The organism is Streptomyces humi (genome assembly GCF_001005085.2).
GTDB classification, from domain to species: domain Bacteria; phylum Actinomycetota; class Actinomycetes; order Streptomycetales; family Streptomycetaceae; genus Streptomyces; species Streptomyces humi.
Map to the genome: position 1 here is coordinate 57672 of NZ_LBMU02000048.1, position 57671 is coordinate 115342.

At 69.6% G+C, this 57671-nt stretch carries 50 protein-coding genes, 1 tRNA gene and 1 pseudogene (1 of these 52 only partly in view); 37 read left to right on the forward strand and 15 right to left on the reverse strand.

The genetic code is table 11. The features are described 5' to 3' along the window. Nucleotides 1–162: 162 nt before the first annotated feature. Both AAW13_RS46890 and AAW13_RS22405 read left to right on the forward strand, forming a co-directional pair. Nucleotides 163–1824: a hypothetical protein gene (locus AAW13_RS46890; RefSeq protein ID WP_240528692.1), complete on the forward strand. Its 1662-nt coding sequence runs from the start codon at nucleotides 163–165 to the stop codon at nucleotides 1822–1824. Then, the gene (locus tag AAW13_RS22405; RefSeq protein WP_240528693.1) at nucleotides 1821–2228 is read left to right on the forward strand and encodes a hypothetical protein; all 408 of its coding nucleotides are present in this window, start codon (nucleotides 1821–1823) and stop codon (nucleotides 2226–2228) included. The genes AAW13_RS46890 and AAW13_RS22405 overlap by 4 nt, the downstream gene beginning before the upstream one ends. Nucleotides 2229–2466: 238 nt before the next feature. On the opposite strand, the gene AAW13_RS22410 is transcribed toward AAW13_RS22405, so the two are convergent. Then, nucleotides 2467–4755 (reverse strand): HEAT repeat domain-containing protein, encoded by a 2289-nt coding sequence (locus AAW13_RS22410; RefSeq protein ID WP_143145029.1) that lies wholly within the window; start codon nucleotides 4753–4755, stop codon nucleotides 2467–2469. A gap of 959 nt (nucleotides 4756–5714) precedes the next feature. Continuing rightward, entirely contained in the window at nucleotides 5715–7019 is a 1305-nt protein-coding gene (locus tag AAW13_RS22420; protein ID WP_046726964.1) for a HEAT repeat domain-containing protein, read from the reverse strand. Between the two features lie 1038 nt (nucleotides 7020–8057). Between AAW13_RS22420 and AAW13_RS22425 the strand changes: the two genes are divergently transcribed. The 5 genes and pseudogenes from AAW13_RS22425 to AAW13_RS45620 all read left to right on the forward strand — a co-directional run bounded on the left by AAW13_RS22425 (nucleotide 8058) and on the right by AAW13_RS45620 (nucleotide 18595). Beyond that, a complete protein-coding gene (locus AAW13_RS22425) occupies nucleotides 8058–10898 on the forward strand; it encodes a PKD domain-containing protein (RefSeq protein ID WP_046726963.1) in 2841 nt (946 codons plus the stop codon). Between the two features lie 15 nt (nucleotides 10899–10913). Beyond that, nucleotides 10914–11984 (forward strand): annotated as a pseudogene (locus AAW13_RS22430) (tyrosine-type recombinase/integrase); the annotation flags it as partial. Between the two features lie 685 nt (nucleotides 11985–12669). Continuing rightward, nucleotides 12670–13116 (forward strand): hypothetical protein, encoded by a 447-nt coding sequence (locus AAW13_RS22435; protein WP_143145030.1) that lies wholly within the window; start codon nucleotides 12670–12672, stop codon nucleotides 13114–13116. Nucleotides 13117–13970: 854 nt separating this feature from the next. Then, entirely contained in the window at nucleotides 13971–14729 is a 759-nt protein-coding gene (locus tag AAW13_RS22440; RefSeq protein WP_046726960.1) for a DUF6928 family protein, read from the forward strand. Between the two features lie 134 nt (nucleotides 14730–14863). Then, nucleotides 14864–18595 carry an NACHT domain-containing protein gene (locus AAW13_RS45620; protein WP_143145031.1) on the forward strand — a complete coding sequence of 1244 codons (3732 nt, stop codon included), beginning with the start codon at nucleotides 14864–14866 and terminating at the stop codon, nucleotides 18593–18595. 342 nt (nucleotides 18596–18937) lie between these two features. On the opposite strand, the gene AAW13_RS22445 is transcribed toward AAW13_RS45620, so the two are convergent. From AAW13_RS22445 to AAW13_RS22455, 3 genes are read right to left on the reverse strand one after another with little or no spacing between them, the layout of a single operon-like run. After that, nucleotides 18938–19339, reverse strand: coding sequence for a hypothetical protein (locus AAW13_RS22445; protein WP_046727134.1), 402 nt, complete (start codon nucleotides 19337–19339; stop codon nucleotides 18938–18940). Continuing rightward, on the reverse strand, nucleotides 19339–19767 hold the full coding sequence (locus tag AAW13_RS22450) for an ATP-binding protein (protein ID WP_046726959.1): 429 nt from the start codon (nucleotides 19765–19767) through the stop codon (nucleotides 19339–19341). The genes AAW13_RS22445 and AAW13_RS22450 overlap by 1 nt, the downstream gene beginning before the upstream one ends. A gap of 46 nt (nucleotides 19768–19813) precedes the next feature. After that, the gene (locus AAW13_RS22455; protein WP_071659645.1) at nucleotides 19814–20179 is read right to left on the reverse strand and encodes an NUDIX hydrolase; all 366 of its coding nucleotides are present in this window, start codon (nucleotides 20177–20179) and stop codon (nucleotides 19814–19816) included. 110 nt (nucleotides 20180–20289) lie between these two features. On the opposite strand from AAW13_RS22455, the gene AAW13_RS22460 reads away from it, so the two are divergent. The 11 genes from AAW13_RS22460 (at nucleotide 20290) to AAW13_RS22510 (ending at nucleotide 27403) form a co-directional block, all read left to right on the forward strand. After that, the gene (locus AAW13_RS22460) at nucleotides 20290–21081 is read left to right on the forward strand and encodes a GntR family transcriptional regulator (RefSeq protein ID WP_046726957.1); all 792 of its coding nucleotides are present in this window, start codon (nucleotides 20290–20292) and stop codon (nucleotides 21079–21081) included. A gap of 170 nt (nucleotides 21082–21251) precedes the next feature. After that, nucleotides 21252–21608 carry an SCO3933 family regulatory protein gene (locus AAW13_RS22465; protein ID WP_046726956.1) on the forward strand — a complete coding sequence of 119 codons (357 nt, stop codon included), beginning with the start codon at nucleotides 21252–21254 and terminating at the stop codon, nucleotides 21606–21608. Then, the gene (locus AAW13_RS22470; protein WP_046726955.1) at nucleotides 21608–22987 is read left to right on the forward strand and encodes an FtsK/SpoIIIE domain-containing protein; all 1380 of its coding nucleotides are present in this window, start codon (nucleotides 21608–21610) and stop codon (nucleotides 22985–22987) included. Before AAW13_RS22465 ends, AAW13_RS22470 begins: the two co-directional genes overlap by 1 nt. A gap of 88 nt (nucleotides 22988–23075) precedes the next feature. Continuing rightward, nucleotides 23076–23708: a DUF2637 domain-containing protein gene (locus AAW13_RS22475; RefSeq protein WP_046726954.1), complete on the forward strand. Its 633-nt coding sequence runs from the start codon at nucleotides 23076–23078 to the stop codon at nucleotides 23706–23708. A gap of 12 nt (nucleotides 23709–23720) precedes the next feature. After that, complete coding sequence (locus AAW13_RS22480) at nucleotides 23721–23903, forward strand: hypothetical protein (RefSeq protein ID WP_046726953.1); 183 nt, start codon at nucleotides 23721–23723, stop codon at nucleotides 23901–23903. 2 nt (nucleotides 23904–23905) lie between these two features. Next, nucleotides 23906–24097, forward strand: coding sequence for a mobile element transfer protein (locus tag AAW13_RS22485; RefSeq protein ID WP_046726952.1), 192 nt, complete (start codon nucleotides 23906–23908; stop codon nucleotides 24095–24097). 16 nt (nucleotides 24098–24113) lie between these two features. After that, the gene (locus tag AAW13_RS22490) at nucleotides 24114–24308 is read left to right on the forward strand and encodes a hypothetical protein (RefSeq protein ID WP_046726951.1); all 195 of its coding nucleotides are present in this window, start codon (nucleotides 24114–24116) and stop codon (nucleotides 24306–24308) included. A 25-nt stretch (nucleotides 24309–24333) separates the two neighbouring features. Continuing rightward, nucleotides 24334–24582 (forward strand): hypothetical protein, encoded by a 249-nt coding sequence (locus tag AAW13_RS22495; protein WP_046726950.1) that lies wholly within the window; start codon nucleotides 24334–24336, stop codon nucleotides 24580–24582. Nucleotides 24583–24723: 141 nt separating this feature from the next. Beyond that, on the forward strand, nucleotides 24724–26025 hold the full coding sequence (locus tag AAW13_RS22500; protein ID WP_071659646.1) for a replication initiator: 1302 nt from the start codon (nucleotides 24724–24726) through the stop codon (nucleotides 26023–26025). Continuing rightward, entirely contained in the window at nucleotides 26022–26234 is a 213-nt protein-coding gene (locus AAW13_RS22505) for an excisionase family DNA-binding protein (RefSeq protein ID WP_046726948.1), read from the forward strand. The genes AAW13_RS22500 and AAW13_RS22505 overlap by 4 nt, the downstream gene beginning before the upstream one ends. After that, nucleotides 26234–27403 (forward strand): tyrosine-type recombinase/integrase, encoded by a 1170-nt coding sequence (locus AAW13_RS22510; protein WP_071659647.1) that lies wholly within the window; start codon nucleotides 26234–26236, stop codon nucleotides 27401–27403. The genes AAW13_RS22505 and AAW13_RS22510 overlap by 1 nt, the downstream gene beginning before the upstream one ends. 49 nt (nucleotides 27404–27452) lie before the next feature. Here the strand turns inward: AAW13_RS22510 and AAW13_RS22515 are convergent. After that, nucleotides 27453–27526 (reverse strand) — tRNA-Gly (locus AAW13_RS22515). A gap of 525 nt (nucleotides 27527–28051) precedes the next feature. Between AAW13_RS22515 and dcd the strand changes: the two genes are divergently transcribed. Both dcd and AAW13_RS22525 read left to right on the forward strand, forming a co-directional pair. After that, nucleotides 28052–28627 carry a dCTP deaminase gene (gene dcd / locus AAW13_RS22520; RefSeq protein WP_046726946.1) on the forward strand — a complete coding sequence of 192 codons (576 nt, stop codon included), beginning with the start codon at nucleotides 28052–28054 and terminating at the stop codon, nucleotides 28625–28627. A gap of 10 nt (nucleotides 28628–28637) precedes the next feature. Continuing rightward, nucleotides 28638–29156: a phosphoribosyltransferase gene (locus tag AAW13_RS22525; protein ID WP_046726945.1), complete on the forward strand. Its 519-nt coding sequence runs from the start codon at nucleotides 28638–28640 to the stop codon at nucleotides 29154–29156. Nucleotides 29157–29236: 80 nt separating this feature from the next. On the opposite strand, the gene AAW13_RS44995 is transcribed toward AAW13_RS22525, so the two are convergent. Then, entirely contained in the window at nucleotides 29237–29932 is a 696-nt protein-coding gene (locus AAW13_RS44995) for a hypothetical protein (RefSeq protein WP_143145032.1), read from the reverse strand. 192 nt (nucleotides 29933–30124) lie between these two features. Then, complete coding sequence (locus AAW13_RS22535; protein WP_167391726.1) at nucleotides 30125–31141, reverse strand: Yip1 family protein; 1017 nt, start codon at nucleotides 31139–31141, stop codon at nucleotides 30125–30127. 433 nt (nucleotides 31142–31574) lie between these two features. On the opposite strand from AAW13_RS22535, the gene AAW13_RS22540 reads away from it, so the two are divergent. Both AAW13_RS22540 and AAW13_RS22545 read left to right on the forward strand, forming a co-directional pair. Next, the gene (locus AAW13_RS22540; protein ID WP_046732434.1) at nucleotides 31575–31895 is read left to right on the forward strand and encodes an antibiotic biosynthesis monooxygenase family protein; all 321 of its coding nucleotides are present in this window, start codon (nucleotides 31575–31577) and stop codon (nucleotides 31893–31895) included. Nucleotides 31896–32045: 150 nt separating this feature from the next. Beyond that, nucleotides 32046–34274: a SpoIIE family protein phosphatase gene (locus tag AAW13_RS22545; protein WP_046732433.1), complete on the forward strand. Its 2229-nt coding sequence runs from the start codon at nucleotides 32046–32048 to the stop codon at nucleotides 34272–34274. An 11-nt stretch (nucleotides 34275–34285) separates the two neighbouring features. On the opposite strand, the gene AAW13_RS22550 is transcribed toward AAW13_RS22545, so the two are convergent. Beyond that, nucleotides 34286–35656: a pyridoxal phosphate-dependent decarboxylase family protein gene (locus tag AAW13_RS22550; protein WP_046732432.1), complete on the reverse strand. Its 1371-nt coding sequence runs from the start codon at nucleotides 35654–35656 to the stop codon at nucleotides 34286–34288. A gap of 135 nt (nucleotides 35657–35791) precedes the next feature. Here AAW13_RS22550 and AAW13_RS47450 point away from each other — a divergent pair, with 135 nt between their 5' ends. From AAW13_RS47450 to AAW13_RS22595, 8 genes are all read left to right on the forward strand, one after another. Continuing rightward, entirely contained in the window at nucleotides 35792–36286 is a 495-nt protein-coding gene (locus tag AAW13_RS47450) for a MarR family winged helix-turn-helix transcriptional regulator (RefSeq protein WP_046732431.1), read from the forward strand. A 160-nt stretch (nucleotides 36287–36446) separates the two neighbouring features. After that, entirely contained in the window at nucleotides 36447–36941 is a 495-nt protein-coding gene (locus AAW13_RS22560; RefSeq protein WP_046732430.1) for a hypothetical protein, read from the forward strand. A 33-nt stretch (nucleotides 36942–36974) separates the two neighbouring features. Beyond that, nucleotides 36975–37754 carry an ATP-binding cassette domain-containing protein gene (locus tag AAW13_RS22565; protein WP_240528694.1) on the forward strand — a complete coding sequence of 260 codons (780 nt, stop codon included), beginning with the start codon at nucleotides 36975–36977 and terminating at the stop codon, nucleotides 37752–37754. Next, nucleotides 37751–37900: a hypothetical protein gene (locus AAW13_RS46000; protein ID WP_167391727.1), complete on the forward strand. Its 150-nt coding sequence runs from the start codon at nucleotides 37751–37753 to the stop codon at nucleotides 37898–37900. Before AAW13_RS22565 ends, AAW13_RS46000 begins: the two co-directional genes overlap by 4 nt. A gap of 200 nt (nucleotides 37901–38100) precedes the next feature. Then, nucleotides 38101–38775: an RNA polymerase sigma factor gene (locus AAW13_RS22570; protein ID WP_046732429.1), complete on the forward strand. Its 675-nt coding sequence runs from the start codon at nucleotides 38101–38103 to the stop codon at nucleotides 38773–38775. Further along, nucleotides 38772–39863: a CU044_5270 family protein gene (locus tag AAW13_RS22575; protein ID WP_046732428.1), complete on the forward strand. Its 1092-nt coding sequence runs from the start codon at nucleotides 38772–38774 to the stop codon at nucleotides 39861–39863. The genes AAW13_RS22570 and AAW13_RS22575 overlap by 4 nt, the downstream gene beginning before the upstream one ends. 155 nt (nucleotides 39864–40018) lie before the next feature. Next, complete coding sequence (locus AAW13_RS44280; protein WP_046732427.1) at nucleotides 40019–42640, forward strand: SpoIIE family protein phosphatase; 2622 nt, start codon at nucleotides 40019–40021, stop codon at nucleotides 42638–42640. A gap of 75 nt (nucleotides 42641–42715) precedes the next feature. Beyond that, nucleotides 42716–43345: a hypothetical protein gene (locus tag AAW13_RS22595; RefSeq protein ID WP_143145033.1), complete on the forward strand. Its 630-nt coding sequence runs from the start codon at nucleotides 42716–42718 to the stop codon at nucleotides 43343–43345. A gap of 62 nt (nucleotides 43346–43407) precedes the next feature. On the opposite strand, the gene AAW13_RS22600 is transcribed toward AAW13_RS22595, so the two are convergent. Together AAW13_RS22600 and AAW13_RS22605 are read right to left on the reverse strand one after the other, a co-directional pair. Further along, nucleotides 43408–45288, reverse strand: a complete 1881-nt coding sequence (locus tag AAW13_RS22600; RefSeq protein WP_240528695.1) for a rhamnogalacturonan lyase family protein — start codon at nucleotides 45286–45288, stop codon at nucleotides 43408–43410. 232 nt (nucleotides 45289–45520) lie between these two features. Further along, on the reverse strand, nucleotides 45521–46540 hold the full coding sequence (locus AAW13_RS22605; protein ID WP_046732425.1) for an aldo/keto reductase: 1020 nt from the start codon (nucleotides 46538–46540) through the stop codon (nucleotides 45521–45523). Nucleotides 46541–46679: 139 nt separating this feature from the next. Here AAW13_RS22605 and AAW13_RS22610 point away from each other — a divergent pair, with 139 nt between their 5' ends. After that, nucleotides 46680–47354: a TetR/AcrR family transcriptional regulator gene (locus AAW13_RS22610; RefSeq protein ID WP_079178915.1), complete on the forward strand. Its 675-nt coding sequence runs from the start codon at nucleotides 46680–46682 to the stop codon at nucleotides 47352–47354. Nucleotides 47355–47604: 250 nt separating this feature from the next. On the opposite strand, the gene AAW13_RS22615 is transcribed toward AAW13_RS22610, so the two are convergent. Beyond that, nucleotides 47605–48222 carry a TetR/AcrR family transcriptional regulator gene (locus tag AAW13_RS22615; protein ID WP_046732424.1) on the reverse strand — a complete coding sequence of 206 codons (618 nt, stop codon included), beginning with the start codon at nucleotides 48220–48222 and terminating at the stop codon, nucleotides 47605–47607. Nucleotides 48223–48442: 220 nt separating this feature from the next. On the opposite strand from AAW13_RS22615, the gene AAW13_RS22620 reads away from it, so the two are divergent. Next, nucleotides 48443–49453, forward strand: a complete 1011-nt coding sequence (locus AAW13_RS22620; RefSeq protein ID WP_046732423.1) for a zinc-dependent alcohol dehydrogenase — start codon at nucleotides 48443–48445, stop codon at nucleotides 49451–49453. A 90-nt stretch (nucleotides 49454–49543) separates the two neighbouring features. Here AAW13_RS22620 and AAW13_RS22625 read toward each other — a convergent pair whose 3' ends face one another. Continuing rightward, the gene (locus AAW13_RS22625; RefSeq protein WP_079178916.1) at nucleotides 49544–50737 is read right to left on the reverse strand and encodes an FAD-dependent oxidoreductase; all 1194 of its coding nucleotides are present in this window, start codon (nucleotides 50735–50737) and stop codon (nucleotides 49544–49546) included. Between the two features lie 200 nt (nucleotides 50738–50937). Between AAW13_RS22625 and AAW13_RS22630 the strand changes: the two genes are divergently transcribed. From AAW13_RS22630 to AAW13_RS22645, 4 genes are all read left to right on the forward strand, one after another. Continuing rightward, a complete protein-coding gene (locus AAW13_RS22630; protein ID WP_046732422.1) occupies nucleotides 50938–51783 on the forward strand; it encodes a TetR/AcrR family transcriptional regulator C-terminal domain-containing protein in 846 nt (281 codons plus the stop codon). Between the two features lie 29 nt (nucleotides 51784–51812). Further along, a complete protein-coding gene (locus AAW13_RS22635; protein ID WP_046732421.1) occupies nucleotides 51813–52688 on the forward strand; it encodes a PhzF family phenazine biosynthesis protein in 876 nt (291 codons plus the stop codon). A gap of 283 nt (nucleotides 52689–52971) precedes the next feature. Then, nucleotides 52972–53592, forward strand: a complete 621-nt coding sequence (locus AAW13_RS22640) for a TOPRIM nucleotidyl transferase/hydrolase domain-containing protein (protein ID WP_046732441.1) — start codon at nucleotides 52972–52974, stop codon at nucleotides 53590–53592. A 301-nt stretch (nucleotides 53593–53893) separates the two neighbouring features. Next, on the forward strand, nucleotides 53894–55066 hold the full coding sequence (locus AAW13_RS22645; protein ID WP_079178917.1) for a right-handed parallel beta-helix repeat-containing protein: 1173 nt from the start codon (nucleotides 53894–53896) through the stop codon (nucleotides 55064–55066). A gap of 113 nt (nucleotides 55067–55179) precedes the next feature. On the opposite strand, the gene AAW13_RS22650 is transcribed toward AAW13_RS22645, so the two are convergent. Continuing rightward, nucleotides 55180–56229 carry a chitinase gene (locus AAW13_RS22650; RefSeq protein ID WP_046732420.1) on the reverse strand — a complete coding sequence of 350 codons (1050 nt, stop codon included), beginning with the start codon at nucleotides 56227–56229 and terminating at the stop codon, nucleotides 55180–55182. 163 nt (nucleotides 56230–56392) lie between these two features. On the opposite strand from AAW13_RS22650, the gene AAW13_RS22655 reads away from it, so the two are divergent. Next, nucleotides 56393–57433: a C40 family peptidase gene (locus AAW13_RS22655; protein ID WP_046732419.1), complete on the forward strand. Its 1041-nt coding sequence runs from the start codon at nucleotides 56393–56395 to the stop codon at nucleotides 57431–57433. Between the two features lie 13 nt (nucleotides 57434–57446). On the opposite strand, the gene AAW13_RS22660 is transcribed toward AAW13_RS22655, so the two are convergent. Beyond that, nucleotides 57447–57671: the end of a response regulator transcription factor gene (locus AAW13_RS22660; RefSeq protein WP_046732439.1), read on the reverse strand. The gene runs 438 nt beyond the window's last position; the window shows 225 of its 663 coding nt (coding positions 439–663); the start codon falls outside the window, past its right edge; it ends in the stop codon at nucleotides 57447–57449.

Sequence of the window (57671 nt, forward strand, 5' to 3'; positions counted from 1 at the left end):
CTGCGCCGTGAAGATTGCCCGCCATACTGAGGAACCGGGGGGCGGTCAATGGGGTTGGGGTGGGGGTCGCGAGTCCGGGAGCGGGGCGCGGAGCAGCCGGTCGACGGACCCGAGGTGCCGGTTCAGGCCGGCCCTTCGGCCGCGGAGGAGTCTCACGGTCAGGTGAATCCGACCTCGTCGGAAGTGACCAGGCTGCTTTGCCAGGCCGTGTACGCGCGCCCTGACCGCATCAGAGCGGTTAAGGCGTGGTGGCGCAAGGTCCGAGGCAAGAGCGGCAAGGCGGACAAGCCACGGCGCAGTACACGTCGGCGTATCTACCTGGAGGGCAGTGACGACTGCCCTCCGCTGGGAGAGCCGATGGCACGGTGGGTGATGGATCACGTCCTGCACGGGTCGCCGCTGCCTGTCCCGTCGTACGGGTTCGACCTCGTGCCGGTGGTGGCGCACAGCCTCCGCGCGCGAAGGCGGTGGTGGTTGCGGTGGCTGGGCGTGCTGCTCGTAGCCGCGGCTCTGGCGTACCTCACGCCACGGGCCGCCGTCGTGTGGAGCGCTGCGGTCCTGATCGGTCTGTTGATGCGGTGGGCCGCGCTGAGGGCGACACGGAAGGTGAAGAAGTCACGGCTGGCGCCCTCTCCCAGGTCCGCGTACTTCGCGCTGTGCGTGCCGTGGGTGCTCGCGGTTGTCCCTTACGAGCCGACCGGAAGCGAAATGGTGGGCCTGCGGCTCGGGCTGCTCCTGCTGCCTTTCGCGTTCCTGTTGGCGACGGCGCTGGTGCACGCCGGTGACCGGTTGGCGGCCCGGGCGGCCCTCGCGGGAATCACACGTGCGGGAGTGTCGTCCGACCGGCTGCCGTGGGCGGCTCCGAAAGCTGCGCGTCGGGTGTCCCGGCTGGGGAGCGAGCAGACGTGGCTGGAACTGCCGTACGACTATCCGGAGCGCTTCGTCGGCGCCGGACGTGACGTCTGGGGCGCCGCCGATATCGGCATTCCGCTCGTACCCAAGGATCCGGACGAGTCGGTCAGGCGGTTCGGGGAATGGGAGCTACTACGGCGTATGGGCGCGGCCCTGAGAGAACTGGGACGCGGAGCGCGCGAGATCACTGATCCGTTGCCAGGTCTGACCGTGACGGAGGTGCAAGGACTGCCTGCCCCGCTGTGGCTGCAGCGCACCCGTGTGGCGAAGCTGGAGCTGCCGAACCTGCGTGGCAGGGGGCGCCGGTCGCCGTCGAGCGTGCCGGACCGGCTGTATCTGCGTGCACAGTGCGTCAGCTGGGACGGTCAGGTCGTAGTGAGCGTCTTCGTGCACGCCGCGCTGGAGGCGGGAGAACTGCGACTCACCGTCCGACCGCACGTGATGACGCCCCTGTACAACGAACTACGGGGGACTTCCACTCCGGTCTCCAAGCGCGGGATCCGCCTGCTCGGCTGGGTTGCCACACAAGCGCTCCTGGACGCTGCGTCAGGGCCGCTGACGGTCTGGCGAACCGTGACCCGGCTCGGGCGGGGTGAGCAGGATGAGAACGACCGCGAAGAGGAGATGGACCTGGTCAGCCTGCGTGACCGGTACTCCACCGAGGAAGTCACCGACATGCACCAGAGCGACGACGCCAAACGGCACGTCGTGCTGATGCAGACGTGCATTTTCCGGACCGTCTCCGAGTACCTGGAGGAACTGGGCGTCGACACGGCGCCGTACGAGCGTCAGGTCGCCGCGGTCATCACCAACATCCAGGTGTATGGCGACAACAACGCCCCCATCCAGAACGTCGCGGGCAGTGACATCCGCGATGTGGGCCAGAGCAACGGAACCCAGGGAGGCAAATGATGATCACGGGTCGCGGCCGCCGCGAAGGCGAGAACCCGGCTTACGCCTCTGGCATTCACATCGGAGGCAGCAACAACGCTCCGAACCAGAACGTCGTGGGTCAGAACATCTCCCATGTACACCAGTCCGCTTCCGTCCAGGGAGCCGTCGACATCGAGACCGTCCGTGGGCTCCTTGCGTCCTTTCGTACCGAAGTCGACCGCAACCAAGGAAACCTGGACCATGCAGTGGCGTTACGCGCGATGACCGACACAGTCGATGCCTCTCTGGCCGCGCCCAATCCTCAGGCACGCGCCAGCGCGCTCCGAGGAGTCGTACAGGCACTGCCCGCGCTGGTCGCGGGAACCGTGGTCGAGCAAGGTGGTGAAGCACTCGTCCACGCCATTGCCGGCTGGCTGAGCTGAAGTCCAGTGCCCCCTCGCGGCGAGCGTTCTTTCCGGGAAGGAAGGTGTGCCAGGGCCTCGGAGAAGGACCACTTCGACCGGTACGAGCCAACTTGGCGGAGGCTTCTGCGATCTCGGCCGCTGTCAGGAGCCCGCCCACGACTGAGCTACGACGAAGGCTCCGACCGAGATCCGGTCGGAGCCTTCGTCTGCCCAGGTGGGCGAGGTTGTGGACAGGGATAAGCACCGTCGGCTGAGATCAACTCTGAGGGTGGTGACTGGAACCGCTTAGGGGGAGTCCGGCAGTTAGTGTCCGCAGGACCTTCCGGGCCTCAGTGCGGAAGCGTTCGTCGTCAAAGATGATCCGGTCCTGGAGGCCAGCGCCCACGATGCGCCGGTCGCCGTCCGCAAGGTTGCGAATCAGGTCGAGCTGAGCGGCGGTGAAGGCTGTCGGGCCGAGCGCGACGAAGGCTTCCAACACGGCCGAAGCGGAGCGCGCGTACGAGCCGGGTCGGGCTGCTGCCAGGACGCGGTCGGCCAGGGCGGTCCGGGCGAGCCCGGCGGGGGTGTCGGCCTCGGGATAAACGCTGGTCAGGACGAGCACGAGAGCGGGGGAGAGTTCCGGATCGTCCAGCAGCGGCAGGAGGTCGGGGACGAGTGGCTCGGCTGCGGGACCGAGTAGGCAAGCGACTTCGGCGGCGCACTTCACCGTTGCCTGGCCCCATGCCTGGGAGGCCCAGGCGAGGCCCTCCTTGATCACCGGAAGCACCGCCTGCTCATCCCTGGTCAGCTCCCAGACCAGCGCTGCGGCCCCGAGCGCCGCCCTGATCACCGGCACGGTCTCGCGCGACTGCGCCGGTTCCGCCAGCAGTGTGTGCAGCAGCGGCAGCAAGGGACGAGCGGCCTCCTTGAGCGCGGCGGCCGCGGTGACGGTGTGGTCCAAGCCGTTGCCTCGCTTGGCCAGCAAGCCGGAGAGTACCGAGATCAGGACGTCGGCGTCGCCGGTCAGGGAGTGGAGTGCGCTTGCCGCTGCCTGGCGCGTGGCCAGAGGTCCCTGTCCGGCTTGGGCTCGCAGCGCCTCGATCACATGGGCGTCGGCCTGGGGATCGGCCACGATGGCCAGGGCGCGGCTGACTGGGAGCGGATGACGCGGCAGCGCGGCGAGCAGCTCCGGCAGGCCGGCCCTGGCCGGCCTGCCCCAGGCGGCCAGCAGCCCGCTCAGGTAAACCGGTTCATTGGTCGCGGCCAGTCCGCCGTCGAACACCGATCTGCGCTCGTGGGATGGTTCGGCGGCAAGCCGGACGCGTATCGCGGCGAGCAGTTCGGGATCGTAAGGCAGCGGCGTCCGGTCCTCACTGGGCGTGTGGGTATGACCCGGCGTACGGGTCTCACCGGTCGCGAGGCGATACGCGGCCTCCAGCGCGCGGGGCCGCTCGGGCAGGTGGCGGGCGAGCAGCCGGGTCGCCTCTGGGGCGCCTAGGCACACCAGCGCAGCGAGGGCCTCGTCGGCCGATTCGCCATCGCCCTGCGCGAGGGCAAGCAGGGCCGGGACCGCCTCTGAGGCCGGCTGACACCAGGTTCGCAGCAGCGGGATCACGTCGGCCACGGTGGCCGGATCGTCGAGCAGGGGGAGCAACTCGGGGAGCAGCCGCGCCGGGGCGGTTCGTGAGCGGCGGGCGAGGGACTCGGCGGCCCACCGCGCCTCAGTGATGGCGGCCTGCGCATGCTCGCTCCCCTGAAGCCGCAGCGTCACGGCCCGCCCAAGCGCGGAGCGGACCACGTCGATGGCAGTGTCGGCCTCGCCGCGCGCTTGCAGGGCTTTGGTGAGCGCCTGCAGCGGCTCCCGCTCCCACAGGGCGCCGAACCCGTGTCGCTCCAACGGGACCAATGTCGTGACGCGCGCGGTCGCGTCCGTGTTCCACGGCAGGTCGCAGTCGGCGATGGCCAGCAGGGCCGCGACCTGAACCGGCGCCGGCTCGTTTCCGGCGAGCACCGCGGAGCACAGCTCCTCGGCCGCATCGGGATCCAGGAGCGCGCAGGCCGTCAGCACGTCCGCGCGCACGATCGGATCGCTCTCCGCCGCCCAGCGGGCCCGCAGCGCCGCACGCGCATCGGGGCCGGCCGCCGACCGGCACTGGGCCAGCGTCCACGCTGTGGTCCGCCGCACCTCGCGATCGTCGTCCGCGAGCAACGGCAGGAGCAGTCCCAGCTGCGCTGCAACGGCGCCGCGGGCCGCGCCGGGCACCGGCAGATCGTGCTCGTCGACGCTCTGGGCGATCACACCGAGCATGCCCACCAGGGCGCTCCGGCGCACGCCTTCGACAACGAGTCGCGCGAGGAAGGGCACCGCGGGCGCTGTCGCCGTGTAGACCGTGCCCTGGTGCACGATGCTGCTCCACAACTCCTGCTCCGCCTCGGCGGCAGTCTCCTCCACCGGGGACGCGAGATCCCGAAGCAGCGCGGGGACGTCCTCCGCGGAGCCGTAGGCATGGTGAAACTGTGCCCAGTCCACCTGGTCGAGGCCGACAAAGACGAGGGGGAGATTCATGCCGCGGATCATGCCACCTGGAACCGACAACGATCGGCTGTGCCCGCCTCGGCAGCACGACCGAGGCCGCGGCTCTGGGGCGGGACGCGTTGACCCGGATTCGCCAGGTCAGAGGGCCGGTATTGGTGTGCAGGTGAAAGCGCCGCCAACCATACTCGGCGGGTGTCCACGATTCCGCGCCGCCCGTCGAGGCGGCGGTTCCGCGATCCCCGGCGGACCGCTTACGACTTCCTGCCTGAGATCAGCGTTGTCTGTCCGCGGTGCATGCGGAGTGCCCTTGTACGGCCCGCTTCCGATCCGGAACCCGGCCACCGTCCGTTCTTCGCCCCGCGACGGCTCACCTGCCCCCACTGCGGCCTCACGAAGGCCCACGCGCGTCGTGAGCTGATCTTCCCGCACGGCACCGCACACGGCATGACCGACCCGTACTTCGGGCTCCCGCTGCTGTTGCAAACCGAGACTCGCCACGGCTGGCTCTGGGCCTACAACCCGCAGCACCTCACTCTCATCCACGACTACGTCGCCGCGACCCTGCGCGAGCGCGCCCCCCTGGTACGACACCGGGCAGAAGATGACGCTCATCGCCCGCTTGCCGACCTGGATCAAGCACGCCAAGAACCGCGGCGAGGTGCTGCACGCTATCGCCCGCATCCGGGGTGGTTCGCTCTGAGCGGGCAGAAAGGGCGCGGGAGCAAGCTCAGGGACCTCATGCAAGATCACGGCTAACACCGCTGGGCCTCACACCGGGGCCCAGAGCGCCTACCCCTTGGCAAGGACATACGCGAGTGTCGCCGCCCGCTCCGCCATCCCCTGCTTCCACGGCGTCCCGTCCTCCTCGGCGATCTCCCGCCGGACGAGCACGGGAAGCGTGCGCCGGCCGGAAGGATGCCGTTGCGGGAGCACATCGAGGGCAGGGATTGTCGAGCACGGAGCATCGGCGCGATCCTTGCCGCCGTGACTCAGATGCGGTAGGCGCCCGCCGGTACGCCGTGGGCGACACCGTACGGAGTCAGGGCGATGACGCCGGTGCCGCGTGACGGTGTGTCGGCGGTGACGTCGAGTGGGCTTGCGGCGCCCAGGGAACGGGCGATGTCCGGGGCGAGGTCGTGAGCGGTCCACCGCCACTCGTCCTCGTCGTCCTCGCTCTCCTGCGCAGGGTCCCAGTCGGGGTGCAGACCCAGTTCCATGCGGCGTGCTCGTTCGTACGGCAGCGGCTCGCCGAGCGTCAGCAACTCGTCCTCCGCCTCGCCGGTTTCGCCGTAACGCCGGATCACCGTGCCATCCTCGGCAACAAGCCAGGCGGAGCCGTCGCCTTGGCCGCCGTAGTAGTACGCCTGGGCCCGGCCGTAACGGACACTGAGTTCGGTGCACAGACGCAGCACGTCCTCACGGCGCTCCTGACCGTGCGGGTCGCACCAGGCGCCGAGGACGAGAGTCCAGCCATCGAGTTCCGGGGTGACGAAGACCCGTTCGTAGCCGGTGTGTTCGTCCGTGTCGCAGCCGTGGCCGTCTGCGTCAACGATGTCGTTGCCGAGCGCGAAGGTCACAGGCCGTGCGGCGGTCAGGCCGAGGACACGCATGATCCCGGCCTGGTCTCCGCCGGGGACGGCCATCCAGTGGTTCCAGCAGGCCCACAGCGGTTCGGGGCGATCGTCCCGGAGCTTGATGCGGATGAGTCGCTCGATCGCGGCCATGTCGGCGCGCGACAGCGCCGGTTCGCCACCGAGTTCTGCGAGTACGGTCAACGCCCGCGCCCGCTGCCGGCCCGGCCCCCGCTCCCGAACGTGCCGGAGCAGCGGAAACACGTGCTCGCCTGTTCGGATCAGAGTGTCCTGAGCCTGCCGCGCGACCCGTTGGTCCGGGTCGCCGAGCAGCGGCAGCAGGACGGCGGCCGACTGGCCGGCCTCGCCACAGTGCTCGATCCCACGGACGGCCTGACGGCGCACGAGCGGCGCGGGGTGAGTGAGGGCTGCGGTGTAACGGTCGAGAACGGCCACGCCGAGCTGGGAGAACGCGAAGCCGACTCGCTTGCGGGACTCCTCGGTGGACGCGGAGACGAGCCCCTGGAGCAGACCGTCGAACCCCGCCTCCCCGATCCGCCCCAGTACGGCGGTGATCGGCCGCCAGCCCACCGGGGACTCCGCGTCCATCACCTCCCGCACCAACTGCTCCACCCCGTCGGCGCCGAACGTGACCAACGCGTCTGCTGCTGCCTCGTACCGGTCTGACCTGCCGAGGTCCCGTATCAGGTCGGCATTCACCACGTGCCCCTCCAGCAAGGTCGACCCGGCTTCCGAGCGTCATGATTCCGCAGGGGTCTGACATTGGCTGAGCGGTCCCGCTACTCGCACGTGCCCCGGGCAGGCTGTTCGTCCAGGAATGCCGCTCCGTGATGCGGTCGTGGTGTGCCACCTACCGGACTGGACAACGAACAAGGCCCAGGTCTCGGACCTGGGCCTCAATTCTGGAGCGGGTGATGAGAATCGAACTCGCGCTCTCAGCTTGGGAAGCGACGGCGCTTGGGCAACTCGATACCTGCTGACCTGGTGTTATGCGCGCTCACATGGTATCCGAGGAGACGCGATCGCACCGTTGTTGACCGTGGTTGACCGGCTTTAAGGGCACGCTATGGGCACGCCCTCGACTCGGAGGCGTGGGAGAGTTCCACTCCGTGCTCGTGGCCGCCCAACTCATGGAAGCCGGCAGCAGTCGGACGGCGCCCCTTGCAGAAGCACACCGAAAATGACTCAGCAGCGATCGAACAGCCCGGGATGGAGGCGTGGCCAGGAGAGGTTCGCGCAGGTCTTGGAGACTCGACAGGCCCTGCGACCACTCCGCACGCGTGACACCCTCGGGCGGTCTCACCACCTCGTCGCCGTACTCACCGCGGCCTTCCTCGGCGAGCTTCAGCGGGACGCGGAGGAGTTCGGCATCGACACCCCTGCTGTGGCGCGGTCTACAACTTGGTGGACTGGCTCACGGAGGCGCTGACCGGGCAGTGCGCGACGGGGACCTCCACGCCCGGCGAGCTCCGCGAACGGGGCTGAGCGAGATGAGACGGCGCAGCGGCTGACGAGGGCACGAGGTAATGGGAGGCCCAAGAATCCGCAGTGCGACGCTCTTCGATTGATCAAGATTTGCCTCAAGGGGCTCATCGGCACCAGGGGAGTCGCAGATTGATGATTTCTCCGTGCCTGGTCTGCCGTATCGTTCCGCCAACTCCAGCAGACAGATGCCTGGATCTCAGTGGCTGGCCGCGCGCGCCGACGTCCGTCGTCCAACGGCCCGGGGGAAACACGTCCATGAGCCGTAGGCGACTGCTCGCGACATCCGCTGCCGTCCTCTCCCTACTGATCGGCGGTGCCGGTGTCGGCGTGGCCCACGCCGACACCGGCACGACCCTGTACGTAGACGATGCCGCCGCCGGCTGCAGCGACACCGGACCCGGCTCGCAGGCGGAGCCCTTCTGTCAGATCCAGCCGGCCGCGGACGCGGCGGCACCCGGGGACACCGTGGATGTCGCGCGGAACTCGACCCCGTACGCCCCGGTGACCATCGCGTCGGTCGGCACCACAGACGCGCCCATCACCTTCGCCGTGGCTTCCGGCAACAGTTCGTCCACGACCGGCTCCGTCGTCGTGAGCAAGACCTCGACTCCGGCGATGACTTTCTCCGGCGCGCAGTTCGTCGATGTGACCGGGTTCAACATCGGGTCGCTCGGGACGAGCGCCCTCGTGTTCTCCCAGTCCCAGCACATCTCCTACGGCACCGGCTCGGTCACCACGTCTCCGAGCGCCCCCGGCACCGCTGAGACGATCGCCGTCGACGGCTCGTCCTCCGGCATCTCGCTCACCCGGCTGCGGATCAGCCCCCAATCAGGCGGCCTGGCCTTCGCGAGCGCGGCCGGAGCACAGGACATCACGCTGGCCGACGACCTCGTTCTGACCGGCGGAGGCATCTCGGCCGCCGGCACCACGGGCATCCACCTGGCGGGCGACACCATCGGGACGATCTGCGGCAACGCCGTCAGCCTGACCGACGGCAGCTCCGGGTCCGTGGAGAACACGGTCGCGCTCCGCTACCCGGCCAGATCCTGCTCCGCCACCGGCACACCCGCCGAGATCACGGTGGACTCCTCCTCCGCACCGCAGGTCACCGCGGACTACAACGCGGTCAACCCCCTGTCGACCGGAACCGACTACGACTGGGCGGGCACCGCATACGCCACCAGTCAGGCGTTCCAGACCGGCACCGGCCAGGGGGCCCACGACCTCGACCAGACGGACGTGACGCTCTCCACCTCGCCCTCGGAGCACTCGCCGCTGATCGATTCGGCCGACGCCGACGCTCCCGGTGAGCTCTCCACCGACCTCCGCGGGGCGTGGCGGGCCGACGACCCGCTGGTCACCGACACCGGCACGGGTGCCGGTGACTACGACCGCGGCGCGCTCGAGTTCCTGGACCCGCTGAGCCTGGGCACATTCGCCCACTCGCCCACGAACGTGTACGTCGGCATCCCGGTCACCTTCACGGAGGACATCTACAACCCGTGGTCGGACTCCCTCGACGGCTACAGCTACGCCTTCGACTTCGGGGACGGCACCACGGTCACGTCCAAAACGGGTTCGGTCACCCACACATATACGCAGTCCACCATGGGCACCGACGTCAACGCGACGGTCACGGTGTACCGGGCGAGCGGCAGCAAGCTGGGCACCGAGTCCAGCTCCTACCCCGTCGACACCCTGCCGCCGCTGACCGGGAGCATCAGCTGCGACACCACCACACCCAGCCTGCCGGACACCGGAATCTGCAACTTCACCGCCTCCGACTACAGCGGCTACTCGGTCACCAGTGACCGGATCACCTTCGGCGACGGCTCGGCGGCGGTCTCGGTGACGGACTCGGATGGCTACGTCCAGCACACCTACGCCCGCGCCGGCACGTACACCGTCACCCAGCAGCTCACCGACTCCGACGGACGAACGGCCACCGACACCACCCGGACCACCGTCGGCCCGGCCTACATCGCCGTCAGCCCGAAGCGCATCCTGGACACCCGCAACGGCACCGGCGCAGCCAAGCGGCGAGTGGGTCCCGGGGGCGTGGTCCGCCTCAAGGTGCTCGGCGTGGGCGGCGTCCCGGTCTCCAGGGTGACCGCCGTGACCCTGAACGTCACCGACACCGACGCCACCGCGAGCAGCTACGTCACGGTCTACCCGTACGGCACCAGCCGCCCGACCGCGTCCAGCCTCGACTTCACCGCCGGGCGGACCAACCCCAACCTGGTCACGGTCCGGGTGGGCTCGGACGGCTACATCGACCTGTACAACGCCCACGGCTACGTCGACCTCATCGCCGACGTGCAGGGCTACTTCACGACCAAGGCCAGCACGACCGACTCCCGCATGAGCAATCTCTACCCCGTCACCCCGACCCGGGCCCTGGACACCCGCGACGGCACCGGCGCCCCCAAGGGCAAGGTCGCGCCCGGCAGCACGACGACCCTCACCCTGCCGAAGGCGGCACGGCTGCCGGGGACCGTCGGCGCCGTCCTCGACATCACCGCGACGGGAGGCACCAGCAGCGGCGTGGTCACCGTCTACTGCGGCAGCCGCCCCAGCACGTCGAACCTCAACTACCGCACCGGGCAGACCGTCTCCAACCTGGTCGTGACGAAGGTGTGCACCGGCGGCAAGATCGAGATCTACAACGGCGGCGGACACGTCAACCTGACCGCCGACCTCCAGGGGACCTACATCAACCTGGATGGGGGCTGGGGCAGCCCCTATGTGCCGGCCAACCCCACCCGCTTCCTCGACACCCGCAACGGCACCGGTGCCCCGACCGCGCCGCTCGGCGCGAACGGCACCCTCACCGTGAAGGCCGCCGGAGTCCACGGCGTCCCGGCCGACGCCACCGCCGTCCTGGTCAACCTCACCGGCGTCGCCCCGACCACCGGCACCCACCTCACCGCGTACGGCGCCGGCAGCCTGCCCGACGTCTACAACGACACCCTGAGCACCGGCGAAACCCGCCCGGTCCTGGCCGTGATCCCCGTCGACACCAACGGCAACATCCACATCCACAACGCGAACGGATCCCTCAACATCGTCGCCGACCTCGAGGGCTACATCGGCTGACCGCGAACCCGCGCCCGCCCCGGCCGCTGGACGGCCTCGTGTCTCGGCCCCTGGCTGTCCCAGGCAGAGGCGTATCTTCCCCGTGGCGACTGGCGTGCCCCCGACGCGGGAGCGGTCAACTTCCGTACGTACGCAGAGAAGTGGGTCGAAGAGCGGGAACTGTCCGTCCGTACCGTGGACCTGCACGAAGACCTCCTCAGGGTCCACACCTTCCCGGCCTTCGCAACCCTCGACCTGGACGAGATCACCGCCCCTCGCGTCCGTGAGTGGCGCACTGAGCGGCTGCGGGCGACGGGTGCGAAGACGACCGTCGCCAAGGCGTACCGGCTCGTCAAAGCCATCATGGAAACCGCCGTCGACGACGAACTGATCAGCCGCAACCCGTGCCGCATCAAAGGCGCGGGCAAGGAGTCAGCCGCCGAACGTCGTATCGCCACCGTCGCCCAGGTCGACGCCCTCGCCGACGCGATCGGTATCCGCTGGCGCCTCATGGTCTACCTCGGCGCGTACGGTCCGATGCGACCCGAGGAACTCGCCGGCCTCCGCCGCCGAGACGTCGACCTCGACAACCTGCTGATCCGCGTCCGCGTCGCCGAGCCCGAGCGGACCAACGGCAAGCGGGCTCCCGGCGAGACCAAGAGCGATGCGGGTGTCCGTACGGTCGTCCTCCCGGCCTTCCTCCACAAGGATCTGAGGCGGCACCTCGACTGGTATGCCGAGAAGGGACCCGATGGTCTTCTCTTCGTCGGCGAGAAGGGAGCGGCCTTCCGGCGGACATCCTTCGGTCGGAAATGGCGACGGGCCCGCGAGGTCGTCGGCCTCCCGGACGGCTTCCGCTTCTACGACCTTCGTCACACCGGGCACACCCTCTCGACCCGATCTGGCGCCACCCTCAAGGACACGATGGTCCGCGCCGGTCAGTCCTCCGAGAAAGCCGCGATGATCTACCAGCACTCCGACGACGAGCGGCAACGGGAGGTCGCCGCAGGGCTGGACGGCATGGTGCGATCCGAGCGTGCGAAGCACCACAAAGGACACCACACGGACGACCGCCCACACCACCAGAAGGAGTCATCAGCGGGCTAATGGTGCGCTAGTGGTGCGGCACCCGCCCACCGGTCTAGACGACAAAGAACCCCCGGGTCATCGACCTGGGGGTTTCTGCTGGAGCGGGTGACGAGAATCGAACTCGCGCTCTCAGCTTGGGAAGCTAAGGTGATCTAGGGTGCGCTACTTGGCTGACCTGCGGTGGAAGGGGATCGGCGCCCGGTAGCCAGGCCGTTGGTTTCCCGGTGTTCCCCCTGATTCCCCGCCAGATCTGGCACACGTCTGGCACGAGCCCACTACCTTCTGATGATCACGAAGTTCGCTTCACTACGTGGCCCAAGGCAACAAGGCCGATTCCGACCACTGACAACGACGGATGGTCGAACCCACTGCACGCAACGAGTAGAGCACCCGCTCCCCAGAGTCTCGGCTGTCGAACGTGACGCTGTAGCCATCGGCCCGGCATACGCCCGAGGAGCAGGCCATGCAGGCCGAGAACAACACACGCGAGCCAGAGTGCCCCGACCAGCATCAGCAGCGGCAGCAGGGAGCCGGCAAACGATGTCGACATGGTCGTCCCCCTGGTGGGCTGGTTGCTCGTTCCCCTAACGAAAGTCTGGCACGTCAGTGCGGCTACCCCGGATCCTCGGGGATGCTTGCCATCTCTCGGTGGTACCAGTCATGAGCAGAGCTTGTTCTCCAACACCGATCAACGGGGGCTCAGATGGCGACGCAACCGAGTTCGGATGAACGCCTCGTGATGTATCAAGTTGTCGCAGCCAGGCACGCGAGTCTCGATCAGATGGTCTGGCAGGTACCCGGCATCGCCCTCACCGCCCAGGCGTTCCTGATGACGATTGGCCTCGGGCCCGGATCCGGGCAACTCGCGCGGCTCGGATCTGGACTTCTCTCGGTAGTGGTTGCCTTCATGTCTGTTGAGCTGCTGATGAGACACCGACTCAGCGCGATCGCGGATGCAGTCTGGCTGGAGAGATTCGAGCGAGAGCAGGGCTGGGAGGTACTCCACAGGCCATTGAACGACCGGTGCACCCAGCTCGGCGTGCCCATGGCGTGCGTCGCCCGTCCTCGCGCCTATTCCGTATGGATCGCGGGGCTCTCAGCCTTTGGGCTCGTAGGCGCTGGCATCGCGGTCAACGCGCTCGTTGGGTAGTCGGTGCCTCAGCTTGGGAAGCTGCGATCCTTTGCGTCCAGTTCGTACTTTGACCTGGGTGAACGCCCGGGGCCTTATCCTCTCGGCCTTGGCGGCTTTCACCGTGGTTCCCCGCTGTTCCCCGCTCGATCTGGTGCGCTAGTGGTGCACGACGTTGTCAGTGGCTGGCCGTACGCTGCGGAGCGTTGGGTCGGTCTGCTGTCTCGGCAAAGAAGAGCGCGCGACCAAGGGGGGTGGCTCAGAAGAGATCCGTCCAGTCCCCCTGATGGAGGTAGCAGCGCGCAGTGCCCTGCATCATCTGACGCCACCGATCGTGCGCCCTGCCCCGTGCCGGCTACGTGCCACACGCTGGATGTCCGGAGGCGCAGCGAACCGACGGAGGGGGACAGACCGTGGGTGAGTGGAAGCAGGGGAAGCCCGAGCCACGTCGGTCCGGGAACTCGTGAAGCTTCGACACCACCCCCTCCAACAGACGCAGAGAGGTCCCGGACCGCGCACGGATCACTTCTTACGGCGCCTGCTCGCACGCTTCTTCAGCTCGGCCTGGCCGCGCTGGCGCACGCCGGTCAGTACGTCGGGAGTGCTCTTCTGGGTGCACGCTTTCCAACTGTGGTGGTAGGGCCGTGGGCCATGTCCAGGGGCGTTCACCTGCGTTCATGGGCGGCTGGCCCGGGGGCGGGAGCGGCGTTCTGATCTCAGCTGAACGTCGGCGAACGGTGGTGAATGAGACGGAAACTGAGACGGGGCGGCCGAACCTCGCACCCCGAGGTGTGAGGTTCCCCCGAGATGCGGGGGAACCTCAGTGAGTGCGGTTATGTTGCGCAGCCGGGATGCGCAGCTTTCTGGGAGGGGCTGTGGGAGCCAAGACGGGACTGTTGATGTACGCCGACGGTGACATACCGGGGCTGCTGCGGCGAGTGGGGTCGGCTGATCGTGACCGGACGGCCGCCATGATGCGGCGGCTCTATCTGGGCTGGGAGATCGAGGAGTGCGAAGGCTCGACTCTCTGGGACGGCGTGTACCCCCCGAAGGGAACGGTGTATGCGGCCAGTTGGCCTGGGGTGGAGGTCATCGGTGATCAGGGGGTGATGATCGACCTTCCCTCCCAGCTCCCGGGGCGCCTGGTGGCGGCAAGCGCCGGCCGACGGCTCGTCCTGCACGCCATGCACAGCGTCGTCGACTGGTTGGCGTTCGCCGTGTGGGAGGACGGGCGCCTGGTCCGCTCGCTGAGCCTGTCCCCGGACAGCGGCGTCGTCGAGAACATCGGTGAACCGCTCCCCTTTGAACTGCCCTACTGGGCCGGGAACCGTCCGGCTGGCATCGTGCCCTGGCCTGACGAGGACGAAGAGCCGTACCCCCTGCCTTTTCACCCCTTGGAGCTGGGCGAGGACGCGTTGAGGGCGCTTTGCGGTTTCATCCTGGAGGGGCGCCCCGAGCCCGATGACGTCGACGCAGACGCCATCGAGCTGCACGGATTCCATACGCGGGACCCCCACGGGCCCGATCTCGCAAAGCGACAAGCGGAGCTGCGCGTTGCCGTGGACGCCATGGCTCCGCCGCGGGTCTGCACACTGGGTACTGATGGTTCACTGATTGAACGCAACGACCTTTAGCTCACGACCCCTTCGACCGGTCGCGTCGAGTGCTTCCGGCTTCCTCCCCCTCGGACTGACCGAGCGGTAGTCTGAGCATCTTCAAGGCCGTCAGGGGCCACCTCAGCTAGACCAGTTGGGACGGTTGAACTCAGTTGACATACCTGTACGAGCAACTGGACCCTGAGCGGTTTCAGCAACTTTGTCAGGCTCTTATCTCACTTGAGTACCCCGGCACGCAGTGTTTCCCTGTTGGCCAACGGGACGGTGGTCGGGATGCCGTCCAGATGTTCGCGAATACACAAGGAAGTTATCGAGTCTTCCAGGTCAAGTTCGTTAGAAATCCTTTCATTATTGACGATGTCCACAAGTGGCTCGTTGACACAATGAAAGGTGAAATTCCTAAGATCCAAGAGATCCTGAAGCGCAAGAAAGGCGCCATTGAATATATCCTAGTGTCCAACGTTCCTGGGACAGCTTTTCCTGATTCGGGATCGATTGACACTCTTAATGAGCTGCTAAATAGCGACTCTCCTGTTCCTATTCGCGCTTGGTGGAGAGACGATCTAGACCGGAGATGCGACGGGCATGCTGATGTCAGGTGGGCCTACCCAGACATGCTCCGCGGCACCGACCTGCTACAGGCCTTGGCGGAATCTATCGGAGGCGACCTGTCGGGTAACCGTCTGGATGTCTTGCGAAGCTTTGCTGTGGAACAGTTCGACATGGATAACGAGGTACGATTCAAACAAATTGAGCTGAGTAACGAAATCCTCAATCTCTTCGTCGACGTTCCTGCGATTATTCCCTTGGCCCACGAAGAGGGGCGCCGCAAGGAAGAAAAGCGTGCGCTACAAATTCGCCAGATTGTACAACAGATCGCCCAACGCGATGGTACAGTTAACGACCTAAATGAGCCTGTTGGGGCGGCACGACTCCTCCTTAACGACGACATAGCAAAATTTTCTGACCTGGTTGTACTAGAAGGAGGCCCTGGGCAAGGGAAGTCGACGCTGGCGCAGTATGTCTGTCAGGTCCATAGAATGCGCGTCCTCGGAAAGGACGAGTTCAGCACGCTCCCCCAAGAACATCAAGCTAAGTCTGTCCGATTCCCAATCAGGGTGGACTTGCGCGAATATGCGACTTGGCTTTCGGGTAAAAATCCGTTCGGTCAAGAAGCTGACTCAGAAAGGCCAACGCAATCGTCTAGGTCTCTTGAGTCATTCATCAGCGCCTTGATTAGCGAGACCGCAGGCGGTCGCACTTTTACTGTAGATGATCTATCCGCTGTCGCGCGCTCCAGTTCCCTTCTCATCGTTCTCGACGGCCTAGACGAAGTTGCAGAAGTCCGCCTTCGTAATGACATGGTGAAGGAGATCGGTTCAGCGGCAAGGAGAATGAAAGAGTCCGCCGCTGCACTTCAAATGCTTGTTACGACAAGACCTTCAGCATTGGCCGAGGTTTCTGAATTCCCATCCAAACTATTTCAGCGGTGGACTTTGACGCGGCTCGGCCGACCTCTAATCGAGGAATATTCTGAACGCTGGGCGAAATCACGCCACCTGAAACCAAAAGAAACGGCTAACCTTCGTAAAACACTGGCAGAGAAACTTGACCAGCCGCACATGCGTGACCTTGCACGCAATCCTATGCAGCTTGCCATCTTGCTCACGGTGATTCATACGCGAGGTGGAAGTCTCCCTGACAAGCGGACTGCACTATACGATATCTACGTTGAGCTCTTCCTTGCCCGCGAAGCCGAGAAAAGTGAAATTGTAAAGAAGCATCAAGAGGTGCTGATAGACCTGCATCGCTACCTTGCTTGGCTACTGCACAGTGAGGCGGAGACAGGCAGAGCTCTCGGAAAAATTGAAGGCAGTCGCCTTCGGGAAGTGATCAGAGAATATCTTGTCTCAGAGGGGAGGGATCCCGCTTGGACAAAGGATCTTTTCACTGGCCTAGCACAACGGGTTGTTTTCCTTGTAGGAGCAGTTGAAGGTCTATTTGAGTTTGAAGTTCAGCCACTGCGAGAATATTTCGCCGGCAGGTTTCTCTACGAAACTGCACCTTATAGCCCTGTGGGAAGCCCAAGACGTGGGACAAAGGATGAGCGGTTCGATGCTGTAGCGCGAAATACCCACTGGCTCAATGTGACACGATTCTACGCGGGCTGCTTCAGTAAAGGTGAGTTGCCATCACTTGTCGACAGGCTGGAGGTTCTTTGTGCCGATGGCGACCTCGGCCTCACATCTCACCCTCGTTCACTTTCTGCAACTCTTGTGGCTGACTGGGTTTTCAGTCAAAACCCTCGAAGCCTCAAGAAAGTGATCGAACTCATCCTGGATAAGGACGGATATCGCTCTCTTCTCGGTGATGACCGCTATAGCACGAGTGGCGGTGAGCCCATTACTCTTCCCGATGGGTGCGGTCGCACCGAACTCCTTGATCGCTGTCTAAACGTCCTAAGCGGAGCACCGCCACGGGACATCCAAATCTCAATTACTGCACTCGCGCAGAAGAATGGAACCCGCGAAGAGCTCTATCAGCTATGGCTGGAAGGATTCTCCCTTCTCTCATCAAATGACGAGAAAATCTCCTGGATTTGGTCTGGCTACTTCCTGGGAGTGCTAAATTTTGCGAGCGATGAGGTTTTGCTTAAGACCTTCACGAAGAGCAATGTGCCTCTCGACGACCAGGTAATCCAGGCGGTCATTGCCGCTAACAGGGCGAGCTATTTTGCTCAGCGTTCTGATCTCCTCAAGGATTTCCAGGACGCACTGTTTGATGGTTTCATTTCAGGTTTTCGCGCTCCGCGTAGAAGTCGACTTACGGTTGATCTCTTGTGTGTAGCGCTCAATCCCATGCCCCTGTTGAGGAATCATCCTGATATTCGGCGTACATATGGTGAAAATCTAACTCGTGGTGTCGGTTTTAACGTTCCGTCGGGCGAACTAGTTCCCGTCCAGGAAACAAGAATTGACACAGTGGTTCACTCATTCCAGGAGCTCCTGAAAACTCCCCAGCAAGAAGGCGCCCCGTCAGCGGCTGGCGTGTTCGCTAAATACGTCAGGAAAGTCGAGTTCGCACTGGGGCAGAAATGGCCTGTGTGGAGCATGGCCTGTGCCCTTTCGCTTGCCGCCAAGCGTGGGAAAAGAGATGAAGTCCAACCTAGCGAGCTGTTTGATGACTCCGTGGATGTGGTCGACCGAATTCAGTATGCGCGGTTGCAGGCCGGAAATGCCGCATGGTGGAAAAAACAATTTGCATCAATGGACCTGGAGAAGCGGCAGATTTGGGCTTTGACTGCTTTGACATTCTGTGGCCCTGCTACTCTCGCGAGGGTTTGCAGCGAGCTTGACGATGTAGTCGAGAGTCTAAACGCTCGGGAGAGCGACCGGCTCGTTGGCAGCCTCGAACAAATCCGAGGGTGGCTCGGTGTGTATCGCGATGTGCGCGTCGATTTGTTGCCCGCAGTGATGAGCCCTCGACTCGCTGCCGTCCTCACTATTTGGTCAACCGGCGGCGTGCGGCGTGAAATTGTGGATAGATACCTATCGGCCTACATTGGCGACGAATCTTACGTCCATGAAGCTATCTTCAAGTGCGCGCTTGAGGGGATTCAATCCGGGCATTCAGATTGGGGGGTAGAAATCGACCGGATTAAGCGGGCTTATCGAGCAACGCACGATTCCATGGGACACCTTGGATATGTGCGATCGCCCGAAAATATGCCCGTGGAGGTAGCTCGAAAAATCGCGAGTAACGCAGTTTCATATCCAATTTTCTTGGTTCGCGTGGCGGAAATTAGCATGCGTAGGGCGCTTGCCGAAAGGACAGTTCCTCTCTCAAGGGTCGCGGAACACGGAGGCTGGTTCGAGGAGGAGTGAGGTCGGCGGAGCGATTTTGGCCTGGAGCTGCTTTGGCGCGAGTGATCATGGCCCCGTAAGCTTCCGGCACGTCGGGCAGTCTGTGGACCTGCCCGGTAAAGCACGACGTTGGGGCCATGATCTTCGAGGCTCGCGCCAAAGTGGCTGGCTAAAATCGCGGAGCCGACCGCCCCAGCCACGACATACCCCATCTCTGGCATCAGGTGGCTGATTGCTGTGGGCGCGGCTCGGGCGCCGGCCGGGCTGGAGCGGGGCGGAGACAGGAGCGCAGGCCCGGCCGGGGGCCGGGCCGCGCGCGGGGAGCGGAGCGAGCCGCCTTGAACCTGTAAAGAAGGTTGTAACTCAGTCGGGCGTGTGGGGCGCCAGAGGTGCTGTGTGCGGTTTGAAGTCCTGTGTGCAGGATGGGAGTTCGCTGCCTTGACGGTGTGCCAGCGGTAGGAAGATCACGGGCCGGATCGTCCATGTGATGCGGGTGCTGGCCTGGGTGACTGTCACCGTGCAGGGCTCGGCGCGTAGGAGAGCTTTCCTCGTCGCTATGCGGCCGTCGTACAGCCACTCCCACGCTTCCTGAGATGCGTCGGGGTCGAGTGCCGGTGAGATCGTACGGAGTGCGATGGCAACCCATCTGTCTGCCTGGGGCGCGGAGTAGGCGTCGAAGGATGCCCGGAGTGCCGGCCATCCCGTCCCGTCGGTGATGTCCTCGGTCCAGCACTCGCACCAGTAGCCCCGCTGCGGCTTGTCCATCAGCACGGGTGACCTCCGGTGCGGGGGCCTGCGAACAGCTCGGCGGTGACCGTGTGGCCGCTGTCGCTCTGGTGGACGACGACGCGATGGGCGATCGCGCTGACCATGCCCAGGCCTCGGCCGTGCTCGGCGTCCTGGTCCAGGCGCTCGGCCTTCGGTGCTGTGCCGACGGCTCCGTCGTCCGTGACCGACAACGCGATCACCTGCGCTGACACCGCGAGAGCTAGATGAAAGCTGCCCGACTCCCTGCCGCTGGCTGTGTGGAGGATCGCGTTCGCGCTCAGCTCGCTCACGATCAGTTCGGCGTCTTCGGCTAAAGGGGAACCGCGCAGAATGTCGCGGGCCCAGCGGCGGGCCCGGCTGACCTCTTCCGGGAAACCTGGGCAACTGAGCCCCCAGACCCGGACTGTACTCGTATACTCATGCATACAAGTTCCTTCGTGCTGGTAGGCCGCCATGTGCAGCGGGTTCGGGCTAGACGAGTTTCACGCCGTCATGGGCGCGGATGGCGTAGGCCTCGTCGGCAAGCTCGGAGACTTCTTCACGGGTGGCCCAGCGCAGGGCGCGGGTCTCGTCGCCGGTCGTGGGCGTGCCGTCGGTGGCCTCGCAGCGGAAGACCAGGGAGACGATCAGGCCCGTCATGTTCTTGTAGACGCCGGTCAGGGTCGCCGGAAGGGCGATCTTGATGCCGGTCTCTTCGAGGACTTCGCGTTGCAGGGCCTCGGGAATGGTCTCCTCGCGTTCGAGGACACCGCCCGGCGGTTCCCATTTTCCGTTGTCACGGCGCTGGATCAGGAGGGCCCGGCCGCGGGCGTCTATGACGACCCCGGCGACGCTCACGGAGTGCGGGCGTTCTGTGCTCACGTTCCTCGGCCCTCTCGGCTGGCTAGGCTCTCCACCGTAGCAACAACGCTCGCCCACTCGTCTAGATACCTAAAGGAGTACACACAGTGAGCCCTACTCTTCCTTCGGGCCTCCTAGGAGATCTCGACCCCACGAGCGATCGTGCGGTCTTCCGACAGATCGCCGACCAGCTGCGCGAAGCCATCGACCGTGGGCGATTCAGCGAGGGCGAGAAGCTGCCCTCAGAGGCTGAGCTTGTCGAGCACTACGGAGTCTCCCGGATGACGGTCCGGAACTCGTTCTCCATCCTCCAGGGGGAAGGGCTGGTGCATGCCGAGCACGGCAAGGGTGTGTTCGTGCGGCCCCGGCCCCCCGTGCGGCGGCTCGCCTCCGACCGGTTCGCCCGGCGGCATCGTGAGCAGGGGAAGTCCGCGTTCATCGTGGAGGCGGACGCGGCCGGCAGTCATCCTCAGGTCGACAGTCTTGAGGTCAAGGAAGAGAAGGCCAGTCAGGACATCTCCACCCGGCTCGGGTCCGTGCGGCGGGTGCTGGCCCGGCGGCGCCGGTACCTCCTCGACGGCCGGCCGGTGGAGTTCGCCACCTCCTACCTCCCTCTCGACATCGCTCGCGGTACCCAGATCGCCGAACCCAACCCCGGTCCCGGCGGCATCTACGCCCGCCTCGAAGAGCTGGGCCACCACCTCGATCACTTCGAAGAGGAGATCCGCGCCCGGATGCCCTCGCCGGACGAGGTGAAGACGCTCCGGCTGGCTTCCGGTGTGCCGGTCATTCACCTGATCCGGACCGCCTTCGACACCGAGGGGCGGGCTGTGGAGGTGTGCGACACGGTCATGGCGGCGGATGCCTACGTGCTGTCGTACCAACTTCCGGCGACCTGATCGTCATGGTTTGCGGTGGTGCGCGGGCACGCTTCCTTGAACTCGTACACCCCAACACGCATACTCGTATAGACGAGTGGGCAAGTCGTGTGGCAGGGTGATCGTCATGAGCCCGGGGGATCGGGTTCACAGATCGCTACATGTATAGACGAGTAGATAGGAAGTGTGCTGTGCGCACCATCCGTGTGGAGACCACCGCCGCCACGATCCTCCTCACCGAGGCTCCTGAGCCCAAGGTCCGCGACCGTCAGACCGGCGAGATCGCCAAGGACGCCGTGAGCGGTGAGGCGCTGATGACCATCGGCGTCGTCTACATCGAGGACGGGGAGTCCTCGCTGATCAAGGTCACCGTGCCGGAGGGCGGCGTTTCCGAGGGGCTGAACCTCGGTGCGCCGGTCTCGCTCCCCGGCCTCGTCGCCCGGCCGTGGGAGTCCGTGTTCAACGGCCAGCAGCGTCACGGCATCGCCTACCGGGCCGCCGCCGTCACTCCGGCTGCGTTCCCGGTCGCCATGGGGGCCACCGCCTGATGACCGACCTGACAACGCTCCTGGAGGTGGGTGGTCCTGTCGCCGCGCTCGGCGGCGGGGCTGCCTACACCCGGGCCAAGTACCCGGCGGTCTACTGGTCCGCAGTCGGCGGCCCGATATCCACGGTCCGCCTGCTCAGCTCGTACGGCTCCGTCATGGAAGCCTGCGGCCTGATCGTCGCGCCCTCCCGGCTGCGGGTCCTCGCCGTCAAGGCCACCACCCGGCGGCAGGTCCGGCCGGTCCCGCCCCGCCGGGGCATTCTCCGTCCCACCTCGACCGGGCTGCGGCTTCGGCTCCGGCTTGCTCCTGGGCAGGAGCCCGCCGACCTCGCCGCTTCGGCCGAACGCCTGCGGCACGCATGGGGAGTTCACGCCGTCTACGTCACCACCGTAAAGCCCGGTGTCGTCGAACTGCGGCTTGTCGGGTACGACGTGCTGCGCCGCGTCCGGATGCCCCGCAAGACTGGGGGCGGCTTCCTGAAGGTGCCGGTGGCGCTGCGCGAGGACGCCATGCCCTTCGTCCGCGACTACCGCACCGTTCCCCACCAACTCACCCTTGGCGCGACCCTGTCCGGCAAATCCATGTACCTGCGCCACCTCATTTCCGGACTCGCCCGTCAGGACGGTGTCGCGCTCGTCGGAATCGACTGCAAGCGGGGCGTCGAACTGGCGCCCTTCACCGCCCGCCTCTCCGCCCTCGCCACCGACCCGGACGAAGCGGCCGAGCTGCTCCCCGTGCTGGTCAAGGAAATGGAGGACCGATACGACCTGATCAAGGCCCGGCAGGGCATCGCGCCCAGCACCCCGGACGAGGAGATCACCTCTGACATCTGGGGCCTGCCCGAGAGCGAACGCCCTGTGCCCATCGTGCTGTTCGTCGACGAGGTGGCCGAACTCTTCCTCACCGCCACCCGCAAGGACGAGGAAAGGCGGGACGAGATGGTCACCCAGCTCATCCGCCTCGCCCAGCTCGGCCGCGCCGCCGGCATCTACCTGGAGGTGTGCGGGCAGCGCTTCGGCGCCGAACTCGGCAAGGGCGCCACCATGCTCCGTGCCCAGCTCACCGGCCGCGTCTGCCACCGCGTCAACGACGAAGCCTCCGCCAAGATGGCCCTCGGCGACATCGCCCCCGAAGCCGTCCACGCCGCTTGCGCCATCGCCCCCGAGCTGCCGGGTCTCGCCGTCGCGGGCGACACCTCCGGCGGCTGGTCCCGCATCCGCACCCCCTACCTCTCCCTCGCCGACGCCGCCGCCATCTGCCAGGACACGGCCGACCTGGTCCCCGACGTCCCCGCCCTCAAGCCGTTCCGGGCCTCCGTGCCGGTGCACCCGGTCGAGCCTCCGGCCCCGGTCGTCCGGCCGCGCCCGGTGACGGACTGACCGTCGTTCCTTCCTCGCATCGGTCGGCGTGACCGTCTCGCGCCAAGTCCCTACCTCTCCCATGCCCGAAACCGAAAGGAGCCGGACCGTGCGCGTCCACCTCGGCCGTGTCGACGCGGTGTTGGTTCAGGCGCTCATCGCTGCCGCGCTGTCCTTCGCCCACCTCCATGACGTAGCCATGGCGGCCGGACAGGACGGGTGGAAAGCCTGGGCGTATCCGATCAGCGTCGACCTGCTGCTTGTCGCCGCATGGCGTCGACTCCGCTCCGGTACGACCAAGGCGGCGGCCTGGTGCTGGTTCGTCATCGCCCTCGCCGCGTCCCTCGGCGCGAACGTCGCCACCGCCGGCCTCCTCGACCTGGACGACGTCCCCGCCTGGCTGCGGATCCTCGTCGCTGGTTGGCCCGCCGTCGCCTTCCTCGGCGGCACCCTCCTCGCCCACTCGCCGCCGAAAGCGGCCACCGACGAGATCAGCGCTGACGTCATCGAGGACCAGGAGCAGGAGCCCGAAGCCACACCCGCCACACCTGTCCAACCCACCAGCGAGGCGCTGCCGGAACGCCCGCCCGTTCCGGTCCCGGCCGCCCTGGTCGACCACGCCCGAAAGGTCGCCTCCGAACACCACACCCGCACCGGCACCCCGATCGACACCCCGACTCTCCGTGCCCGTCTCGGCGTCCCGACGCCCATGGCCGAAGCCATCGCCGCCCAACTGACCTGACCAGGAGGAACCATGCCGCTCTGCTTCAACACGGTCGCCGACTACCTCGAAGCGGCCCGCCAGATGGCCGACGCCGGGCGCCCGACGTTGGCCCGGCTCCTCGCAGAAGAGGCCGCCGATCGCATGTCGGACGCTGCCGAAGCGGCCCGGACCCTGAACGAATTCCCCGGCTCCAGCCTGCGACAGGAGGACTGACCGTGACAGCCAACCGTCGCTTCCGCAGCGTCATCCGTATCGGCCCCGTGCAGGTCGGCACTGCCTACGACGATCGTGGCCGCGAGAAGCACACCGCCGCCTGCACTGCCCCGCGCTGCGGCTTCTCCGCCGACTACGACAGCCGGGCCGCCGCCGAACTCGCCGCCCGCACCCACCGCTGCCCCGTCCGCTGAAGGGACCCCGAACACCGTGACCGTGAGTCTGCCGCTGGTTGTCGTACTCGGCTTCTTCGCCTGGGGCGCCGTCAGGTTCCTGGGCGTCCGTGCCTGGGTCGTCGTCCTGGTCGCCCTCTTCGGCTTCTGGCTCTCCCACACCTTCCTGGCACCCGCCATCGAGACCGGTACGCGCTCCGGCGTGGACGTCATAAACGGCTCACATACCTAGACGAGTAGATAAGGAGAACCTAGCCGTGTTTCTGCCCAAGTACCCCGACAGTCCCACTCCACCGCCCGCGCACCCCCACGCACCGACCGACCCAGCCCCCGCCCGGCGCTCCGGGCTCCCGGCCGTCTCCGTCAGTACCGGCGCCGTCGTCGCCGTGCTCACGGGTGGCGTGGTCCTCACCGCGCTCCTGACCGCCGTCGCCGTCTCGGCCATCTCGGTGGCCATCGCCGCCGTGGTCCTGCGCTCCCTGCTGCGCGAGCACAACCGGCGCTGATCCCGCACCGACCCCTGGGGCGGCCACGACACCGCCAAGCATCCGGCCGCCCCGGGGCCCATCACTCCTGACCAATCCCGTCAGAAGGAGACAGCCATCTTCACCCGCACCACCCCGCCCCCGCTCCCGGAACTCACCAGGCTGGCCCAGTACGGCACCCTGCCGGGCATCCTCCAACAACTCTCCGGCCTCGGCGGCTGCACCAACCCAATCCGCCTCGACGGCCACCGCACCGAATACGACCTCGACACCACGACGGGCGAAATCGGCCGTGTGCTCCAGCACCTCGACTCGTCGGCCCTCCCGGCCGGCCAACTCCTCGTCCGCTGCAACAACCGCCGTACCACCCGCTGCGCGGCCTGCGCGGAGGTCTACCGCCGCGACACCTTCCAGCTGATCACCGCCGGGCTCCGGGGCGGCAAGGGCACCCCCGAACACGTCGCCGTCCACCCTCGCGTCTTCGCCACCTTCACCGCACCCGGCTTCGGCCCCGTCCACAACCGCCGCACCGACGGCCGCGCCTGCCGCTGCGGCGCCCACCACGACCCAGACGACGACGCCCTCGGCACCCCGCTCGACCCGGACACCTACGACTACGAAGCGGCCGTGCTCTGGAACGCCCACGCGGGCGCCCTCTGGCGGCGCTTCTCGATCTACCTCCGCCGGGAGGTCGCTAAGCGCGCGGGCCTCTCTCAGCGACGCCTACGGGACCACGCCCGCGTCTCCTTCGCCAAGGTCGCCGAGTACCAAAAGCGCGGTGCCGTCCACTTCCACGCCGTCATCCGTCTCGACGGCCCGCAAGGCGGAGACACCCCGCCCCCGCCCTGGGCCACAGCCGAACTCCTCACCGACGCCATCCAGGCCGCTGCCTCCAAGGTCCGCGTGGACGGCCCGACCCTCGGCGACCGCGCCCACACCTTCGCCTTCGGCCGCCAACTCGACGTCCGCACCATCCGATCTCGCGATTTCAGCGACGGCCAGGAGCTCACTGAACGCGCCGTAGCGGCCTACATCGCCAAGTACGCCACCAAGGGCGCCGAGACAGCCACAGGGGCTCTCGACCGCCCGCTGAAGTTCGCCGCCGAACTCGCCCAGCTCGACATCAGCGACCACGCCCGCCGCCTCATCCGAACCGCCTGGACCCTCGGCGCCCGCAAAGACCTCGAACACCTCCGCCTGCGCGCCTGGGCCCACATGCTCGGCTTCCGCGGCCACTTCTCCACGAAGTCCCGCCGCTACTCCACCACCCTCGGCGCCCTCCGCGACGCCCGCGCCGAATGGCGCCGAGCACAAGTGGCAGCGGCCAACAGCCCCGCGACCACCGAGACGACCCACGTCCTCGCGCACTGGGTCTTCGCCGGCACCGGCCTCAGCGCCGCTGAGACCTGGCTCGCCGCATCCCTCGAACCAGCCCTCGGAACGGAAGGGGAACCCACCGCATGACCGACCGCTACCTGTCCGTCGACCAGGTCGCCGAACTGCTCGGGACGACCGCGCGCTTCCCTCGGCGGCTGATCGAGGAGCGGCGCATCCGGTACGTGAAGGTCGGCCGGCACGTACGCATCCCGGAGAGCGCCGTCTACGAGTTCGTCCAATCCCGCACGGTGGAGCCGCTCAGGCGCCCCCGTACTGGCTTCAGGAGGGCCGCCTGATGGCCAACAACAAGGGTAGGCGCCGCCGCTTCGGCGCGATCAGACGGCTTCCTTCCGGTCGGTATCAGGCGCGCTATCCGGGTCCTGACGGCGTGATGCGTCCGGCTCCGATCACGTTCGAGACGACAGCGGACGCAGACGACTGGCTCGCCGAGAAACAGACGGAGATCCGCCGGGGCGAGTGGCGTGATCCCGAGGCGGGCGCGGTGAGCTTTCGGGCCTACGCCGACAAGTGGGTCGAGGAACGGGAGATCGCGCCCCTCACCCGCGACCTGTACCGCTACCTCCTCGACAAGCACCTGTTCGCCTTCGCCGAGTCGGACTTGGACGAGATCACAGCTCCGCGCGTGCGTGAGTGGCGGGCCGATCGACTGCGGACCGCGAACGCCAGGACGATGACGGCCAAGGCGTACCGGCTCCTCAAGGCCATCATGGAGACGGCCGTGGACGACGAGTTGATCACGCGCAATCCGTGCCGGATCAAGGGCGCCGGTAAGGAGAAGGCGGCTGAGCGGCGCATCGCTACCGTCGCCCAGGTCGACGCACTCGCCAACGCCGTAGGGATGCGCTGGCGGCTCATGGTCTACCTCGGTGCTTACGGTCCGATGCGGCCGGAAGAGCTGGCCGGCCTCCGCCGTCGGGATGTCGACCTCGACAACCTGCGCGTTCGCGTTCGCCTCGCCGAGCCGGAGCGGATGAACGGGCGGCGCGTGCAGGGCGACACCAAGTCCGAGGCCGGAACCCGGACTGTGATTCTTCCCGCGTTCCTCCACCGGGAGCTCCGCTGGCATCTGCAGAGCTACGCCGAGTCGGGCCCCAATGGGCTGCTCTTCGTCGGCGAGAAGGGCGCTCCCTTCCGGCGTAGCACCTTCGGGCGGAGGTGGCGGAAGGCGCGGGAGATCGTCGGCATGCCTGAGGGGTTCCGGTTCTACGATCTCCGGCACACGGGACACACGCTGTCCACGCGTTCCGGCGCCACGCTCAAGGACACCATGGTCCGGGCCGGACAGTCCTCCGAGAAGGCGGCGCTGATCTACCAGCACTCCGACGACGAGCGGCAAGAGGAGGTAGCCGCAGGGCTGGACGCCACGGTCCGTAAGGCACGGGCCGCTGCCGCGCAGAGGGCGCCCGGCAAGCCTTCTGGCACGAATCTGGCACGCGGCAACTGATCACGATGGACAGCAAAAAGGCCCGGGTCTTTGACCTGGGCCTTCTCCGTGGAGCGGGTGACGAGAATCGAACTCGCGCTCTCAGCTTGGGAAGCTGATGTTCTACCATTAAACTACACCCGCGTAGAGACCGACCGGAGTCGGTGTCTGAACGCTCGCTCACTCTACCTCATGACGGACCCCCGGTGCTCGGACCACGGGGTCCGTGTCTGTTTCCGGGCATGGGATCCCGCTGCGGGGGAACGGAGTTGGGGCGTACGGTGGAGGCGTGGGAGAGGGTCCGGGCAGGGTCGGAGTGCCGCCTGGAGAGCCATCCCTTTGATCCCGTAATGTGGCTTTCCGTCGTCACGGCAGTTGGCCCGACGCGGCTCCTGGGGAAGGGAATCAAGGGACTTGATGGAACGCACCGTCGTCCGCTGTGCCGAAGGGCACGTGTTCAGCACCACTTCGTTCCCGATGCAGCAGGCCGAGCGGCTCGGCCCCGGTCGGCTCGTCCGGTGCCCCAAGTGCGCCCGGCTGCGTAGCGCCGTACCGGTCGCGCTGGAAACGCTCGAAAGGCAGTAGCGGCACCGGCGAAGCCGCGACAACTCGGGCGCGTGGACTCGTGGTGGTTTTCACGGGTCCGCGCGCCTTGCGTATCCTCGGGGCGTGCTTCTCTCAGACAAGGACATCCGGGCCGAGATCGACGCCGGGCGAGTACGGATCGATCCCTACGACGAATCCATGGTTCAGCCGTCGAGCATCGACGTCCGGCTGGACCGGTTCTTCCGGGTGTTCGAGAACCACCGGTACCCGCACATCGACCCCTCCGTGGAACAGCCGGACCTCACCCGGCTCGTGGAGCCCGAGGGCGACGAACCCTTCATCCTCCACCCCGGCGAGTTCGTGCTGGCCTCGACGTACGAGGTCATCACCCTCCCCGACGACCTCGCGTCCCGGTTGGAGGGGAAGTCCTCGCTGGGGCGGCTCGGACTCGTCACCCACTCCACCGCCGGGTTCATCGACCCGGGGTTCAGCGGGCACGTCACCCTCGAGCTGTCCAACCTCGCCACCCTCCCCATCAAGCTCTGGCCGGGCATGAAGATCGGGCAGCTGTGCATGTTCCGGCTCTCCTCCCCCGCCGAGCACTCCTACGGCAGTGAGCGCTACGGCTCCCGTTACCAGGGGCAGCGCGGGCCCACCGCCTCTCGCTCCTACCTCAATTTCCATCGGACGCAGGTGTGAGGGACCGGACATGAGCAGCAGTGGTCCCGTACGGGAGAACCTGACCTACGAGCGGTTCGGTGTCGCCGTGCGCGAGCTCGCCCAGACCATCGCCGACGACGGCTTCGAGCCCGACATAGTGCTGAGCATCGCCCGTGGCGGGGTCTTCGTGGCCGGCGGGCTCGCCTACGCCCTGGACTGCAAGAACCTGCACCTGGTCAACGTCGAGTTCTACACCGGGGTGGGGACGACGCTCGAGATGCCCGTCATGCTCGCGCCCGTCCCCAACGTCATCGACTTCAGCGACAAGAAGGTCCTGATCACCGACGACGTCGCCGACACCGGCAAGACGCTGAAGCTCGTCCGGGACTTCTGCCTCGACACGGTCGCCGAGGTCCGCTCCGCCGTCATCTACGAGAAGTCCCACTCCCTCGTGAAGTGCGAGTACGTGTGGAAGCGGACCGACGACTGGATCAACTTCCCGTGGAGTGTGCTGCCTCCCGTGCACAGGTCGGGTGAGGCGCTCCGGGAGAACACGGAAGCGATCTGACCTGCGGTCTCCGTGTTTCCGACCGGACAGGGGAGCCGAGCGGCCCCTGACCTGGTCGGGTCAGGGGCCGCTCCGGCCGGTCAGGGCTGGGGGGTCACCGCCACCCACCGCGAGGCGGGCAGCTGTCCCTGCGCCGGGGCGGGGCACACGAGGGCGTTGCTGGCCGCGCAGTGCAGCGTGTAGACCGTGCCGGCCTGCGTGATGATCTTGTAGAACGCGTCGTTCCCCTGGGCGTCGACCGAGACGCCGCAGACCGTGGAGTCCGTGGGGAAACCGGCGATCGTGCTGAGGTCGGTCCAGCCGGAGGTGTTGGCCGGACCGGAGACGATGTTCGGGTTGTCCGGGTTGTTGCCGCTGGTGGTGCGCCTGCCCGCGAAGGGCACCCCGCCGCGCAGCGCGGCGAGGAACTGCTCGTTGCCGTTCGGCTTCGTCGAGTCCACGCCCGTACCGCACGCGGTCGCGGTCGCGGTCACCGTCGCGGTCGCGCCCGTCGTCACCGTCGCGGTCGCCGTCACGGTCTGGGTCACCGTGGCGGTGGGGGTACCGCTCGGACAGTCGCCGCCCGCACGCCGCTTCGGCTTGCCGTAGTCACAGTGGTGGGGGTCGGCGGTGTACGCCGCGCCCGACCGAGAGGTCATGCCGGTGGCGACCGCCACCGCTGGGGTGCCCACCGCGACCGTCACCGCCAGCGCGATCGCACCGAGCCTGCGGAGGTTTCTGGACCCGGCCTGGGCCATCGGCTCGTGTCGCGAGGCCGTCCCGTGGTCAGGACTCATACGGCTGCTCCTTGTTCCAAGAGTGTCGGGCGTTTCCCCGAGTTCGAGTGCGAGCCTGACGTGCACACACCGGAGCAAAGACGGAGCCATGCAGAAAAATTTATACAGATCATTAAATCGGGCTAGCTGCCCCGAACGCGAAAGGGCCCCCGGCTGCCTCGCCGGGGGCCCTTTCCGTATCCGTGGCGGCTGCTAGAACGTGCCCAGCTTCACGATCGACAGCAGTGCGATCAGCTGGATCGCCGACGCGCCCAGGGCCTTCGGCCACGGCAGGTCGTGGGACTTGGACACCATCAGCGTGAGCAGGGCGCCCGCGGCGACCCAGGTGGCCCAGCCGAGCATCTGCACGAAGCCCGCGTTGCCGCCGAAGAACATGGCGAACAGCAGGCGTGGGGCGTCCGTGATCGACATGATCAGCATGGACAGGCCGACCGTCGGCTGCCAGGCGCCGTCGCCGCCGAGCTGGCGGGCCAGGGTGTGCGTCACCACACCGAGGACGAAGGACGAGAGCACCAGCGCCACCGCCGTCACCAGCACGATCGGGATCGCGTTGGAGAGCGTGGCGCTTATCGCGTCCTCACGGGCGCCGTCGAAGCCGAAGACCGCGAGCAGGCCGTAGAGGAAGGTGACGATGAGGGCGGGGGCCCACATCGCGTAGTCCCGCATCTGGAGGAACGTCTGGTTCGGGGCCAGTACGATCCCCTTCAGCAGGTCCTTCCAGTGCAGCCGCGGCCCGATCGGACCGGCCTGCGCGGCCGAACCGGCGTGATAGGTCGCGCCCCGCGTGTAGCCCTCGGCCTCGTCGACCGAGAAGGCCTGGGTGTGGCCCGGCTGGTTCGCCGCGTACGGGTCGTGGGGACCGGCGCCCTGGCCGCCGCCGTAGCCGCCGTACCCGTTGTCGTCGCCGAAGTACTCCGGGCCGTCGCCGCCGCCCTGGCCCGGGTGGCCGCCGCCCTGGCCGGGGTAGCCGCCGCCCTGGCCGGGGTAGCCGCCGCGCGCCTGCGGCCAGCCGGACCCGCCGCCGTGCTGCGGGTACGACGGCTGCGGGGGCCGCTGGGGCTGCGGGGCCGACGGGTGTCCGTACGACGACGGCCCCGGCTGCCCCCCGTAGCCCTGGGGCGGCGCCTGCTGCCCGTACGCGGGTTGTTGCGGTCGCGCTTGCGGGGCACGGGTGTCCCGGCCGCCGCGTCCGATCCTGAATCCAGCCACGTCCTCGAACGTACCCGGTCCTGAGGAGTCGCGTGCGGGCTCGGCCGCTCGAACCGGCCATTGCCGCAGACCTGTGACATCCCCTAAGGGAAACCCCCAGAGCAGCTCGACGCCGGTCAGGGCAGGTCAGCGGGGGGGCGGCGCCGGATCGGCGCGGGGCCGGCGCGGGGCCGGCGCGGGGCCGGCGCGGGGCCGGCGCGGGGCCGGCGCGGGGCCGGCGCGGGGCCGGCGCGGGGCCGGCGCGGATCGGCGCGGGTCGACGGCGCCCAGCGGCCGGCGACGGCGCCGAAGCAGCCGTGGTGCGTGAGGCCCGCGTTCGCCGCCGCCGTCCCGGCTCCCAGCGGCCCACCACCGGAACACGGCCACGCGGGCGACGGCAGCGCCGTCGTGGTCGTTCACGGTCTGCTGATCTTGGCTGCGGCAGGATGGGGACATGAGCGTAGTCAAGATCAATGTGCTGACCGTGCCGGCTGAGCAGCGGGAGACGTTGGAGAAGCGGTTCGCCTCGCGGGCGCATGCCGTGGAGAACTCGGACGGGTTCGAGTGGTTCGAGCTGCTGCGGCCCGTCGAGGGGACCGATCAGTACCTCGTGTACACGCGGTGGCGGGACGAGGAGGCCTTCCAGGCCTGGATGGAGGGGCCGATGAAGGCCGCGCACCAGGGTGGTGCGGAGGGTGAGCGGCCGAGGCCCGCGGCTTCCGGTTCGTCTCTGTGGTCGTTCGAGGTGGTGCAGTCCGCGGGGCCCAAGGGCTGACCGGCCGCCACTCGGGCCGGGGCCGCGGCGGGGTTGCCGGGCGGGGGTATGCGCATATTGTCGTGACTGGGTGGTGTGCGCCGCCGTGGTGGGCGGGGACGGACCGGTACGGCGTGTGCCGCCCACCGCTCACGACCCGAGGACGACGTCATGCGGCCCAGTGCCCGGCCCAGGGGTGACCTCTCGGTGGACGACGCCCTGGGCGCGGCGCTGGCCGACATGGTGCGCCGGACCGGCGCGGCGATCGGCGGCGCCTACCTCATCGAGGAACCCGCGGCCCTGCTGCGCCTGGTCGCGCTGTGCGGGCTGCCCCTCGACTTCACCGCTCCCTGGCAGCGTCTCGCGCTGACCGCCCCCGTCCCGGTCGCCGACGCCATCGAGGAGGACCGGCTGGTCTGGGTCGGCGGCCAGGACGAGATGGCCCGCCGTTATCCGCGTGCGGCGACCGTCCTGCCGTACCCCTTCGCGCTCGCCGCGGTCCCGGTGCGCGGGGTGCGCCGCCGGTGGGGCGGGGTGGTGCTGATGTGGCCCGCCGACCACCCGGACCGGGTCACCGCCCGCGAACGCCACCACATCACCGCGAGCGCCCGCCGGCTGGCCCGGCTCCTGGACGGCTCGCCGGTGCCGCCCACCCTCTTCGAGGAGCCGCGGATCGTCCCCGTGGGCTCGCCGCGCCACCCCGCCCAGACCGCGCTGGCCGCCGTCGACTACCTGGACCGGCTCCCGGACGGTGCCCTCGCCCTCGACCTGGAGGGCCGCATCACCTTCATGTCCGGCACGGCCGCGCGGCTGCTCGGCCGGGACGCGCAGCGGCTGCTGGGCACCCGGCCCTGGCAGTCGCTGCCGTGGCTGGACGACCTCAGGTACGAGGAGCGGTACCGCATGGCGGTGGTCAGCCGGACGCCGGTCTCGTTCAGCGTGCGGCGCCCGCCGGACCAGTGGCTGACCTTCCACCTCCACCCCGACGACAGCGGCATCAGCGTGCGCATCACCGCCGAGCCGGAGCCGTCGGAGCCGGCGCCCGGCCGCACCGGCCCGGAGCCGCCGGACCCGGCGCCCGGCCGTACGGAGTCCACCCGCGCCGGCCGTACGGAGTCCGCCCGCGCCGGCCGTACGGAGTCCGCCCGCGCCGCCCATACCGAGCCCGTCCCGACCGAGCCCGTCCCGACCGCGCCCGGACGGCTCTACCAGCTGATCCACCAGGCGGCCGCGCTCACCGAGACGGTGACCACGGCGGATCTCGTCGCGCTGATCGCCGACCAGATCCTGCCGGCGTTCGGGGCCCAGGGGCTGGTGCTCAGCACCGTCGAGGCGGGCCGCCTCAGGATCACCGGGACGCACGGCTACCCCGCCGACGTCGTCGACCGTCTCGACGCGCTGCCGCTCGACACCGGTCTCACCCCCGCCGGCCAGGTCCTCGCCAGTGGCGCCCCCGCGTTCTTCGGCAGCCCGGCCGAGCTGGCCCACAGCTACCCCCGGGCACCGCTGATCAGCGGGAAAAAGGCGTGGGCCTTCCTGCCCCTGGTCGTCTCGGGCCGTGCGGTGGGCTGCTGCGTCCTCTCCTACGACCGCCCGCACACCTTCACCGCCGACGAACGCGCCGTCCTCACCCCGCTGGCCCGGCTGCTGGCCCAGGCCCTGGACCGGGCCCGCCTCTACGACACCCAGCACCACCTCGTCCACCAGCTCCAGCAGGCGCTGCTGCCCCGGACCCTGCCCGCCCTGCCCGGCCTGGAGGTCGCCGCCCGCTATCTGCCGGCCGCGCACGGCATCGAGGTCGGCGGCGACTTCTACGACCTGCTGCGCCTGGACGGCACCGGGGTCGCGGCCGTCATCGGTGACGTGGAGGGCCACAGCATGGCCGCGGCCGCCCTGATGGGCCAGGTCCGTACCGCCATCCACGCCCACGCCACCGCGGGCGCCGCCCCGGACCAGGTCCTCGCCCGCACCAACCGGCTGCTGGCCGACCTGGCCTCCGACCTCCTGGTGACCTGCCTGTACGCGCACCTCGACCTCGCCCGCCACGAGGTCGTGCTGGCCGGCGCCGGTCATGTCCCGCCACTGCTGCGCCCGGCCGCCGGGCCCGCCCGCCCGCTCCACCTGGACCCCGGCCCGCCGCTGGGCGTCGACACCGGCGCCCGCTACCCCCTCACCCGCGAGCCGCTCCCGCCGGGCGCCGTGCTCGCCCTGTACACCGACGGCCTCGTCGAACGCCCCAGGACCGACGTCCAGCAGGCCACCGCGGACCTCGCCGACCACCTCACCCACGCCGACGTCCACGACCTGGAGCGCCTCATCGACGCCCTCGTGCACCGCGCGTGGCCGGCCGGCGGCCACACCGACGACCTCGCGGTGCTCCTGCTGCGCACGGCGGGCTGAGCGGGCGCCCGTCAGCCGGTCCTGCCCAGCCGGGTCACCCGCTCGTGCAGCTGCTCGACGTGGTCCTCGGACTCCGGCTTCATCAGGACGCTGCGCAGGATCCGGGCGCCGTCCGCGTCCGCCGTGACCTTGGGATGACGGGCGGCGAAGGCCTCCCGGTCGGCTCTGAGGGTGCTGAGGAAGACAGGGTCGGTCCCGGTCATGCCCTCCGTGAGGACCCGGGCCGAGGCGGCGTCGACGGCGGTGAGGGCCGCGGGGTCGGTGGCCGGGAAGTACGTGACGATGTCCAGCTCGGGCCGCTGGTAGAGCTCCAGGACGTCCGACTCCTCGATCAGGTCGGCCCAGTGGAGCGCGGCCCGGCGGCCGGCGGCCAGCACCTTCCCCAGTCCGTCGGGGGTGGGCGGCAGCAGCCGGAAGGTGAGCCACAGGGCCGCCGCGGCGGCACCGGCCCGGGAGCACTCCAGGCTGATCTCACCGAGGTGCAGCTCGTCGGAGGTGAAGTACGTGTACGGCGAGTCGTGCAGGTAGAAGCGGCCCACTGCGGGGTCGCGGAAGAGGACGGCCCCGCAGCCGTACGGCTGGAGTCCGTGCTTGTGCGGGTCGACGACGATCGAGTCGGCCCGGGCCAGTGCCCGCCAGGGCTCGGGCGGCAGTCCCTCGGGTCCTTCGGCTCCGGCGAGGAGGGTGAAGAAGCCGCCGTAGGCCGCGTCGACGTGGACGCGGACGCCGTACCGCTCGGCGATCGGCAGCACCTCGTGGACGGGGTCGACGGCGCCCAGGCCGGTGGTGCCGGTGGTCAGGACGACGGTGCCCACCTCGCCCGTGCGCAGGACGCCCTCCAGCGCGTCGAGGTCCATCCGGCCCGCGGCGTCGGTGCGGACGGCACGGCTCGGCATGCCGAGGACGTGGCACATGCGGCCGTGGGTGTAGTGGGCGTCGGCGCTGTGCGCGACACCGCGGCCGGGGTGGAGTTCGCGGGCGACGAAGAGGGCTTCGAGGTTGGCGACGGTGCCGCTGGTGGTGAGGTGGCCGAGGTGCGCGTGCGGGTCGTAGCCGAACATCGCGGCGAGCCGGGTGACCGCCTCGCGTTCCATCGCGGCGGTGGCGGGGCCGCCGTCCAGGGCGTGGTTGTTGGGGTTGACCAGCATCGCGGTGAGGTGGCCGACCACCGCGGCGGGGTGCGGCGGCTTGAGCATCTGGCCGGCGTAGTGCGGGTGGAAGAAGGGGTAGTTGTCCCGCAGCCGTGCCGTGAACTCCGCGAAGACCGGCGCGAAGCGGTCGTCCGGGACGTCGAGGGACGGGTGCGGGTGGTAGGGACCGAAGGTGTCGGCCCACTCCTGTATCGCCTGCGCGGCCCGTCCGAGCCAGTGCTCCAGATCCACGGTCGTCCCTCTCGCTCGGGGTGGCTCCCACCCGCACCGTACAATTTCATTGACTAGTCAGCAATCCCTGAGTCAATAACTGATCCAGCAATGGCCGACACGGCAATAAGTGCGGGAGCAGTAAAATCTCCGGCGATGAACGCCACGCCCCCGCACCACGACGACGAAGCCGCCGCGCGTGCCGCCAACAGCCCGCTCGTCCGGGACTTCGGACTGCTGATCAAGTCGGCGACCCGCCTGGAGCAGCGCATCGACACCGCGCTGCGCCGCGAGTGCGGGATCGGCCACACCATGCTGGAGGTGCTGATACGGCTCTGCCGGCGGCCCGGCGAGGAGGTCTCGCAGCGGCAGCTCGCCGACGACCTCACGCTCACCAGCAGCGGCACCACCCGCCTGATCGACCGCATGGAGGAGGCCGGCCTGGTGCGCCGGGTGGCGTCACCCGGGGACCGGCGGGTGGCGCTGGTGGAGCCGACCGCCGAGGGGCGCACGGCGTTCCTGCGGGCGGCGGGCGTCCATGCCCGGGTCGTGGAGGAGTTCTTCGTCAGACCGCTCGCGGCCGACGACTACACCCGGCTGACCGGCGCGCTGGCCGAGATCGACCGGGCGCTCCGCGAGGAGGCCGGGTGACGACCTGACCGCCCTGGTGTCAGACTCCTGTTACGGGACGAGTCAGACCAAGCGGACGAGTCACAGCGAAACACCCCAAGCAACCCCCCAAAGAACCCCAAAGAACCCCACGGAACCCCCCAGAACCTCAAGGAACCCCAAGGAATCCAAGGAACCGGTCATGGGTCTCGGCGTCGGGCCTCCGGGCATGCAGCGCGGCTCCCTCGCGCGCGCCTGCATGGCGGTCGTCCTCGGTGCCGTACTGCGGCTGCGCGCCGGCTGCGACGGGGACGGCGCCAAGGAGGACGGGGGTGGTGGCGGCCGACTCAGCGTCGGGGTGCTGCCGCCGGGCGGCGGGGCCTCCCGGTTCGGACGGTTCGACCGGCCGGGGGGTGGCCGCGATGACGGACGGCGGGCACTCCGGGCACAGCTGCCTCGGTTTCCGCTCGATGAGCTCACCTCGGTGGCCACGGGCACCGTGGACAGCCCGACCGCGAAGAGGATCCCGTCCGTGCCGCCGCCCTCGTACCCGGTGACGGCCGGCACCCTCAAGGACACGCTGGTCAAGGACACGCTGGTCAAGGACACGCTGGCCAAGGACTGTATGTACGCCTTCGATGAGATACGCACCCCTAGACTCCGGTCCGCCTGCGCCGAGGCCGGACTCACCCGATGAGCCCGCCGCACGGGTGAAGGAGGTGGTCACCCCGTGGTCCAGCCCCTGCTGGCGCTGCACGGCGTCTGCAAACGGTTCGCGGCCGTCGAAGCGCTGGTGGACGTCGACCTGGAGATCCGGGCCGGAGAGGTGGTCGCCCTCGTCGGCGGCAACGCCGCCGGCAAGTCCACGCTGGTCAAGGTGATCTCCGGGGTCGTGACACCCGACCAGGGCAGCATCGAGTGGGAGGGCCGCGCCGTCCAGATCAAACGCCCGCACGACGCCCGGTCCCTCGGCATCGCGACCGTCTACCAGGACCTCGCGATGTGCGGGAACCTCGACGTGGTCGGCAATCTCTTCCTGGGCCGGGAGATCCACCGGCACGGCATCCTCGACGAGGCCGAGATGGAGCGCCGCGCCCGCGAGGTGCTGCGGATCCTGCCCCTCCCCATCCCCGACGTCCGGGCCCCGCTCGCCACCCTCACCGGCGGCCAGCGGCAGGTCGTCGCGATCACCCGGTCGTTCCTCAGCGAGCCCCGGCTGCTGCTCCTCGACGAACCCACCGCCTCCCTCGGCCTCGAACAGACCAACCAGCTCCTCGACCTGGTCGAGGAGTTGCGCGACCGGGGCGCCGGGGTGCTGATCATCAGCCACAACATGGGGGACATCAAGGCCGTCGCGGACCGGGTCGCCGTGCTCCGGCTCGGCCGCAACAACGGCGTCTTCAAGGTGGGGACGACCTCGCAGGAACAGATCATGGGCGCCATCACGGGCGCGGCCGACCACTCCGACCGGACCCGCCGCCCGGCCGACCCGGAGGAGTTCTGGCCGTGAGAGGCGGCCCCCGGGGCCGGCTCACGGCGTACGCGGGCACGGCGCGCCGCCGTCTGGGCGAGAGCGGCCTGGGCCCGGTCCCGGACATCCAGTCGATCGCCTCGGGCATGGCCCTGCTGGGGGGCAGCCCGCCGTCCAGTTCGTGATCACCGGCGGGGTGCCGCTGATCGCGGTGGTCTCCGACGCCCTGCCCCGCCTCGGACCGCTCCCGAGGGAACGGGCGTAGTGGCCGCCCCGGCCCGGCCGTGCCGCACACTGTGCGGACGTGGGGGCGGGAGTCGAATGTGGCGCAGGTCACGGGAAGTCGGTGGGGTGTGCCGGACAGCTCAGTGACGTGACCACACATATGCGTACCCGGGTGCGGGCCGGGGAGCCGAGCGCGTTCGCGGAACTGTTCGACAGCTACTCGCGCGCCGTCTACAACCACGCCTTCCGGCTGACCGCCGACTGGTCGGTGGCCGAGGACGTGATGGCCGCCACCTTCCTGGAGGCGTGGCGGCTGCGCGACCGGGTCGACCCCGAGGGCGGTTCGCTACGGCCGTGGCTGCTGGGCATCGCCACCAACACGGCCCGCAACCAGTACCGCAGCAACCGCCGCTACCGGGCCGCCGCCAACGCCGCCGCGGCGGCCCAGCTGTCCGTGCCCGACCACGCCGACGAGGTCGCCGGCCGCGTCGACGACCGGCACCGTCTCGCCGCCGCCCTCACCGCCCTCGGGAAACTCCGAAGACCCGAACGCGAGGTCGTCACGCTCTGCCTGGGCGAGGGCCTGGACTACGAGGCGGCCGCGGAGGCGCTCGGCATTCCCGTCGGCACCGTGGCCTCCCGGCTCTCCCGCGCCCGCCGGAAACTGCGCGCCCTCGCCGAGGCGCCGCCGGCCGAAAGCCCGCCGACCGGCGTACCGCCCGCCCGCCCACCGTCCGGAAAAGTTCGCGGAATCCGGGAAGGCGGCCACCGCTCCCGACAGACAAGAGGTGATCACACCCACGTGATCCGGCCCGCACAGGAAGGAAGACGATGACCGCGAACACCTCCCGGAACCACCCGGCCGAGGGGGACGGCAGCGCCGAGCTGCTCTCCGCCACCGCGCGGGACCTGCCACCGGGCCGCCACCAGTTCCACAAGGAGCGACTGATGGCCCAGATCCACGACATGCGGCAGGCCGAGCGGACCGCGACCCCCGCACCGGAGCCGCGCCGCCGGTTCCCACGCCCGGCGGTCGTCCTGCCGCTGACGGCGGCCGCGCTGGCGACGGCGGTCGTCGCCGGAGTGGTCCTCTCCGGCAACGGCGGCAACGGCGTGCAGGACGCCGGTCCGGCCCTCACCACCACCATCGGCGCGGCCAGCAGCAAGGGCGTACCGCAGCTGCTCGACCAGATCTCCCTGGCGGCCGCCGCGACCTCGACGTCCCGCCCCGCCGTCGAGCCCGGCCAGTACATCTACATCAAGTCCAAGATGGCCGACAGCTACATCAGCCACGTCGGTGACAAGACCTCCCTGGCCGGCCACCCGCTGCACACCCGGCAGACCTGGATGTCCGCGGACGGCACCAAGGGCTGGCTGATCGACCCCGCCGTCAACCAGAGCCCCGAGGGCGAGACCCTGTCCCTCCCCGACGAACAGGGCAACACCCGCAAGCCGACCCTGAACGGCCCGTCGTACGACTACCTCACCAAGCTCACCACCGACCCCGACAAGCTGCTGGCCAAGATCTACCGGGAGACGAAGGGGCAGGGGAACTCCCCCGACCAGGAGGCGTTCACCACCATCGGCGACCTGCTCGGCGAGAGCTACCCGCCGGCGGCCCTGTACCCGGCGCTGTTCAAGGCCGCCGCGAAGATCCCCGGAGTCGTCGTGGTCGACGACGCGACGGACGCCACGGGCCGGCACGGGGTGGCGGTGGCCCGGCTCGACGAGGCCAGCGGCGAGCGCGAAGAGTGGATCTTCGACAGGAAGAGCCACGTCTTCCTCGGCGAACGCTCGGTGCAGGTGCGCAGGAACAGCGGCACCGACGCGCTGATCACACCCGGCACCGTCGTCTTCACCAGCGCCATCCTGGAACGCACGGTCGTGGACGCCATCAGGCAGACACCCGCGACGACGTCCTGACCTGCGGCCCCTTCGAACCGGCGGTTCCCCGCGGCCGCCGGGACGGCGCACCGACGGGGTGCCGGCGCGGTGTCGGCGCGGTGCCGGTTGAGCGGAAGGAGGCGGGGCGGGATCCTGGGAGCGGGTACCCGGGGAGCCGGAGATCCGGAGGCACCATGGACGGACGCGTACCGGAGGACCTGGCGGTCGTCGTCGACGCCGGCGGGGCCGTCCTCGTGTGGAGCGCCGGTGCCCGGCAGCTGCTCGGGTACGAACCCGCCGAGGTCGTCGGCCGCCCCGTCCGGGCCCTGCTCGCCGGCCGTCTGCCGCTGTCCGCGCGCCGCCACCTCGCCGCCGGGCACCGCTGGTCCACCGAGGTGGCCCTGCGGCACCGAGGCGGCGACCGGGTCGTCGTCCACCTCCAGGGCACCCCGCTGGCCGCCGGGCCCGGACGGCCGCTCTGGCTGATCACCGGAGCGACGCCCACGGCCGTGACCGGACGCGGGCAGCCGGGGGCGAAGGCCCTGTGGGACCTCACACTCACCCAGCTGCCGATGCCGGTGGCGATCTACGACCGGGAGGCCCGGCTCGTCGCCGCCAACGAGGTCATGACCCGGATCATGGGCCTGCCCGTCGAGGAGATGCGCGGCCTCACCCTGCGCGAGATCGAACCCGGCCCGCCCTTCGACGAGTACGACCGGCTCCAGCGGGAGGTGCTGCGCACCGGCCGTACGGTCTTCCACGAGCAGCACGGCCAGGCGCCCGGTGAGACCCGCGAGCACTCCTGGTCGATGTTCTTCTGCCCGCTGGAGGACGAGGGCGGCGCGGTGCAGGGCCTGTCCGCGGTCGTCTTCGACACCACCGAGCAGTACTGGGCCCGCCGCCATCTCGCCGTCCTCAACGACGCCAGCATGCGCATCGGCAGCACCCTGGACGTGATCCGGACCGCCGACGAACTGGCGGAGGTGGCCGTCGGCCAGTTCGCCGACTACGTCACCGTCGACCTGCTGGAGTCCGTCGCCCTGGGCGAGGAGCCGGAACCGCTGCCGCCGGGCCGGCCGGTGACCGTGTGCCGTGCGGCCCACCGGTCGGTCCTGCCGGGCTGCCCGGAGTCGGTGGTCGCCCTCGGCGACCCGGTCCACTACCCGGTGGACACACCCCCGCTGTGGGCCCTGACCGCGGGCCGGACCAACCGGAACAGCCCCGGCGACCCCGGGATGCAGGAGTGGATCACCTCCTCCCAGGCCCGTGCCGAGGCCGTCGCCCGGCACATGATCCACTCGGTGCTGATGGTGCCGTTGCGCGCCCGGGGCGTCACCCTCGGCCTGGTCCACTTCCTGCGGCACCGGACGCCCGAGTCCTTCACCGAGGACGACCAGCGGCTCGCGGAGGAGATCGTCGCGCGGGCCGCGGTGAGCGTGGACAACGCCCGCCGCTACACCCGGGAGCGCCGTACCGCCCTGGCCCTCCAGCGCAGTCTGCTGCCCGGCCCGCCACCGGGGCTGGCGGCCACCGAGGTGGCGTACCGCTACCTGCCGACCGGATCCGGCGCGGACGTCGGCGGCGACTGGTTCGACGTGATCCCGCTGTCCGGTGCCCGGGTCGCCCTGGTCGTCGGTGACGTGGTCGGCCACGGCATCGGCGCGTCCGCGACGATGGGCCGGCTGTGCACGGCGGTACGGACCCTGGCGGACGTGGACCTCGCCCCCGACGAACTCCTCACCCAGCTCGACGACCTGGTCATCCGCCTCGACCCCGAGGAGAGCGGCCCGGACTTCGCCGGCCGCCCGGCGCCACTGCCGGGCGGGAGCGGGGGCGGGTGCGGGGCCGCCTCGGATGCGGCCAGGGCGGGCGCCGGACCGGGTGGGCCGGGTGCCGGGGCGGAGTGGGGGATGCCGGGCACGGGTGCCACGCCGGGTGGGCCGGGGGCCGGGGCCGGCTGGGTGCCGGGGGACGGGGCCGGGCCGGGGGTGCCGGGAGCCGGGGTGGTGCCGGGGGCGGGGTCCACGGCGTCGGGTGAGGTCGGGGCCACCTGTCTCTACGCCGTCTACGATCCGGTGAGCCGTCGCTGCACGATGGCGCGGGCCGGGCATCCGCCGCCCGCGCTGGTCACCCCCGACGGCCAGGTGCGCTTCCTCGACCTCCCGGCCGGGCCGCCGCTGGGGCTCGGCGGTCTGCCCTTCGAGTCCGTCGAGATGGAACTGCCCGAGGGCAGCCTGCTGGCCCTCTACACCGACGGCCTGGTGGAGACGGCCGACCACGACATCGAGGTCGGCCTGAACCTGCTGCGCGAAGCCATCGGCGGCCCGCCCGCGCCCCTGGAGGACATGTGCGACCAGGTGCTGCGCACCGTCCTGACCGGCCGTCCGGCCGACGACATCGTGCTCCTGCTGGCCCGCACCCGCGCCCTGGACGCCGCGCGGGTCCGCACCTGGCAACTCCCCCAGCATCCGGCGGCGGTCGCCGGGGCCCGCAAGATGGCGGGCGAACAACTGGAGGCCTGGGGGCTGACGGACGCGGCCTTCGCCACGGAACTGATCGTCAGTGAACTGGTCACCAACGCGGTCCGCTACGGCGACGGCCCCGTCGCCCTCCGCCTGATCCGCGACGCGTCCCTGATCTGCGAGGTGTCCGACGGCAGCAGCACGGCCCCCCATCTGCGCCGGGCCCGCGTCTACGACGAGGGCGGCCGGGGCCTGCTCCTCGTCGCCCAGCTCGCGGAACGCTGGGGCAGCCGCCAGACCCCTACCGGCAAGACGATCTGGGCGGAACTGCCGCTTTCCGCCACGGAGAGGTGACGCACCGCGCCAAGAGCCCCGAAGGTCCGTTGGGGCTGTGCAACCTCCGGCGGGGCCGGCACCGTCGTAGCCGCCGTGACCGAAGCGTTGACAGGACAGGGCGGGCCGCCGGGGTGGCGGGCCGCCGCCGGGCCGGCCGTCGGCGTCGCGGGTGCGGCCCTCGCCGCCGTGGCGGGCTGGAGCAGTCCGTTGCTGCTCGTCGGCGAGCGGGTGGTGCCCGGCTGGGCGGTGAGCGCGGTTCTCCTCGCCGTGGCGCTCGTCCTGCGAGGGGCCCTGCGGCGGGCCGGCCGCCGCCGCCCGGCCGGCACCGCGACCCTCCCGGGCAGGTGGGCGGGGTGGATCCGGTGGAGCGGCCTCCTGCTGATCGCCGTCGCCGCGCTCGGCACCACGCTGGGAGCGGCGGACGACCTGGTCTCCAGCGCGAAGTACCACGTGCTCCGTCCGGTGGGGCCGGGAGGCTGCACGGCCGTGGTGCGGGAGACCTCCTTCCTGGTGATCGGCACCGGCGAGGCCTACGCCGTGGGGCGTACCGGCGTGGCCCTCGGCAGGGCGGGCTCCTGGACGGTCGACGACGGCTACCGCCCCTTCGACGCGGGCACCTACACGCTGCGCTGGGGACCCGACGGCACCGGACTGTTGCAGATCAGCGGCCGGCCCACCGACCCGGTCCTCGGCGGGGGTCTGGTCGACGTCGACTGCGGCTAGGGGAGCCGGAGCGCCGCACCTGTGCCGGGTGCGGGTGGGGCACGCCCCGGCCCTCTCGTGCGTCAGGGCGCGTACGTGATGTTCGGTTTCGGCGGGGTGCTCATGCCGGCGCCGAGGAAGTAGTCCGTGGCGTGGGACTGCATGTACCCCTTGAACGTCATGCCGTTGCGGTAGGCGGGGTTCTGGGCGAGCGTGTAGAGCCGGGTGGCGGTCGGCTGATCGGTGGTGAAGACGATCAACTGGTCGTAGGTCGAGTCGGTGTAGATCGCCTCCTCGCGCCAGTCGCCCATGATGTCGCCGACGAAGGTGGGGTTGACGCCCTGGGAGGCGTTGACCGCGCCGTACTTCCAGGTGCTGACCAGCCGGGGCAGGCTGCCGCTGGTGGTCGGGGCGGCCGGGTCCCACTTCTCGATCTTGCCGTCGTTCAGCAGCTCGGCGGTGAGGTCGCCGTCCCAGTACAGGCTGAGCGCCGGCCAGGGTTCGTAGGACGTGCTCGACTGGGTGAGGGCGTCGGTGGGCGCGTTGTAGAGGCCGGAGAAGGACCAGGTCTCCATGCCGGGGTAGCGGGGGTCGATGTCGGCGGCGAGGCCTCGTCCCACGTCGGCGACGGTGCCGTAGTGCTGCCAGAGCATGGCTCCGGTGGCGGCGTCGTAGTAGTACTCCAGCAGACCGCTGGTGTTCTCCTGCTGGATGCCGTAGCCCTCCAGGCCGGAGCGGCCGGGGTCCATGTCGGCGAGGTAGAAGCGGTCCCCGTGGATGACGCCCTTCGGGCCGAGCGAGTAGCGCAGGGTGCCGTCGCCGTTGAGGACGAACCCGATCTCGGCTATCTCGTCGGTGCCGTCGCCGTTGACGTCGACGGCTCTGGTGTTGTGGCCGTCCGGGGCGTCCGTGTCGCCGCGTTCCCAGATCCACTGGCGGTCCAGGGAGTCGCCGTCGAATCTCCAGGCACCGATCATCAGGTTGAAGTCGCCGTCGTCCTGCCGGTTCTTCATGAACGCCACCAGGCTGGGGGTGGTGCCGTTGAGGTACGCGACTCCCAGGCGGGCGGCCAGCGGGCCGTCGGAGAGGTAGTCCGTGGGGATGGCGGCGTAGTTGCGCAGGGCGCCGGTGCGGCCGTCGAGGACGGCCATCCACTGGCGTGCGGAGTCCCCGTGCGTCCAGGTCGTGCCGTCGCCGAAGGTGACGCCGTAGGCGATGCGCACGGCGACCTCGGCGTAGCCGTCGCTGTCGAAGTCGTAGACGGTGACGCCGTCCCAGTTGCCGACGTCGACGGTGGCGGCGCCCGGTTCGATGTTGTCCTGGTTCTCGCTGTTCACGCCCAGGTTCATGGACCACAGGAAGGTGCCCTTGCCGGTGTAGGCCTCCAGGGTCTGCGGGGAGGTCTGACGGTCGATCACGTAGTCGTACTCGCCGTCGCCGTCGAGGTCGCCGACCCAGGTGAACTTCACCTGTCCGCCGGCGCGGATCGGCACCCGGACGACGGGTTCGGTGGCGTGGTTCGCGGTGAGGGTGAAGGCGGCGCTCGCCGTCTGCTCCGTCCCGTTCACCACCGGGGTGACGCGGTAGCTGTTGTCCTGGGTCAGGTCGGCGGTGGTGTCGGTGTAGTTCGTACCGCCGGTCAGGACGGCGGAGTTGAGTTTCGTGTACGAGCCGGAGCCGGTCGCCCGGTAGACGTCGAAGCCGATCCCGTCCGGGTCCAGCCCCAGCAGCCGCCACGTCACCAGTACCTGGGTGCCGCTGGAGCGGACCGCCACGACCCCGCGGCCGAGGTTCTCCATCACGCGTGTCGTGGTGGCGGCGTGGGCGGGGGCGACGGTGCCGCCGGGGCCGATCGTCAGCGCGGCGCAGACGGCGAGGACCGCCGCGACGACGGCGGCCCGACCAAGCCCGCCCCATCGCCCTCTTTTTTGCATGTACATGCCATATCTGAGCTCAGTTCTCATCGCGGACCTCCCCTTGTGAACCTCCGGTGCTTGAAACGTTTACACGCCGGGATGGAAGCACCGGGGTGACGGTGCGTCAAGGTGACCGGCGAAGGCCATCGAGCCGCCGGGCCATGGACCTGCCCTTCCTCCGAAAACGGTTACAGAGCCCGGCCGGGCGGGGGCCGCGGTCAGGGGCCCGCCGGCTGAGACGGCCGCCACGTGGGCCACGGCTGACGCACTCCGTCATCGGTCAGCGGCGGCGCAGGGTCGGGTCGAGCAGGGCCGGCGGGGTGTCGTACTTCTCGTGGGCGGCCAGGTCGGTGCCGGGGGTGACTATCGCGTCGACCGCGTCCAGGACGTCCGCGGAGAGCACGGTGTCGGCGGCGGCGAGCTGGGCGCGCAGCTGGTCCAGGGTGCGGGGGCCGACGAGGGCGCTGGTGACACCGGGGTGCGCGGTCACGAAGCCCAGGGCGAGCTGGATCAGGGTCAGCCCGGCCTCCTCGGCGACACCGGCGAGCCGCTCCACGGCGTCGAGCCGGGTCTGGTTGCCGGGGAGGCTGAGGTCGAAGCGGTCGGGCAGGAGCTCGGCCCGGCTGGTGGTGATCGGCCGGCCCTTGCGCACCGCACCCGACAGCCAGCCCGAGGCCAGCGGGCTCCACACCAGCACCCCCATGCCGTACTCCTCGGTCACGGGCAGCACGTGGGTCTCCACACCGCGCTGGAGCAGCGAATAGCTGGGCTGTTCGGTGACGTACCGGCTCAGGTGGTGTTCACGGGCGGCCCACTGACCCTGCACGATCCGGTACGCGGGGAACGTCGAGGAGCCGAAGTAGCGGATCTTCCCGGCCCGTTGCAGATCGGTCAGCGCCGACAGGGTCTCCTCGTCGCTGGTGGCCGGGTCCCAGCGGTGTATCTGGTAGAGGTCCACATGGTCGACACCGAGCCTGCGCAGGCTGTTCTCCAGCTCGGTGACCAGCCACCGGCGGGAACTTCCCCGGTGATTCGGCTCGTCACCCATCGGCATACCGGCCTTCGTGGCCAGCACGATGTCCTCGCGGCGGCCGGCGATGGCCTTGCCGACCATCTCCTCCGACTCCCCCTGGCCGTACATGTCGGCCGTGTCGACGAGGTTGATCCCGGCATCCAGTGCGGCGTCCACGATGGCGGTCGCCTCCTCCTGCGTCGTACGCCCGATCGCGCCGAAGTTCATCGCGCCGAGCGCGAGAGCGCTGACCTGTACGCCGGTCCGGCCCAAGGTGCGGTACTGCATGGCTGACTCTCTCCTCACGTGACACAAGCACAAACGGAACGACGTCCCGTTTCGTGTCTTCGACGATACGGAACACTGTCCCGTTTCGCAACGCCCCGATAGGGTGACCCCGGACGGAGCGCGACGTGGGAGCACAGCGATGAAGAAGGACGGCGAGCTGACGAAGGACGGCGATCTGGCCAAGGACTGCGGGCCGGTCAAGGACGGCGGGCTGACGAAGGACGATGTGCGGGCCCCGGCCAGACCGCGGCGGGCGGACGCCCGGCGCAACGAGGTGACCCTGCTGGAAGCGGCCGCGGCGGCGTTCGTCGCGTCAGGCGTGGAGGCGCCGGTGCGTGACATCGCGGCCCGGGCGGGCGTCGGCACGGCGACGATCTACCGGCACTTCCCGACCCGCGCGGACCTGATCATCGCCGTCTACCGGCACCAGGTGGAGGCGTGCGCCGAGGCCGGGCCGGCGCTGCTGGCATCGGCCCGCACCCCGTACGACGCGCTGCGCCGGTGGATCGACCTCTTCGTGGACTTCCTGACCACCAAGCACGGCCTGGCCGCCGCCCTCCACTCCGACCAGGCCGGCTTCGACGCACTCCACGGCTACTTCCTGGACCGGCTGGTCCCCGTCTGCGCCGGCCTCCTCGACGCGGCCGCCGAAGCCGGCGAGGTCCACTCCGGCCTGCCGGCGTACGAGCTGATGCGCGGCGTCGGCAACCTCTGCATCGGCGCGGAGAACGACCCCCGCTACGACGCCCGCCGACTGGTCGGCCTCCTGGTCACCGGGCTGGGACGGGACGCGGACGGAGCGGCGCGCCCATAACTCTCGCCGCGTCCTTCACCTGGGCCCGCCGGTGACGCCGAGGTCTCACCGGCGCCGCCGAGGTCTCACCGGCGGTCGCTGAGCCGTCGCATCGGTGCCGCCGAGCGTCTCATCGGTGCCGCCGAGCGTCCTACCCGCGCCGCCGAACGTCTCATCGGTGCCGTGAGCGTCCGCCGGTCGTGCCGAGCGTCCTACCCGCGCCGCCGAGGGCTCTGCCGCCCCCCGGCGGTCCTACTGGCGACCTGAGTTCCTACTGTCGCCCCTGTGCGGCCTGCCGTGCCTGTGCGGCGAGTTCGGTCTCGATCAGGGCTTCGAGGCGGTGTGCCACCCGGTCCAGGGGCCCCATGTCACGCCGGGCGCGGCACATCGCGATCGCACCCTCCACCGAGGCCACGACAAGGGTCGCCAGCTCGGGAGCCCGTTCCGGGTCGGCCCCGTGGGCCCGCAGGGACCCGGCGAGCAACCGCTCCCAGTCCTGGAACGCCTCGGCCGCCGCGATCAGCGCGGGCGGGAGCTCGTCCCCGGGGGGCGGTTCCTCCACGGAGACGGCCAGCACGGGGCAGCCGGCCCGGAAGTCGCTCGCGACGACGATCCCGCGCCACATCTCGAGGAAGGCGCGGAGCCCGGCGACCGGCCCCGCGTCCAGCTCCCTGCGCAGCAGCCGCTCGACGGCCGCACCCGCGTACCGCACCGCCTCCGTCGCCAGTTGCTGCTTGCCGTCGGGGAAGTAGTGGTACGTCGAACCGAGCGGCGCCTGGGCGTGCTTGGCCAGCTCGCGGATGCTCGTGGCGTTCAGGCCGCGCCGGCTGATGAGGTCGGCGGCACCGGCCACGATGCGTTCACGCGACGGCGGACCGGATCTGACCATGCCGTGCCCCCTTCTGAACCCTTGTCTGAACCCTTGCGGCCCGGATCCCTCCGGTCCTGCCCCTCTGGCTATAACGCTCGTCATAGTCTAGCGTGACCTCGGTTTATAACGACCGTCATAAAGTCCGATCCTCACGATCCTCCGAGGAGGCACCCCATGCCGCTGATCCGGCTCACCGTCCCGTCCGGCGCACTGCTGCGCCGGGAGGGGGCGCGGGACGATGCGTGAACTGACCTTTGTCGCCCGCGACACCGTCGAGTGGCGCGAGGTCCCCGACCCGAGGCCGCGCTCCGGCGCGGAGGCGATCGTCGCCCCGGTGGCCGCGACCTCCTGTGACGTGGACACCGCGATCCTGGCGGGCCACGGTTTCGTCGAGCCGCCGTTCGCCCTCGGGCACGAGTGCGTGGCCCGGGTCGTGGAGACCGGCGACGACGTGGCCTCGGTGGCCCCGGGCGACCTGGTGGTGGTCCCCTGGTCGATCAGCTGCGGCGCCTGCGACCACTGCCGTTCCGGCCTCACCGCGCACTGCACGGCCGTACCGCACATGGCGATGTACGGCGCCCCGATCGGCGGTACCTGGGGTGGTCTCTTCTCCGACCTGGTCCGGGTGCCCTACGCGGACGCCATGCTCGTACCGCTCCCCGCAGGTCTGGACCCGGTCACGATGGCCTCGGCCAGCGACAACTGGTCGTTGTCCTGGCGCCTGGTGGCCCCGCACCTGAGGAACCGGCCCGGTGCGCGGGTGCTGGTGGTGGCCCGGGGGAGCATCGGGCTGTACGTCGTCGACATCGCCCGTGCGCTGGGCGCGTCCACCGTCCTGTACGTCGACCCCGACCCCGGACACCGGGAGCTGGCCCGGGGTTTCGGCGCCGCCACCGCCGAGACCCTCGAACCCGTCCGGCACGGCTTCGACATCGCCGTCGAGGCGACCGGCCGGGTCGACCAACTGGCGCTCGCGGTCCGCTCGTTGGCACCGGAAGGCGTCTGCGAGTCGGCCGGCAACCACTTCCGCCCCGGCGAACTGCCCCTCCTCGACATGTACCTCACCGGCGTCACCCTGCGGATCGCCCGGGACAACGTCCGCGCGCACATCCCGGACGCCCTCGCCCTGGCCGGCTCCGGCGAGGTCGACCCGGCGCGGGTGGTCTCTCACGTCCTGGACTGGGAACAGCTCCCCGAGGCCCTGCCGGAGAAGCACCTCAAGCCGGTCTTCGTGCGCGGCACGGTCTGACGTCGGCGACGGAGACCGGGGACGGCGAAGGCGACCGCGAAGGCGACGGCGACGGGTCGGTCCCCCCCGGGGGGCGGCACGGTGGCCGGGTTACGACGTGTGGTGGCCGGCGGCGGTGAACATGGCGATCAGGCCGTGTGGTGTGTCGTCGCCGAACATCAGCTCGTGGAGGCGGACCGTGTCCACGGCCTCCGTGGCGGCGCGGGCGAACATCGCCTCCTCGTACTCGGCGAGCGCGGCCTCGGTGTCGTCCGGGTGCGCGGCGAGGGCCTTGCCGAGTTCGGCGCCGTCGTACATGGCCAGGTTCGCGCCCTCGCCGTTCGGGATCATGAGGTGCGCGGCGTCGCCCAGCAGGGTCACGCCGGGCACCCGGTCCCACCGGTGTCCGTCCGGCAGGGCGTGGAGGGGGCGCAGGACCGGCGCGGTGTCGCCGTCGGTGATCAGCGCGGTCAGCTCCGGGGCCCAGCCGTCGAACTCGGCCGCGATCCGCGCGGCGGCCCCGGCGGGGTCGGTGAAGTCGATCGCCGCGAACCAGTCCTCGGGCCTGCGCAGTGCCACGTAGGTGTGGAGCGTCCCGCCGGCCTCCCGATGGGCCTGGATCCCCTTGCCGGGCGCCAACGCGAACATCGAGCCGTCGCCGACCGCCTTCGCCGCGGCGGGGTGCCGTGTGCTGGCGTCGTGGAGGTAGGTCTCGACGAACGACATGCCGGAGTACGCGGGTGTCGCGGCCGAGAGCAGCGGGCGGACCCGCGACCAGGCGCCGTCCGCGCCGACCAGCAGGTCCGAGGTGACGGTGCCGCCGTCGGCGAAGGTCACCTCGTGCCGGCCGGCGCCGAGGGCGCGGACGCCGGTGACCTTGCGACCCCATCGGACGGTGCCGGCCGGCAGCGCGTCGAGCAGGATCCGGCGCAGTTCGCCGCGCAGCACCTCGGGCCTGCCGCCGGTGCCGTCGTCGGGTTCCTCGTGCAGGACGGTCCCGTCGGGGGCGAGTGCCCGGGTCGCCTCGCGGCCCTCCAGGACGAGGGCGCGGAACTCCTCGGTGAGGCCCGCCGCCGCCAGGGCCGGCTGGCCGTTCTGCTCGTGGATGTCGAGCAGCCCGCCCTGCGCGCGGGCCGCCGGGGACGACTCCGCCTCGTAGACGGTGACGGGGATCCCGTGGACGTGCAGGACCCGGGCGAGAGTGAGGCCCCCGAGCCCGGCGCCGACGATCGTGACGGGGGTGGCGAAAGGGGCGGGGGTGGCAGAAGTGGCTGGCGTGGCGGGTGTGGCTGGCGTGGCGGGCATGGTGGCTCCTTCGGAGAGGAGGTCACGGGCGGACCTACAGCGATGGAAAAAACGGAGGACGGAGAACGGAGAACGGAGGACAGAGGGCGGAAGAACGAAGAACGGAGGACGGAGGACGGAAGCACAGGTATGGAACGACATTCCATGCTGGAACGCTGTTCCATGCTGGAACGGCGCTCCAGTCATGTCAAGATGGGCCCATGGCAACGCGCAGCCGCCGGACACCGCGGCGCACCGAGGCGCTCTCCCGCGAGCGCATCGTCGAAGCCGCCGTCGAACTGCTCGACTCGGCCGGCGAGAGCGGGCTGACGTTCCGGGCGCTCACCGAGCGCCTCGCCACCGGGCCGGGGGCGATCTACTGGCACGTGGCGAACAAGGGCGAGCTGCTCGGCGCGGCGACGGACGCGGTCGTCGCCGCGGCGGTGGCGGGCGCGGGAGCGGGGGCCGCGGCGCAGGCGGAGGCGGCAGCGGGAGACGCGGCGGAGGCAGGAGCGGAAGCCGCAGCAGCCGAGCCGGGCGAGGACACGGCGGCCGCGGAAGACGGCGCCGAGGTCTCGGTGGGCGTCGTCTCGCCGCAGGACCGGATCCGTTCCGTCGCGCTCGGTCTCTTCGACGCCATCGAGGACCACCCGTGGCTCGCCACCCAACTCGCTACGCAGCTCTCCCGCAGCCCCTGGGGGCCGGTGACCCCGCGCATCTTCGAGAGCGTCGGCCGGCAGGTCCGTGCGCTCGGCGTGCCCGAGGACGGCTGGTTCACCGCCACCTCGGCCCTGGTGCACTACGTCCTCGGAGCCGCCGGCCAGAACGCCGTGAACACCGCGCACGGCAGCGGGCTCGGACCCGGTGTGGACCGGGCCGCGTTCCTCGACGCCGCGTCGACGGCATGGGAGCAACTCGACCCCGACGACTACCCGTTCACCCGGGCCGTCGCGGCCCAGGTGCGCGAGCACGACGACCGTGAGCAGTTCCTCGCCGGGATCGACCTCGTCCTCGCCGGCATCACCGCCGTCGTGGCCGCTCACACCGCCGCCCCCGGCCAGGAATAGCCGCCGCCCCGGCCCGTGTTGCCGTCCGCATGACGACGAACGCGCCCCGGCCCGAGGTCCTGCGCTACACCGCCTTCTCCAGCAGCCCCGACGGCGGCAACCCCGCCGGTGTCGTGCTGGACGCGAGCGGCCTGGACGACGACGACATGCTCGCCATCGCCGCCGATCTCGGGTACTCGGAGTCCGCGTTCCTCACCGCGCCCCCGGAGGGCCTGGCCGGCGGGGCGCAACGGGCGTACCGCATCCGCTACTTCAGCCCCAAGGCCGAGGTGCCGTTCTGCGGGCACGCCACCATCGCGACCGCGGTGGCGCTCGCCGAGCGGGCCGGCCCCGGCGAGCTGGTGTTCGCGACCCGTGCGGGCACCGTCCCGGTGTCGGTGACCCAGGAGGACGGCACGGTCCGGGCGACGCTCACCAGCGTCGAGCCGCACACCGAGGAGATCGCCGACGCCGACCTCGCGGAGGCGCTGGCCGCGCTCGGCTGGCCGGCCGCCGACCTCGACCCGGCCTTCCCGCCCCGCGTCGCGTTCGCCGGGGCCCGCCATCTCGTGCTGGCGGCGGCCACCCCCACCCGTCTCGCTGACCTCGCCTACGACTTCGCGCGCCTCGAAGCCCTGATGCACCGGCTGGACCTGACCACGGTCCAGCTGGTGTGGCGCGCTTCGGCCGATGTCTTCCACGTGCGGGACCCGTTCCCGGTCGGCGGTGTCGTCGAGGACCCGGCGACCGGGGCGGCCGCCGCCGCGTTCGGTGCGTACGCCCGTGAGCTCGGCCTGGTTCCCGAGGACGCGGTCCTCACCCTGTACCAGGGCGAGGACCTGGGCCGGCCCGGCGAGCTCACGGTCACCCTGCGCGCGGGCGACCCCCGAGTCCGGGTGAGCGGCACCGGCACCCGCATCGCCTGACACTCCTCGGCCGCACCGGCCACAGACTGCCGGTGCCGGTACCTGTACCGGTGCCAATACCGGTACCGGCAGAGAACCTGGCGGCGGCCCGGCGGAAATCCCCTGGCGGCCCCGTCGGGACGAACCGCAGACTCGTCCCATGGCGCAGGACACGGCACAGAGCCCGGCGCAGGACACGGCACAGGCCTCGGCACGAAACCCGGCGCAGGACACGGCACAGGCCTCGGCACGAAACCCGGCGCAGACCCCGGCTCCCGGCACGGCCGACGGCCCCGTACCCGGCATGGACACCTTCCGTGCGGCGGTCGGTGCCTGGTTCCGTGGTGGGGTTGACGGGCCCGCGCGGGAGTCGGCGGACCGGCTCGGCGTGCGGACGGCCGTACTGCTCGAAGGACCCAGTGACGTCGCGGCCGTCGACGCGGTGGCCGCGCTGCTCGGGCGGAACCCGGCCGCCGAGGGGATCTGCGTGCTGTCGATGGGCGGTGCGATGAACGTCGGCCGTTTCGCCCGGCTCCTCGGCCCGCCCGGCCTCGGCCTGCGCCTCACCGGACTGTGCGACGAACGCGAACAGTCCTACTACGCCAGAGGGTTGGAGCGGGCCGGTGCACCCACGGACGGCATCTTCGTCTGCGCGGCCGACCTGGAGGACGAGCTGATCCGCGCCCTCGGGCCGCCCCGGGTCGCCGAACTCATCCGCGCCGAGGGCGACCACCGGCCCCTGCGCACCTTCCTCAACCAGCCCGCCCAACAGGGCCGCACCGCACAACGGCAACTGCGGCGCTTCCTCGGCACGAAGAAGGGCCGCAAGATCCACTACGCCCGCGCCCTCGCAGAGGCCCTGGACCCCACCGAGGTCCCGCCCCCACTGACCGGCCTGCTGACCGGCCTGCCGACCACCCCCTGACCACCCCCACAGTCACACCCACGGTCACATCCACTGGCCGCCGGGCAGCACGACCACCGGCCGTCAGGCAGCACGACCACCAGCCGCCAGGCAGCACGACCACCAGCCGCCGGGCAGCACCGCCACCGGCAGGCCGGAGCCGCGACCCGCAGGCGTCAACAGCAGCCGAGCCGCCGTCCAGCGATCACATCCCTGAATTTTCTTTGCATCCATGAACCTTGACGCGGCCACAACACGCTTCTAGCTTCCTCTAGAAAGCGCTTTCCGGCATGTCCTCGAACGCACCCGAACGGAGACAACGATGCACGTGAGACCAGTAATCGCGGCCGTCGGCCTGGTCGCCGGCACGCTCGTGGCGTTGTCCGGCGCGCCCGCGCAGGCCGCGTCCACCGTGCTGTACGTGTCGCCGAGCGGCACCGACAGCGCGGCCGGCACCCAGTCCGCGCCGACCACGCTCACCTCGGCGATCAGCCGGATCGCCGCCGGCGGCACGATCTACCTGCGCGGCGGCACGTACAGCTACTCCTCCACGGTGACCATCCCGGCCGGCTCCGACGGCACGTCCAGCGCCCGCACCACCCTCTCCGCCTACCCGGGCGAGACCCCGGTGCTCAACTTCTCCGCGCAGAGCGAGAGTTCGTCGAACCGGGGCATCCAGCTCTTCGCCAACTACTGGCACCTGTACGGCCTCACGGTCCAGCACGCGGGCGACAACGGGATCTACGTCGGCGGCAGCAACAACGTCGTCGAGCGGACGGTCACCGCCTACAACCGCGACACGGGTCTCCAGCTGGGCCGGATCTCCTCCAGCACGTCCAGCAGCGCGTGGCCCGCGAACAACCTGATCGTCAGCTCCGAGTCGCACGACAACGCCGACAGCGACGGCGAGGACGCCGACGGGTTCGCGGCCAAGCTGACCACCGGCACCGGCAACGTCTTCCGGTACGACGTCTCGCACAACAACATCGACGACGGCTGGGACCTGTACACCAAGACCGACACGGGCGCGATCGGCCCGGTCACCATCGAGTACTCGCTCTCCTACGGCAACGGCACCCTCAGCGACGGCAGTCAGAGCGGGGACGGCGACCGCAACGGCTACAAGCTCGGCGGCGACGACATCGCCGTCAACCACGTCGTCCAGCACGACATCGCCTACGGCAACGGCCACCACGGGTTCACCTACAACAGCAACCCCGGCACGATGACCGTGTCGAACAACGTGGGCATCGACAACGCCGAGCGCAACTTCTCCTTCGACAAGGGGACCTCGGTGTTCCGCACCAACACCTCGTGCCGGTTCGCCGTCGACGGCTCCAACGACAAGACCGTGGGCGACGCCGACAGCTCCAACCAGTTCTGGACCGGGACGAACGGCTCCCGCTGCTCCTCCTACGCGGGCACCCTCGGCTGGTCCTTCGCCTCCAGCGGCAAGCTGAACGTCACGTTCGGCGGCACGGTCGTCAACCCGTAGCCCCGCACCGCAGGACGCCCCACCCCCACCCGGCCCGGGTGTCCACACCCTGTGGACACCCGGGCCGACGCACGCGCCGCGGGAGTCGGGTGGACTCCCGGTGCGGCCGGCGGCTAGCGGCGGGATCCGGTGAACCGGGCGAAGGTGTGGCTGAAGTACCAGGTGTCCTGGGCGATGCCGGAGCAGGAGTCGGAGCCGCCGGTGCCGACGCAGGTGCCGTTGTCGCGCTGGAGGGCCCAGAAGGAGAGGGTGTCGATGCCCTGGTCGGCGGCCCAGCTCGCGACCCGGGCGCCGTTCTGGGTGGTGAAGGTCTCGGCGGGGCCGTAGTCGTCGATGCCGGGCATCTCGGTGACGCCGATCGTGCCCCACAACTGCCGGGGGCTCTGGTGCGGGTGGAGGGCGTGGAGCTGGGCGTGGAGGCCCTCGGCCGCGGTCTTCGTGTCGGTGGCCATGTCGTGGGCGGCGCCGTCGTAGTAGTCGAAGGTCATGATGTTGACGACGTCCACGCGGGCGTGGTTGGCGACGGCGTTCTGGAGGACGGCGAGGCCGTCGGCCTCCAGGCCCTTGGTGGTCGTCGGCAGGGTGTAGGAGAACTGGAGGGGCCGGCCGGTGCGTTCGGCCCAGCGCTCGGCCTCCGCGACCGCCTTGTTGCGCCGGTCGATCCCCGCGGTGTTCGCGAGGGAGTCCGCCTCGACGTCGAGGTCGATGCGGGAGATGCCGTACGTCGTGACCAGCTTCTCGAAGACCCCGGCGATGGCGTGCACGTCGGTGCAGCTGTCGGCGAGTTCGGTGCCGGTGGTGTCGGCGCTGTAGCCGCCGAAGGACGGGATCGCGCCGCCGCCGCGGGCCTGGAGGGCGGCGATGTCCGCGCCGAGGACCGAGCGGTCGACCGGCCGGGTGGGGTCGCCGTCCCAGTCGGCCGTGCAGGAACCGGCCTCGGGGGTCTGGAGGAAGGCGAGGGTGAGGAACCTGTTGCCGGAGTCGGCGGCGAGCGCGGCGGGGCTCTGGCCGGTCCAGGTCTCGAAGTAGGGGGCGGCGACGTGCGCGGGCATGGGCCGCGCGGCCGGATGCGGGGCGGCGTGCGCGGCGCCGGACCCGAGGGTGACGAGCGCGGCGGACAGGGCTGTTGCTGCCAGGGCGTGCAGGGCACGGGTGCGTCTCATGGACGCCCATATTTGGACTAGACCAATTAACTGTCAAGGTTCTTTACAGAGGCCGGATGCAAGGCAGTTCCGGCCAATAATTTTCATGCGAAGATTTGAACTGACCATAAGAGAGTCATTAGTGTCTGTGCCCCGAACCTCTGCTCGGAAGGAGTTCGCCTCCGTGGCGTCCCACCGTCGTCCCAAGCAGCCGAGCCGTGCTCGGGTCACCGTGCTCACCTCCGCGGCCGCCGCGGCCGTGGCCCTCTCCGCCCAGGCGGCCAACGCCGCCCCCGGTGAGAAGCCGAGCAAGACCGAGGTCAAGTCCCGTGTGGACAAGCTCTACGAGGAGGCCGAGCAGGCCACCGAGAAGTTCAACGGGGCCAAGGAGAAGCAGGAGAAGCTCCAGAAGCAGATATCCGCGTTGCAGGACTCGGTGGCCCGCGGCCAGGACGAGCTGAACGAACTGCGGGACGGCATCGGTGCCATGGCGACCGCCCAGTACCGCAGCGGCGGCCTCGACCCCTCCCTCCAGCTGTTCCTCTCCGCCGACCCGGACGACTACCTGGACAAGGCGTCCACGCTCGACCAGCTGAGCGGCCAGCAGGTCGAGACGCTGAAGAAGATCCAGGCCAAGCAGCGTGAACTGGCCCAGGAGCGGGCCGAGGCGACCGGCAAGCTGAAGGACCTGGCCGCCACGCGCACCGAACTCGGCCAGAAGAAGAAGGAAGTTCAGGCCAAGCTCGCCGAGGCGCAGAAGCTGCTCAACAGCCTCACCGCCGCCGAGAAGGCCGCCCTCGCCGCCGAGCAGGACCGCGCCAGCCGTTCCTCCAGCGAGCGCGTGGACCTCGGCGACGACACCTCCGCCACCGGCCGGGCCGCCGCCGCCTTCGCCGCCGCCAAGACGAAGATCGGCACCCCGTACGTGTACGGCGCCACCGGCCCGTCCTCCTACGACTGCTCGGGTCTGACGTCCTGGGCCTACGCGCAGGCCGGCGTCTCCATCCCGCGTACCTCCGAGTCGCAGGCGACCATCGGCACCAAGATCTACTCGACCTCGCAGCTCCAGGTCGGCGACCTGGTCTTCTTCTTCAACGACCTGCACCACGTGGGCCTGTACGCGGGCAACGGGCAGATCCTGCACGCCCCGCGCACCGGCACGGTCGTCCGCTACGAGTCGATGAGCACCATCGGCGGCCCGTTCATGTTCGGCGTCCGGGTCTGACCCGGCCCCGCGGTCAGCGGGCGCGGGTTCTGGCGTCCTCCAGGTAGTGCAGGACCGCCGCCACCCGGCGGTCCACCCGGTCGGCCGGGGACAGGTCCAGCTTCGCGAAGATGGACCGGATGTGCTTGTGCACGGCGCCGTCCGTGACGACGAGGCGTTCGGCGATCGCGGAGTTGCCGAGCCCCTCCGCCATCAGGGCCAGCACGTCCCGTTCGCGCGGGCTCAGCCGTTCCAGCCG

Bases quoted from the DNA above. Each gene is read 5' to 3' on its own strand.
- AAW13_RS22605 (WP_046732425.1), bottom strand. From the start codon at position 46,540: ATGCAGTACCGCACCTTGGGCCGGACCGGCGTACAGGTCAGCGCTCTC.
- AAW13_RS22435 (WP_143145030.1), top strand. From the start codon at position 12,670: ATGGCGACGCAACCGAGTTCGGATGAACGCCTCGTGATGTATCAAGTT.
- AAW13_RS22630 (WP_046732422.1), top strand. From the start codon at position 50,938: ATGGCAACGCGCAGCCGCCGGACACCGCGGCGCACCGAGGCGCTCTCC.
- AAW13_RS22625 (WP_079178916.1), bottom strand. From the start codon at position 50,737: ATGCCCGCCACGCCAGCCACACCCGCCACGCCAGCCACTTCTGCCACC.
- AAW13_RS22445 (WP_046727134.1), bottom strand. From the start codon at position 19,339: ATGGACAAGCCGCAGCGGGGCTACTGGTGCGAGTGCTGGACCGAGGAC.
- AAW13_RS22545 (WP_046732433.1), top strand. From the start codon at position 32,046: ATGCGGCCCAGTGCCCGGCCCAGGGGTGACCTCTCGGTGGACGACGCC.
- AAW13_RS22450 (WP_046726959.1), bottom strand. From the start codon at position 19,767: ATGCATGAGTATACGAGTACAGTCCGGGTCTGGGGGCTCAGTTGCCCA.
- AAW13_RS22425 (WP_046726963.1), top strand. From the start codon at position 8,058: ATGAGCCGTAGGCGACTGCTCGCGACATCCGCTGCCGTCCTCTCCCTA.
- AAW13_RS44280 (WP_046732427.1), top strand. From the start codon at position 40,019: ATGGACGGACGCGTACCGGAGGACCTGGCGGTCGTCGTCGACGCCGGC.
- AAW13_RS22640 (WP_046732441.1), top strand. From the start codon at position 52,972: ATGGACACCTTCCGTGCGGCGGTCGGTGCCTGGTTCCGTGGTGGGGTT.
- AAW13_RS44995 (WP_143145032.1), bottom strand. From the start codon at position 29,932: ATGAGTCCTGACCACGGGACGGCCTCGCGACACGAGCCGATGGCCCAG.
- AAW13_RS22635 (WP_046732421.1), top strand. From the start codon at position 51,813: ATGACGACGAACGCGCCCCGGCCCGAGGTCCTGCGCTACACCGCCTTC.
- AAW13_RS22650 (WP_046732420.1), bottom strand. From the start codon at position 56,229: ATGAGACGCACCCGTGCCCTGCACGCCCTGGCAGCAACAGCCCTGTCC.
- AAW13_RS22645 (WP_079178917.1), top strand. From the start codon at position 53,894: ATGCACGTGAGACCAGTAATCGCGGCCGTCGGCCTGGTCGCCGGCACG.
- AAW13_RS22560 (WP_046732430.1), top strand. From the start codon at position 36,447: ATGGGTCTCGGCGTCGGGCCTCCGGGCATGCAGCGCGGCTCCCTCGCG.
- AAW13_RS47450 (WP_046732431.1), top strand. From the start codon at position 35,792: ATGAACGCCACGCCCCCGCACCACGACGACGAAGCCGCCGCGCGTGCC.
- AAW13_RS22615 (WP_046732424.1), bottom strand. From the start codon at position 48,222: ATGGTCAGATCCGGTCCGCCGTCGCGTGAACGCATCGTGGCCGGTGCC.
- AAW13_RS22525 (WP_046726945.1), top strand. From the start codon at position 28,638: ATGAGCAGCAGTGGTCCCGTACGGGAGAACCTGACCTACGAGCGGTTC.
- AAW13_RS22575 (WP_046732428.1), top strand. From the start codon at position 38,772: ATGACCGCGAACACCTCCCGGAACCACCCGGCCGAGGGGGACGGCAGC.
- AAW13_RS22510 (WP_071659647.1), top strand. From the start codon at position 26,234: ATGGCCAACAACAAGGGTAGGCGCCGCCGCTTCGGCGCGATCAGACGG.
- AAW13_RS22480 (WP_046726953.1), top strand. From the start codon at position 23,721: ATGCCGCTCTGCTTCAACACGGTCGCCGACTACCTCGAAGCGGCCCGC.
- AAW13_RS22540 (WP_046732434.1), top strand. From the start codon at position 31,575: ATGAGCGTAGTCAAGATCAATGTGCTGACCGTGCCGGCTGAGCAGCGG.
- AAW13_RS22610 (WP_079178915.1), top strand. From the start codon at position 46,680: ATGAAGAAGGACGGCGAGCTGACGAAGGACGGCGATCTGGCCAAGGAC.
- AAW13_RS22620 (WP_046732423.1), top strand. From the start codon at position 48,443: ATGCGTGAACTGACCTTTGTCGCCCGCGACACCGTCGAGTGGCGCGAG.
- AAW13_RS22505 (WP_046726948.1), top strand. From the start codon at position 26,022: ATGACCGACCGCTACCTGTCCGTCGACCAGGTCGCCGAACTGCTCGGG.
- AAW13_RS22600 (WP_240528695.1), bottom strand. From the start codon at position 45,288: ATGAGAACTGAGCTCAGATATGGCATGTACATGCAAAAAAGAGGGCGA.
- AAW13_RS22405 (WP_240528693.1), top strand. From the start codon at position 1,821: ATGATGATCACGGGTCGCGGCCGCCGCGAAGGCGAGAACCCGGCTTAC.
- AAW13_RS22410 (WP_143145029.1), bottom strand. From the start codon at position 4,755: ATGAATCTCCCCCTCGTCTTTGTCGGCCTCGACCAGGTGGACTGGGCA.
- AAW13_RS22570 (WP_046732429.1), top strand. From the start codon at position 38,101: ATGCGTACCCGGGTGCGGGCCGGGGAGCCGAGCGCGTTCGCGGAACTG.
- AAW13_RS22470 (WP_046726955.1), top strand. From the start codon at position 21,608: ATGACCGACCTGACAACGCTCCTGGAGGTGGGTGGTCCTGTCGCCGCG.